This is a genomic window from Parabacteroides goldsteinii DSM 19448 = WAL 12034 (assembly GCF_000969835.1).
GTDB lineage: Bacteria > Bacteroidota > Bacteroidia > Bacteroidales > Tannerellaceae > Parabacteroides > Parabacteroides goldsteinii.
Genome location: NZ_KQ033915.1, coordinates 57,672 through 112,512, shown reverse-complemented (window position 1 = coordinate 112,512; position 54,841 = coordinate 57,672). Strand labels below are relative to the sequence as shown.

Genomic DNA, 54,841 nt, shown 5'->3' with positions numbered 1-54,841 from the left:
CATTCGTTTTTTCGAGTGAATGACACTAAAGTAAACAATACCCCCCTATTTACATTCTCTTGGACGAAATTTATTTCATGGATGTTTCATGATACTTTATATAGTTAGTTAATATAGGCGACAGACAAAAGTAAGAGTTCTATACTGATTAAGCAAATTACTAAAAACAAAAAAGGCTTCCGGAAATAAACCGAAAGCCTTCTTTTATATTATATGATAAGCTATTTACTCATCATCTCTGTCCATCGCATTGAAATCAACAACATTCTTGCGGTTGGCAAAGATACGTTCGAATTCATCTTTAGCACCGACAACCAACTTGTCGAAATCTCTCTGACCTGTACCAGCCGGGATCAAGTGACCGCAGATAACGTTTTCTTTCAAACCTTCCAGACGGTCTACCTTTCCGTTGATAGCAGCTTCGTTCAACACCTTCGTAGTTTCCTGGAAAGATGCGGCAGACATAAAGCTGTTTGTCTGCAATGCAGCACGTGTAATACCCTGAAGGATCTGATTTGCAGTAGCAGGAACAGCGTCACGAACTTCTACAAGTTTCATGTCACGACGTTTCAACATACTGTTTTCGTCTCTCAGCTTACGGGCTGTTACGATCTGACCAGCCTGCATTGTCTGAGAATCTCCCGGATCCATAACAACTTTCTTGCCCCAGATACGATCGTTCTCATCCATTACTTCCAGCTTATCAACCACCTGCTGTTCCAGGAAGCGAGTATCTCCCGGATCAACCACTTCTACTTTACGCATCATCTGACGAACGATAACTTCGAAGTGTTTGTCGTTAATCTTCACACCCTGCAGACGGTAAACGTCCTGTACTTCGTTCACGATATATTCCTGAACAGCCGTCGGGCCCTTGATAGCAAGGATATCCGAAGGAGTGATAGCACCGTCGGACAACGGCATACCGGCACGGATATAGTCATTTTCCTGAACCAAAAGCTGTTTTGACAATGGCACCATGTACTTCTTCACTTCACCCAACTTAGAGGTTACAGTGATTTCACGGTTACCACGTTTGATCTTACCGAATCCAACTTCACCGTCGATTTCAGAAACGACAGCCGGGTTAGACGGGTTACGAGCTTCAAACAACTCGGTAACACGGGGAAGACCACCGGTGATATCACCAGCCTTACCTACTGCACGCGGTATCTTAACCAAAACTTCACCAGCCTTAACAGGATCGCCGTTCTCTTTGACAACGTGAGCGCCCAGCGGCAATGAATAGTTTTTCAGATAATTACCGTTTTCATCAACGATGTGAGCAGCCGGAGCTTTTGTCTTATCCTTAGACTCGATAATGATCTTTTCTTTCAAACCTGTAGTTTCGTCACTTTCAACTTTGTAAGTAACACCTTCTACAACGCTTTCAAATTCGATCTTACCGGAAACTTCCGATACGATAACGGCATTGAACGGGTCCCATTCAATAATTACGTCCCCCTTGCTAATCTTGTCTCCGTTATTGAAGAACAATTTAGAACCGTAAGGGATATTATGAGTCAGTAATACAATCTTCGTATTCGGATCAACGATACGCATTTCAGCCAGACGGCTTACTACTACCTGATACTTCTTACCTGCTGATGCATCATCAGCTTCTACGGCACGAAGTTCGTCGATTTCCAGAATACCGTCGTATTTAGATGTAATACTGTTTTCTGTTGCAATGTTAGATGCGATACCACCGACGTGGAATGTACGCAGTGTCAACTGTGTACCCGGCTCACCGATAGACTGTGCTGCGATAACCCCGACAACTTCACCCTTCTGAACCATACGGCCTGTAGCCAGGTTACGTCCGTAACACTTAGCACAAACACCTTTCTTGGATTCACAGGTAAGTACCGAACGGATTTCCACACTTTCGATAGGAGAATCCTGGATCAGCTTAGCAGCGTCTTCGCGAATTTCTTCACCGGCAGCAACAATCAATTCACCAGTCAACGGATGCTGGATATCATGAACAGATACACGTCCCAGGATACGTTCATACAGAGAAGCGATAACTTCTTCGTTATTCTTCAATTCCGTACAAATCAGACCACGAAGCGTACCACAGTCTTCTTCATTGATGATAACGTCATGCGATACGTCTACCAGACGACGAGTCAGGTAACCGGCATCGGCAGTCTTCAACGCGGTATCGGCCAAACCTTTACGAGCACCGTGGGTAGAGATGAAGTACTCCAACACAGACAAACCTTCTTTAAAGTTTGAAAGGATTGGGTTTTCAATAATCTGACCACCTTCAGCACCACTCTTCTGCGGTTTTGCCATCAAACCACGCATACCGGACAACTGACGAATCTGTTCTTTAGAACCACGGGCACCAGAGTCCATCATCATGAATACAGAGTTAAACCCGTCATTGTCATTTGTCAGCTGTTTCATCAGGATATTAGATAACTTACTGTTGACATGTGTCCATGTATCGATAATCTGGTTGTAACGTTCGTTGAAGGTAATGAAACCCATGCTATAGTTAGCCAGAATCTGTTCCACTTCATCGTAACCTTCTTTTACCAGGTCATCTTTTTCTGGCGGAATAAGCACGTCGGCCAGGTTGAATGACAGACCGCCCTTAAATGCCATGTAGTAACCCAGGTTCTTGATATCATCCAGGAACTGAGCCGTACGGGCAACACCACATATCTTGATTACTTTACCGATAATATCACGTAAAGATTTCTTTCCTAATACTTCATTGATATAACCAACTTCGAAAGGAACGAATTCATTTACCATCAAACGACCGATAGATGTTTCGATCATTTTACGCACCAGCTTGCCATCTTCTTCTACGTTATCAACGTAAACCTTGATTGGTGCATGGATATCTACTTTCTTTTCGTTATATGCAATAGTCGCTTCTTCCGGTCCGTAGAATACCAGACCTTCTCCTAATGTACCCTTACGCATCTTGGTGATATAATACAGACCAAGCACCATGTCCTGAGAAGGAACGGTGATAGGCGCACCATTAGCCGGGTTCAAAATGTTATGAGAAGCAAGCATCAGCATCTGTGCTTCCAGTACAGCTTCATTTCCTAAAGGCAAGTGAACAGCCATCTGGTCACCGTCGAAGTCGGCGTTGAATGCCGTACAAGCCAACGGGTGCAACTGGATAGCCTTACCTTCGATCAGTTTAGGCTGGAATGCCTGGATACCCAAACGGTGCAGTGTCGGTGCACGGTTCAGCAACACAGGGTGACCTTTCATTACATATTCCAGGATATCCCAAACAACCGGTTCCTTACGGTCCACAATCTTCTTGGCAGACTTAACCGTTTTAACGATACCGCGTTCGATCAATTTACGGATAACGAAAGGTTTATAAAGTTCGGCAGCCATATTCTTCGGCAGACCGCACTCATGCATTTTTAATTCAGGACCTACAACGATAACCGAACGGGCAGAGTAATCAACACGTTTACCCAACAAGTTCTGACGGAAACGACCTTGTTTACCTTTCAAACTGTCGGACAATGACTTCAACGGACGGTTAGCATCTGTCTTAACGGCACTCGATTTACGAGAGTTGTCGAACAGAGAGTCCACAGCTTCCTGAAGCATACGTTTTTCATTACGTAAGATTACTTCCGGAGCCTTAATATCGATTAATCGTTTCAGACGGTTATTACGGATAATAACACGACGATACAAATCATTCAAGTCGGATGTAGCGAAACGTCCGCCATCCAACGGAACCAACGGACGCAATTCCGGCGGAATAACAGGAACGACCTTTACGATCATCCATTCCGGTTTGTTACGGCCTCTGGATGCACGGAAAGATTCAACAACCTGCAAACGTTTCAACGCTTCGTTCTTACGTTGCTGTGAACCGTCCGTACTTGCACGGTGACGCAGTTCGTAAGATAGAGAATCCAAATCCAGACGAGCCAGCAAATCATAAACGGCTTCAGCACCGATCTTTGCAATGAACTTGTTAGGATCCGTATCTTCCAGCATTTGGTTTTCCTTTGGCAGGTTATCCAGAATCTGCAAGTATTCTTCTTCCGAAAGCAGGTCTAATTCAGCAACAGTGTCTACACAACCCGGCTGAATAACCACATAACGTTCATAATAAATGATAGAATCCAGTTTCTTGGTAGGCAAGCCTAACAGATACCCGATTTTGTTGGGTAGAGAACGGAAATACCAGATATGAGCGACAGGAACAACCAGATGGATATGTCCCATACGTTCGCGACGCACTTTCTTCTCTGTAACTTCTACCCCGCAACGATCGCAGACAATACCTTTATAACGGATACGCTTGTATTTTCCGCAATGACACTCATAGTCCTTGATCGGACCGAAGATACGTTCGCAGAAAAGACCGTCGCGCTCAGGTTTGTACGTACGATAGTTAATCGTTTCCGGTTTCAGAACTTCACCACTAGAGTTTTCAAGAATCTCTTCAGGAGAAGCCAGACCGATGGTTATTTTTGAAAAGTTACTCTTTATCTTGTTTTCTTTTCTAAAGGCCATATTGTTTATTTATAAAGAGTTATCAATAGATAAAGTAGATGAGCCGAAACCCACCTACTTATATTGTTGTTGAATTAATCCAGAGTAAAGCTTAAACCTAAACCTCTCAGCTCATGGAGCAATACATTCAGAGATTCCGGAATACCCGGTTGTGGCATCGGATCACCCTTCACAATTGCTTCGTAAGCTTTAGAACGTCCTACAACGTCGTCAGACTTAATTGTAAGAATTTCCTGAAGAACATGTGCGGCACCGAAGGCTTCCAGTGCCCAAACTTCCATTTCTCCGAAACGCTGACCACCAAACTGAGCTTTACCACCCAGAGGCTGTTGAGTAATCAAAGAGTACGGACCGATTGAACGGGCGTGCATCTTATCATCAACCATGTGACCCAGTTTCAGGAAGTACGTAACACCTACGGTTGCCGGCTGGTCGAAACGCTCACCGGTTCCACCATCGTACAGGTAAGATTTACCATACCGAGGAATACCAGCTTTGTCAGTCATCTCGTTCAGGTCATCCAGTGATGCACCGTCGAAAATCGGAGTAGCAAACTTCACTCCCATCGTTCTACCGGCCCAACCTAATACTGCTTCAAAAATCTGTCCCAGGTTCATACGGGAAGGCACACCCAGCGGGTTCAAGCAGATATCAACCGGAGTTCCGTCTTCCAGGAACGGCATATCTTCCTGACGAACGATCTTGGAAACAATACCTTTGTTACCGTGGCGACCGGCCATCTTATCACCTACCTGAATCTTACGTTTCTTAGCAATGTAAACCTTTGCCATCTGAACGATACCTGTCGGCAGTTCATCACCGATAGTAAGGTCGAATTTCTTACGTCTCAGTTCGGCATCCAGTTCTTTATATTTCTTCAGATAGTTCAGGATCACCTGCTTGATAAGTTCGTTCTTATCAGCATCGGCAGTCCATTTACTAACCTGAACAGCATTGTAATCCAGATCTTCCAAAGCCTTGCGACCAAACTTAGCGCCCTTCGCAATCACTTCAGTATTCATGTAGTCTTTAACACCCTGAGAAACTTTATTGTTAGTAAGCGTCAATAACTTTTCTACCAGTAAGTTCTTCAGGTCGGCCATCTTCATTTCGTATTCTTCATCCAACTTCGGAAGAATAGCCTTATCTGTCAATCTAGACTTACGTTTCTTAACAGCTTTAGAGAATAAAGCCGTATCGATAACAACACCACGAAGAGACGGAGTCGCTTTCAAAGAAGCATCTTTCACATCACCAGCCTTATCACCGAAGATTGCACGCAGCAATTTTTCTTCAGGAGAAGGATCCGATTCGCCCTTCGGAGTAATCTTACCGATCAGAATGTCACCCGGTTCGATACGGGCACCCACACGAACAATACCTCTTTCATCCAAATCTTTGGTAGCCTCTTCACTAACATTAGGGATATCGGATGTAAGCTCTTCCATACCACGTTTAGTTTCGCGCACTTCTAGGATATATTCATCCACGTGAACAGAAGTAAAGAAGTCCTCACGAACCATACGTTCGTTCAGTACGATAGCATCCTCATAGTTGTAACCTTTCCAAGGCATGTAAGCCACTTTCACGTTACGTCCCAAAGCAAGTTCACCCAGTTGAGTCGAATAACCCTCAGTCAGGATATCACCAGCCTCTACACGTTGGCCACGGTGACAAATCGGACGAAGGTCTACAGTCGTACTCTGGTTAGTCTTACGCCACTTCGGAATAACATAGGTCTTAACCGCATCTTCGAAGCTTACGAAATCTTCGTCTTCAGTACGGTCATATTTAATCTTGATACAAGTTGCATCAACAAAAACAACTTCACCGGCACGTTCTGCCATAATCTGAGTACGGGAGTCGCGAGCAACCTGTGCTTCGATACCTGTACCAACGATCGGAGCATCCGTACGCAACAAAGGAACTGCCTGGCGCATCATGTTAGATCCCATCAATGCACGGTTAGCATCATCATGTTCCAGGAACGGAATCAAAGAAGCTGCGATAGAAGCAATCTGCTGCGGAGCAACGTCCATCAAATCTACTTCTGAAGGCGGCACAACAGGGAAGTCTGCTTCAAAACGAGCTTTAACCCTTTCTAGAATAAACTTACCGTTTTCATCCAACGGAGCATTACCCTGTGCAATGGTCATTTCTTCTTCCTCTTCCGCTGTATAATATTGCAAAGAATCTTCTGAAAAATCTACCTTACCATCCACAACTTTACGATATGGGGTAGATATAAATCCCAGGTCATTGATTTTTGCATACACACAAAGAGAAGAGATCAAACCAATGTTCGGTCCTTCCGGTGTTTCAATCGGACAAAGACGGCCATAGTGTGTATAGTGAACGTCACGAACCTCGAATCCGGCACGCTCTCTTGACAAACCACCCGGTCCAAGGGCAGACAGACGACGTTTGTGAGTAATTTCAGCCAACGGGTTTGTCTGGTCCATAAACTGCGACAAAGCATTCGTTCCGAAGAAGGAGTTAACTACAGAAGAGATAGTCTTCGCGTTAATCAAATCGATCGGAGTAAATACTTCATTGTCGCGAACGTTCATACGCTCACGTACAGTACGTGACATACGAGCCAGACCGATACCGAACTGGTTGTATAACTGTTCACCTACAGTACGAACACGACGGTTACTTAAATGGTCGATATCATCCACGATCGCTTTTGAGTTAATCAATTCGATCAGATACTTGATGATCTCGATTATATCTTCTTTTGTCAAAACCTTAACATCATCACTGGTAGTAAGGTTCAACTTTTTATTAATCCTATAACGGCCTACTTCACCTAAATCATAACGTTTTTCAGAGAAGAACAGGTTCTGTATAACTTCACGGGCACTTGCTTCGTCTGCAGGTTCTGCATTACGCAACTGACGGTAAATATATAATACAGCCTCTTTTTCAGAGTTACTGGGGTCTTTCTGAAGCGTATTATAGATGATTGCATAATCTGAAAGATTCTGGTCTTCACGATGTAACAATACATTTTGTGTACCAGATTCCAGAATTGCTTCAATACTGTCGCTATCCAACACCGATTCACGGTCGATGATAACGTCATTACGTTCAATAGAAACAACTTCGCCAGTATCTTCATCTACGAAATCTTCCACCCAGGTTTTCAATACACGGGCAGCCAGCTTACGACCGATCAGTTTCTTCAGGTTTGCTTTTGAAACTTTTACTTCTTCAGCCAGGTTAAAGATTTCAAGAATATCTTTATCGCTTTCAAAACCAATAGCTCTTAAAAGGGTAGTTACAGGTAATTTCTTTTTACGGTCGATATATGCATACATCACATTGTTAATGTCTGTTGCAAATTCGATCCATGAGCCTTTAAACGGAATGATACGTGCCGAATACAATTTCGTTCCGTTGGCATGTGTACTCTGACCAAAGAATACGCCTGGAGAACGATGTAACTGTGAAACAACAACACGCTCAGCACCATTTATCACAAAAGTACCGCGATCAGTCATATAAGGGATCGGACCCAGATATACATCCTGGATAACCGTATCGAAATCCTCATGATCCGGGTCTGTACAATACAGTTTTAACTTTGCTTTTAAAGGCACACTATAGGTTAATCCGCGGGCAATACATTCATCTATGCAGTAACGGGGCGGATCGATATAGTAATCTAAGAACTCCAACACAAAGTTGTTTCTGGTATCTGCAATTGGGAAATTCTCTGCAAACACCTTATACAACCCCTCCTTCTTTCTTTTCTCAGGAGGTGTGTCAAGTTGAAGAAAGTCTTGGAATGACTTCAATTGAACTTCGAGAAAGTCCGGATACGGAAACTGATTCTTAATCGAAGCAAAATTAACTCTTTGGTTTTCAGCTGTTGAAGACATCTAGTAAGGAATTTATTGAACTTATTGAAATTATAGACACAAAAAGGTTAAGAATCTCCTTTTAGGGAGACTCTTAACCAAATCACCTGGAAACCAGGTTATAAATACTATTTAAGCTCAACTTCAGCTCCAGCTTCTTCCAACTGTTTCTTTAATCCTTCAGCGTCAGCTTTAGCGATTCCTTCTTTGATTGCGCTAGGTGCACCGTCAACTAAATCTTTAGCTTCTTTCAAACCAAGACCAGTTAATTCTTTTACTGCCTTAACAACAGCCAATTTATTAGCACCAGCTGCTTTCAAAATTACATCGAAAGAAGTCTTTTCTTCTTCTGCAGCAGCAGCGCCACCAGCAGCAGGACCAGCAACAGCAACAGCTGCAGCAGCAGGTTCAATACCATATTCTTCTTTAAGGATTGTAGCCAGTTCGCTAACTTCTTTTACGGTCAGGTTTACTAATTGTTCTGCAAAAGCTTTCAAATCTGCCATTTTTGTATGATTTAAATGATTGTTTACTGTAAAATATTAAATAATTATCTTTCTTCCAAAGTCTTCAACAGACCATGGATAGTTTGTCCTGATGACTGAAGAGCAGAGATAACGTTCTTCGCCGGAGATTGCAACAATGCAATAACGTCGCCGATAAGTTCGTTTTTGCTCTTGATATTTACAAGGGCTTCCAGGTTTTCAGCACCGACATAGAAACTTTCCTGTACATAGGCTGCTTTCAATTCCGGTTTAGCCACTTCGCCTTTCTTGGCACCTTTAGTAAATTCTTTTATCAGACGAGCAGGAGCGTTAGCTGTCTGTGAAAACATAACAGCTGTATTGCCTTTCAAAGCAACCTGCAGCGGTGAGAAATCACCACCTACATTTTCCAGTGCTTTTTTAAGCAAGTTGTTCTTAACAACAACCAACTTGATTTCCTGTTTGAAACATTCTCTTCTCAATTTGCTTGTTTTCTCAGCATCCAATGCTTCGATATCAGTCAAATAGAAATTAGGATATTCCTTTACAGTTTCTGTAAGCTGGCTTATAACTATGCCTTTATCTTCCTTTTTCATTGTCCAACAATTTTAAATTAGTTTTCTTCAACTGATTTCGGGTCAATCTTAATACCCGCGCTCATTGTACTAGAAAGATAAATGCTCTTTATATATGTACCTTTAGCTGCAGACGGTTTCAACTTCAAAAGAGTTGAAATAAATTCCTTAGCGTTATCACGAATCTGATCGGCATTGAAAGATACCTTTCCGATTGATGTATGAACGATACCAGATTTGTCTACTTTAAAGTCGATCTTACCTTGCTTAACTTCCTTCACTGCGTTGCCGATTTCATTGGTAACCGTACCGCTCTTAGGGTTAGGCATCAAACCACGAGGGCCTAATACACGACCTAAAGCACCGATCTTACCCATGATAGAAGGCATAGTGATGATAACGTCAATATCAGTCCAACCACCTTTAATTTTGTCAATATACTCATCCAAGCCAACATAGTCAGCTCCAGCAGCAGTTGCTTCAGCTTCCTTGTCTGGTGTACATAATGCGAGAACCCTAACTTGTTTTCCTGTTCCGTGAGGCAATGAAACCACGCCTCTAACCATTTGATTGGCCTTACGGGGGTCAACTCCTAAACGAACATCCACATCTACAGATGCATCAAACTTAGAAGTAGTAATTTCTTTTACTAATGCTGATGCTTCTTTTAATGTATATGCTTTCCCAGCTTCAATCTTGCCCAAAGCCAACTTTTGATTTTTTGTCAGTTTACTCATTTCAATTGAAGTTTATTAATTATTACCCGGGAATGTCCCTTTAACAGTTATACCCATACTTCTAGCTGTTCCGGCAACCATTTTCATGGCAGCTTCAACAGTAAAACAGTTCAAGTCGACCAGTTTGTCTTCTGCAATAGTTTTTACCTGATCCCAAGAGATTTCTGCAATCTTCTTACGGTTCGGCTCAGCAGAACCACTCTTCTGTTTAGATGCTTCCAATAACTGGATAGCAACAGGAGGGGTTTTAACGACAAAGTCGAAAGACTTATCAGCATAGTAAGTAATTACCACAGGTAATATCTTACCAGCCTTGTCTTGGGTTCTGGCATTAAATTGCTTGCAAAACTCCATAATATTAATACCCTTAGAACCTAAGGCAGGTCCTACTGGGGGAGAAGGGTTTGCTGCTCCTCCTTTAATCTGCAATTTGATTTGTCCAGCAACTTCTTTAGCCATTTTTCTAAAATTTAGATATATAACATCAATAACAGAAAGAAAATACTTCTCGTAACAAAAGTATTACTCCTTCTCAACTTGCATATAACCCAACTCAAGCGGGGTTTTACGTCCGAAGACCTTCACCATCACTTTAAGTTTCTTTTTCTCGGCGTTGACTTCTTCGATTACACCAGTAAAACCGCTGAACGGTCCGAAGGTGATCTTAACACTCTCGCCAACATAAAATTGGACATCCAGTTCTTCCTGTTGATCCTGCAATTCGTCAACCGTACCTAAAATACGATTCACTTCAGAAGGACGCAACGGAACCGGGTTATCAGACCCGCCCAAAAATCCGATTACATTGGGAATGTTTCTTAATCGATGAGCGACTTCTCCGACTAATGCAGCTTCTACCAATACATAACCCGGCAAGTAAGCTCTTTCTTTCATCACTTTCTTACCATTACGCACCGTAAAAGTCTTCTCCGTAGGTATCAGAACCTGGTTGACATATTCACCCAGATCTGTGTTCTTCAACTCAGCCTCGAGATACTCTCTGACTTTATTCTCCTTACCACTGATGGCACGCAGAACATAAAATTTCTTTTGGATATCAGACATATCTAAAACTGATTAAAAGATTTTCTCGTAGAAGAAACGCATTACGCTTTCGAAGCCTAAGTCCACAACAAAGATTACTGCTGCAATTATAAGGGAAGCAAACATAACAACCACAGCACTATTGGAAAGCTCTGTTCTAGTAGGCCAAGAAACTTTATAAACAAGTTCGTTATAAGATTCCTTAATATAAGTAATTATCTTTTTCATCGAATCTATAGATTTTTAGCACGGAAGGAGAGGCTCGAACTCCCGACACCTGGTTTTGGAGACCAGTGCTCTACCAACTGAGCTACTTCCGTAAAAATAGCCAGTCCTGTTACAGACTGGCTACATGATTTATGTATGAATTAGTTTTCTAATTCTGTAATCTGACCAGCACCTACTGTACGTCCACCTTCGCGGATTGCGAAACGAAGACCTACGTTACAAGCTACCGGGTAGATCAGTTCAACGTCGATTGTTACGTTATCACCAGGCATAACCATTTCAGTTCCTTCCGGAAGAGTAATTTCACCTGTTACGTCCAATGTACGGATATAGAACTGAGGACGATATTTGTTGTGGAACGGAGTGTGACGACCACCTTCTTCTTTTTTCAGGATATAAACCTCAGCTTTGAAGCGAGAGTGTTCTTTAACCTTACCCGGATGGCAGATAACCATACCACGTTTGATTTCGTTCTTGTCGATACCACGAAGCAACAAACCTACGTTGTCACCAGCTTCACCCTGATCCAACAGCTTACGGAACATTTCAACACCAGTTACAACTGATTTCTTTCCGTCAGCACCCAGACCGATGATCTGAACTTCTTCACCAACTTTTACGATACCTGCTTCAATACGACCTGTTGCTACAGTACCACGACCAGTGATAGAGAACACGTCTTCAACCGGCATCAAGAAAGGTTTATCAACATCGCGCGGAGGCAGAGGAATCCATGTATCAACAGCTTCCATCAACTCCATAACTTTGTCTTCCCATTTCGGGTCGCCATTCAATGCACCCAGAGCAGAACCACGGATGATCGGAGTGTTGTCACCATCGAAATCATAGAAAGAAAGAAGTTCTCTCATTTCCATTTCAACCAATTCCAACATTTCTTCGTCGTCAACCATGTCACATTTGTTCATGAAAACAACCAGCTTCGGTACGTTTACCTGACGAGCCAACAGGATGTGTTCACGAGTCTGAGGCATAGGACCATCAGTTGCAGCAACTACGATGATAGCACCGTCCATCTGAGCAGCACCAGTTACCATGTTCTTTACGTAGTCGGCGTGACCCGGACAGTCTACGTGAGCATAGTGACGGTTTGCAGTCGAATACTCTACGTGAGAAGTGTTAATTGTAATACCTCTTTCTTTTTCTTCAGGAGCGTTGTCGATAGAATCGAATGAACGCAGTTCTGAAAGACCTTTCTTTGCCAATACTGTTGTGATAGCAGCTGTCAAAGTTGTTTTACCGTGGTCAACGTGACCAATCGTACCAATGTTCACATGTGGTTTCGATCTGTCAAATTTCTCTTTTGCCATAACTTAATTGTTCTTTATTTGATTAATGATCATGTTCTAAATATCATCTTGAGCCGGTGCCGAGACTTGAACTCGGGACCTCTTCCTTACCAAGGAAGTGCTCTACCGCTGAGCTACACAGGCGAAATAAAAAGAGCGGAAGACGGGGCTCAAACCCGCGACCCTCAGCTTGGAAGGCTAATGCTCTATCAACTGAGCTACTTCCGCAATTTTAAATCTTTCACGAACCAATTCTCGCTTAGAATTGTTCCTTAGTAGTGGGCAGTGATGGATTCGAACCACCGAAGTCGAAAGACAGCTGAGTTACAGTCAGCCCCATTTGGCCACTCTGGTAACTGCCCATTTCAAATTTCAATTCTTTTGAGCCTCTTGTCGGATTCGAACCAACGACCCCGAGATTACAAATCACGTGCTCTGGCCAACTGAGCTAAAGAGGCAAACCTTCTTTCTAAAAGAAGCCGTTTCGTCGGGTAGGCGAAACGGCTGCAAATTTAGATATTATTTCTTACATACCAAATTTATCTACCGTTTTTTTTATTTGGCTCTGATTTTTTCCTTGAATTTAACTAATTGCTTTTCCAAAGCTTCAACACATTCGTCAATTGACTCTTCAAAAGTGTCGTTTACCTTCTCCGCAAAGCAATCGCCATTCTTTATTTTTAAACGTACAGCAGCCTCTTTATTCTTAGCAGCTTCAGGCTTCACGACCTTTAATGTTACTTCTGCCAATATTATGCCGTCGAAGTATTGCTCCAACTTACTAACTTTCTTCTGAATAAACGCTTCTAACTGCGCTGTAGCGTCAAAATGGATTGCTTGAATTCTAATGTCCATAATTAACCTCCTTCTTTTTTAGCTCTTGGATGAGCATGATACACTTTTTTTAATTCCTCAAAGGTTGTATGTGTGTAAACGCTGGTTGAAGCCAAACTACTGTGTCCGAGCAACTCTTTCACAGCGTTCAACTCTGCTCCATTATTCAACATACTTGTTGCAAACGAATGTCTCAAAACATGAGGGCTACGTTTCGCCAATGTTGGGATCTCCGACAGTTTCTTCTTTACTATAGTATATACGATACCTGCCGACAACTGCTCCCCGTTTTTTCTTACAAAAAACCATCCGCTCTCCGAACCAACTTCACGATTTCGAACTTCAGTGTATGCTTGTATCAAGTTCTTTAACCCTTCTGCAAATGGAATCAACCGCTGCTTGTTACGCTTACCTGTCACACGTATCTGCATCGCTCCGAAATCCACATCGGAATCTTGTATTCCGATCAATTCCGAACGGCGGATACCTGTATCATACAGCATTTCAAGTATCAGACGATCCCTTACACCTTCAAAATCCTCATCAAATCCATCTCCATCCAACAACAACTCCATTTCCTTATCTCTTACAAAATAAGGTAACGGTTTTTTTGTCTTCGGTCCGGTTATTAACCTTAATGGATTCACAGAGATGCTTCCCTGCTTCATAAGGAATTTAAAAAAAGACTTCAAAGAACTTAATTTCCGATTGACCGACACCGGAGAAATCTTCTCGTCCATTAAAGAAACGATCCAACTTCTGACTAAATCCGCATCGACATCTCCCGGAACAAATATGCTTTCCTTATTCAATTTCACATATTCTTCGAACTGACGCAAATCTTTCGAATAAGCCTCTATCGTATAATTGGAGTAATTCCTTTCATACCGAAGATAATCTAAAAATGAATCTATCAACATATCTGCGTTGCATCAACTATTATGCAACGAAAATAGGAATAAGAATTCAATAAAACAAGCCTGACAGGATATTTTATTCTTCTACCTGCTGCAATTGCTGAACGTAAACCGCACGCATGTTTTGTTTTCTCTTTTCAACAGAGGGTTTTATAAAAGCCTGACGACTTCTCAGTTCTTTTACCACACCTGTCTTTTCGAACTTTCTTTTAAATTTCTTAAGCGCTTTTTCAATGTTTTCGCCTTCTTTCAATGGAACTACGATCATAATTTAATTTATTATATTGTTTTTAATTACATCCTCAAAATGGGCAGCAAAATTACTGATTCTTTCGTTATTAGCAAAACTTTCCGGAATTTATTTTACGAAGCCTCCACAAAATAAGCTAAAACCCGATCCGTTATAAAACTCTTTGTAGCAGCAAGACACATCATCTCTCCATAACCGCCTCCAGATCCTTTTCGCTTGTGCAGACCGGCCCCTTCATAAATTCGGGTACATTATAAGACTTATATTGAAAAAAATAAGAATCACTCCTTTTTTGTGGTAATAAAAAAGGCTTTCCTGCATGTCCGGAAGAATCTATATGAGCCAGATACAAGCAAGTAAAAAGCCCTGTCATCCGACGGCTACTAAAAACGATCCAATGACCTTCCGACGACCAGGAATGATAACTTTCCGTTTCTTCCGAATTTAAGATCGATGTATCTACTTCTCTTTGGTTATGCAAATCAAACATACATAAGTCCGCATCCCGATGCCAGATAGAAAAATTACCATAAGCATGTCGCGTGTATAGCATAAAACGCCCGGAGGGTGATATTTTAGGGAAAGAGATACTGGCATTTAGTGTATCGACTCGTATCACCGTATCAATTTTACTTCCCAAAGTCCCTTTCTCCAAATCCACATCCAGGCTACATAAATGATATCGTACGTAATTAAATGAATCCGGTAACGATATTGCAGGAGCAGAGCAAAAGTATAACTTTTTTCCATCGGAAGAGAAACAGGGAAAAGTCTCATAAGCATCAGCCGACGATAATAGAGAACTGGTTAAAAGTATATTCTTTTGTACATCCAGGATCACAATATCCGAGTGCAGATCCATCACCTCAATGCGATTCCTGTGCTGTGAATGTACTGCCTGTACCGTCTTGTTTACAGAAAAAGCTATATATTTACCTGATGAATGCCAAGATGGATAAACTAAAGTTTTTATTTTTTCGGAATAATCCGTATTCAATTTACTAACAACTCCATCTTTAACTAAAATAGTTCCTGCCGGTTTAGGGCGCTGATGGAATATATACTCTTCCGGGTTTCCTTGATTGGTCGCATGACAATTCACACAAATTTCTTTTACTCTTGAATTTTCAAAAATAGCATCCTCTTCATAATTAGCCAAACAACGTTGATAAATCCCCATATTCCCCCACACCTCATATCCTGGCTCAATCAGGCGATATGAAAGATAAGGATCTATCGGATCCGAGGATATATATATCTTAAAAGAATCAACGCAGTTCCACAAATGGTCAGTCTTTTTCTGAATATAAACATTCATTACACTATCAGATGTCACTAACTCTCTCCATTCGAGTGAAGAAAAACGCACCTCTTTACCCCGGCGATTTAACTGTTTGGTTCGTGTACATAATAATACCTGAACATTCTCGTTCACTTCCGGTAGATTTACATAAAAAGATAACGGTGCAATATCAACCGGAATTGTAACATTTCTGTAATCAGGAAATATAAGTTCTCTCGTTGCATAACCAGGTCTCTCTTCTTCACAACAAGACAAAAACAGAATTACATACCAGCAAAACAATAAATATTTAATCATAAACGAACAGGATTAAAATCGTAATAATACCAATAACTACTTGTATAACAATGAATATCCCTATTCTCCATATTCGTAGATATATCCAAGTGATTCGTCTTACAAAAGGATTGATAAGCCAGAAAACGCTCTTTCAACGAATCCGGTATAAAGAAATAATCAAGTATTTGAGGGTTGCTTTGTGCTCCCAGAAAAATTGCCTCCTGATAAATAACCGGGACATTTTTCTCATTTTTATAGAAATAGTAAAATGCTTTCAAAAACTCATTCAGGTTCTTATCCAACAAATATGAGCATAGAACAAAATCTGCCAACTTCTTATTATGCACATTATCATAAGCCAACAGGTCTATGTCTTGGAGATATACAAAATTATCGGCCTGAGATTCGACTCGTCTCAAACAAAGAGTGTCCACCTCCCAATTCCGATAAACCCATGTTTTGTGTAAATAGGAAAGATATTTATCTACAACTGCATACTCTCCCATCTCCCAATTACATGTTGCCAGCATTTTTAAAGTCTGTGGATATCCGACTGATCGTGCACAAACATTACATTCAAAAGCATACTTCCGAGCCGATGCTATATCTCCATAGTAATAACATATCTTTTGTAGTGTCATAGAAACAAACGGCGTCATATTCCAATCGACAAACAGCCCTTTACTCCCCTGCTGTGTATACATAAGCAAAGAGTCTGCCAAAACGCCCTGTTCTGCCAAAGCCAAGTTTTGATAATTAAGACATAATAAATCCGTAGGTTTCTGTTTCTTACAATTATGTAATATCTTTTCCCATTTTTTGTGATCTGCATAATACGCATATTTTTTTACCGGCAAAGACTTTCTATCATCATATCCTGACAATAAAAAAGCACCACAGAGTAAAAATATAACGACCTGAGTACCCATCCTCCAATATCTATTCTTTATCGCAACAAAGACAAAGCCAAATAATGGACTCAACAATGGACTGAAAGCCAATAAAAACCACGGAGCATAAATCACCCATCTGGCTCCCCCTTTCAATACATATATCCCATCAGCAAAACATATGATCTCCGAATAATACAGATATCCGGCATAATTCAAATAAAACACCAGTAATATTGTGAATAGCGCAGGAATAAGAAGCAGACCGATTTTTAGCCTGTACACCTTTATTTCCTGGATCAATAAAGAAACAGCAAAGGCGACAAAAACCGATCCGGCTATCAGATATAGCAAGCAGATCATCAAACATCCGGTCAGGATACGTACGGACTCTTTTTGAATACGCTTATAAACCAACAGAAAAACCACACAAAACAAATAAGCAACGACTCCTCCATAAAGAAAATTAAAATCAAGAATATCAATCAGTAGAAATAATAAAATGAAACCCTCCAATAAAAAACAGTTTTTATTGAAAGAGACGTATTGCTTTATTAACCCGGCTATACATACTAATAATAATGCTGAAACAAACTCACCTACCAGCGGATAATAAAAAAACTGTACCAGAAACTCACCCAAGTACACTGATAAGCCTCCAGGATGAGAAACCGTTTCAAACAGATAGTCCTCCGAAAACATAAACAACTGAAACTGCTCAATATAGAAAAAATGATAACTATATCCAATCTGCAACAATAAAAATAATAGAATGAACAGGCTTATATAAAACAATTTACTCATCATTCTGCATTTTTCAATAAATTACCCGAATACCGATACAACTGTCCGCTCTCATCCACGCCCTCAATTACCACATGATATGAAGCCGGGAGATCCGAAGCATAAAATTCCACACTTCCTTCTCCCTGAGAGTCTATTTCCAAAGTAGGATTCCAATAAAGAGTACTGCGTATATCCATTTTTTCCGACTTTTTTTCATCAGGTGTCTCATATACCGGATGATAGAATTGATCCGGTTTCACATACCCTTGCGAATGGAATAAAGCTACCCCCTTCCTCTTGCGATTCATCGCTTCCGGTTTCAATGTAATCACTACAGCAGGAGTCGACTTACTTATAGAACCGTATTTACATCGTTTCTGATCCCTAAACACATCAAAGCTCCTCATATCATCCGGATAAATTGTTTCCAATATATAATTATCATCCCAACAGCACATCCCATCAATCACGACAAGTGGATCACTTACATCTGCGCCTCCCATAGCTTGTCTGAATAAATCTTTTGCAGTCCTGGACACCGACTTTCCAAGCATATCTTCTGTCATGGAATAATCAGCCCACACACGTTCTGCCTTTTCTTTGGCTGTCTGAGTCCGTTTTCCTTCAATCACGACATCTTCCAGATTGATTACACGCATACCACCGGCGTCCATTGCAGAAGATAGATAATGTGGATTAAAAACAAACAATGAATCAGGGAATAAATTTTTGTCTTCTACAACAGGAACGGTTTCTTCGTCCATCTTTATATCGACAACTGCCAGACCTTTTTTACTTCGGGCTTGTACGACAAAAGTCGTTGAGTCACAATAATCAATCCCATCCAACAAAAAACAACCTTTTTCATCCGACTCCAACGTCCTGACTAGATTATTTGCAGGATCGACTGCGACTATTGCCGCATCTTTTGCCTCTTTACCGAAAAAATTCAAAATCCTTCCACTTATATATTGCCCCTTCTCCACAAAATAATCAGGCATTAACGATTGCTCTGCAAAAGGAGTAATATCAAACCGACTCCAGCCATGTGTCAACATCAATAAATCCAACCCTCTTATAGTTGTTCTGGACTTCTCTTTAAAATACCATCCGGGATTCTCCACAAATCCCTTCAAATCCGACACAAGTAACAGATCAGAGTAAATATTGCTTGACAGTGAATCCACAGAAACCGAATTATTATCCGTAATGCTTAATGAAAAAGAGCCTTTTGCCGGCAATCCCGATTCATTATCCAACCTGATATTTATTTTTATTTTTTCCCGACGCTTATATGTATCTTTATCAGTTTGTAAAGTCCAATAGCTTTCCTTCTTTGGATAATTAAATATCAGTCGTTCACTCAATTTATTACCAGCCTGATCCATCAACAGAAAATGAGAAATACCATCCGGAAAATAAGAAGAACTAATAACACCCGTATGATTCTCTTTACTTATCGGCAATAAAAAACGAAGTAATCCTCGCGTATGACCAATCAAATATAGGGAATCCGATTGTTGACTATCCGGCAGTGATGAAAATATCTGATAACGTATTTTTCCGGCCGATTGATTTAATGATAATGTAATGCCTGAATCTTCAGCTTTTGGTAATTGTATCTTTTTCTCTTCACATCCGGGAGAACGGACTAATGCGTAATATGAATTATCCTTCGCCGGAAGAAAAGAAAAAGTTCCCATTCCATCATGCTCGCTCTTCACTTGTGTTAGCGTATCCCCTGACTGATTGACTATATATCCTTCCAACATTCCACTATAACCATTTGAACGCTGACATTTAAAAGCCATTTGCTGACGATATCCCGTTAATAAATGTCCTCCCTCCGGAAAAAAAGAAACACTAAAATCATTTTTACTTATATCTTTCTTCTTTAGTTCCAAAGTATCCGGCCTATCCAAAGTATTGGCTATCGGAATATTTTTTTGAAAGAAAAAGTTTACATTAGCATTACGCATCCAATTTGTATATCCCCTCAATGTATATTCTCCTACAATCATATCCGTTGGTAATAGTAAATTACCCCAAAAGCCACCTTCATTTTTCTTTACTTTTTGCCTACAAACAATTTTATTATTCTGATTTACCAATTCCACATAAATAAAATTATCCGGCATATCCGGAGCATGGGTAGACGAGTTCACCAGATATCCTTTAAACCAAATTTGCTCTCCTGCAGCATAATAAGGTTTATCCAAATGCAAATACAACTTTTCCTGTTGAACTGTTTGAAGATTTAAAAAAAAGGAGATTATCTGTTCACTTGTTGTTTTTTCCCGAAACAAACGAAATGACATTCCATTCAATAGGACACAGACGATAGTTATAAATAGGAATTTCATAAATCAACTGATATTTTTCATCATTCTCTCACTGTGTTTTATAGTAGGTCCAAAAAACAAAACCATCGTTCCCGCCTTTTGGACCTACCGATAATCAGTATGATACTACTTCGCTAACTGTTTCATATTTTCAGTAACAACAACCCAATCACTCCATTCTGCCTCCAATCCTTCCGAAGCAGGAGAAACTAAAGTCCGATATCGATAAGAAATATGGAATCTCATTATTCCCAGTTCTTCTCCGTACCGATTCGATTCAACCACTGTCAGGACTTCTTTATCTTCCTCACTTCCAAGCATCTCAACTTGTATATTTTCCTTATTATAAGGATAGACTGTCAATGGATAATAAGAAACACCTTTATAATTCAGCGTTTTTTCTTCGCCAATCTTTACAATAACGCTATATTTATTGATTAACTCCAGATCTGCCTTATTTCCACTGTTTTCCATACCTGCGTTAATCCTTACTTCCTGCTTACTTAAAGGATACATACGCTTATTGGCTGCAATTTTAGAAACAGGCCCATCACCGACCTGGCGAGTACCTCTCATCGACATTAATGTATTGTCCTTTTCCGATGCAAAATCATTCTCCAGAACAACCTGATAAAGCACACGGTTCTTCTTTGGATTAATTTCATAAGCTGAAACGCCTGTCAACTTCAATGGTATCATATATAAAGAGTCCGGAGAAAGTCCTTCCGGACGTATCTTGATCGGCAATAAAGCATAAGGCATTTCTCCCCCCTGCTTCATTGTTACCGAATATGACTCGATCGTGTATTTAGACGGATCCAATCTTTTTGCATATTTATCCGTATCCAAATCATAGTTCAGCAGATTATATTCACCCAACAACTCTTCATCAGGCTCCAACGTAAACGTTATATCCTGATCTATGTCCAATGTCCCTCCTGCATATAAAGTTAAATAACCAGTACTTTCTGTTTCATTTAGCGAATGAACAACCTGAAAAGCCATATTATCATCACTTAACACATAAAGCACCTTTTTATATTGTTCTTCCTTAAACATATCACTTTGGTTACAAGCGAGAAGTCCGGAAAAAAACAAACATGCGGTTATTCTATATATTACCTTGTTTATCATATCCATATATTTTAATATTATTAATTATCCCATCCCGGATTTTGATCCATTTTCGGTACTTTTCTGATCTCCTGGCGACTAATAGGCAACCAGATCATTTTTCTTTCGACTTTACGATTTCTGGCTATCGGATGATTGACCACCGTACGCTCATAATAACCGTCTTTACGTGATTCGGTGTCCATTCCGACAATAGGCTCTTTGTCGACTTCTTCATAAATACCCCAGCGACGTACGTCATAGAAACGACGATTCTCATGTAAAAACTCGATCATTCTTTCGCGTACTATTAAATCAAACATTTGATCAGGGGATGATAATTCAGCAGATGTCAATCCCGGAAGCCCGGCACGGTAACGGATCATATTAAAATATTTAGCCATCTCATTCACATCCCTGGTAAATGTCTGACTATTACCTTCAGCATCTGTAATGGTATGCCCTCCCGTCAGGTTGTTGAGTGCTTCCACATAAGAAAGAAGAATTTCTGCATATCGGATTATAGGGAAAGGTTTTTCCAGTGTTTCCGCATCATTTCCGGCCCAGGCATCGTCTTTGTGGATAAACTTCTTGATTACGTAACCTGTGATCGGGTAATTTCGAATATCTGAATTTGTACGGTCTTTCCCGGAGTTCCCTCCCTTAAAATAGGTGATCGTCTGATTTCTGCGTCCACTCTCGCTTGTAGAAAGACAAGGCCAAAAACATTCACTGAAACCGATAGAGGCATAAAAGCGCATTTCTCTGTTCATATACATATTATATACACCATTATTCAACTGATAACCGGAGAAGGATTGCTTCTCACTGGAAAATCCGATTTCCGAATAAGGATATTCTTCGCTCGAGTCGTTGATATCACGACCGTCTACCATATAATACGCATCTACAATCTTTTGAGGAATAGCCATACCATTCCAGCCACCTAAATTATCAATAGGAAACGCATGCCGGGTATAGTTTCTTACATTACTGGAAATACGCCCCCACACAAATTCCGTATTTTTTTGAGACAACGCTTCTCCTGTAAACATATCGCTATACGACTTGAAAGGGTCGATATTTCCCGCCCCATTGGGAAAATCTCCCGAAGGAACATTTTTGGGTAACGGCATAGTTGTCGAATCTCGTTTTACCGTATATAACTCATAAACTCCCATATCAATCACCCGTTTTGCTGCCGCAGCGGCAACCGCCCATTTCTTTTCGTCATATTGCTGTGAAACATAATCAACTCCATCGACCGTACGTTTCCACGATGCAAAATGGGTTTTAGCAGCTGCACCACCGTTAAACAAGGGACTTGCCTGCTGCAAACGCAGACGCGCAATCAGCCCGTAAGCCGCTCCACGGGTAGGACGTCCGAATTGCCCCATAGAAACAGTAAGAGGTATATATTTCGCAGCCAACTCCAACTCATCACAAATATAATCTACCGACTCGTCATAGGTCGCTCTTTCCCGGTTGTAATACTCCGGTTTCTCATTCGTCTCCAGGGTTTCATCACCTATCAAAACAACCGGACCGAAATTCATCAATATATGATAATAGGCATAAGCACGCATAAAATGAGCATATCCTAATATCTCACGCTCTTCTAAGGTCGTAAGGTCTTTACACTCATCTATTCGTTGAAAAATAAGATTGGTTTTCCGTATGATCTTATACATTTGCGGCCAGACATTCATACTCATCAGGTTGTCAGGATTTATATTTCCCAACACAAATTGCGTACCCGGATACTCATCATGGTCCCACATAGTAAAAGCTTCATCCGAACCGACAACTCCCGGTGTATACGTACTACCCCAAATAGCTCCTTCATCATAAAAAAAGGCTGCCGTACCCCATAAATATTGTTGTAAATTCAACTTATTCTGAAAGATAGAATCATATCCCAACGTATCCATAAAATAATCATCAACATTCAGATAATTACACGAACTCATAGAACAATACAAAGCAATAAAAGCAACAATGATTAAATGCTTCAAATATCTTAAATATCTCATATTCCGTTATTTTTAGAAATTAACATACATCTGTATCGCATACCGGGCCGGTATCGGATATACATTCCCGTTTTTACCGGCTTGCTCCGGATCTACCGTCTTTACCTTATCCCATACACAAAGATTATAGCCGACCAATTGAAGGTCTACAGAGGAAATTCCTACATTGTTCAACCAACCTAAAGACTTCAGGTTGTAGGTCAAGCTGATTTCCTGTAAACGCAAATATTTGGAATTACCTTTCCAGAAAGTCGAGACTTGTGTATTGTTCTCATTCTTTCCATAAGTCAAACGAGGAAACATGGCATCAGGATTTTCTGTAGACGGATCTCCTGAATACCAGGCCGGAGTCCATCGGTTTGCCTGGATGCCAGCCTGTACCGGAACATTACCTACTACCGCTTTATGGAACGGTATATACCCCATTTCATACACATCATAATTACCATAACCATCCGGTAAACCGGCTTTGTAATAGTCAGTGTTACCAGTACCTTTAAACAATACCGACAAGGTTAGATTTTTATATCTGAACTCACCACCAAAACCATACATCAACCGTGGATAATCAGAAAAAGATAAAGGAACCTTGTCGTCAGTCGTTATTTTTCCATCTCCATTGACATCTTTATATTTGATATCCCCTGGGCGAACCGTACCGAACTGGGCTGGACTACTTGCCACATCCTGGTCATCCTTAAACAACCCTAAAGCTATATATCCTCTCTGTATATTCAACGGATTACCGGCAATACGTTGATACTCATATTTAGGATATGCCTGTTCCCAGTCTTGAACATCATTTGTCGAATAGGTAAAGTTTCCACGAACCGTAAAAGCAAAATCTTTACCAAATGTTTGTGTATACGAAATATTACCATCAGATCCATAACTTCTCATACGTCCGACATTACCAAAAGGCATCGTTATAATACCTGCAAAATCAGGAACCTGGGTACGCTGTTGGAAAATACCTTCCCGTTGATCATTAAAAAAGTCCACAACAAAATTCACTCGTTCATCAAACAAACGACCTTCAATACCTAAATCCGCTTTTGTTGATTTTTCCCAGGCCAGATTATCCGCGCCGACGATAGACTCGTTTACCCCCCAGGAATAACGACTTCCCCAACCGGTATTCGCAGTCGAATTGATAATAGTCAAATAAGGGAATCGTTTATCCGAAATACGGTCGTTACCTACTTGCCCGTAAGAGAATCTGAATTTCAAGAAGTTCAACCAAGGCAACGCTTTTTTCATAAAATCATAGTTTGTCGGAACCCAACCGACTGCACCGGAAGGGAAAAAACCGAATTGTTGTCCAGGACGGAAATTTTCAGAACCGGTATAACCAAAGTTAGCATCAATGAAATAAGTATCCTTAAAACCATATGTCACACGTCCGGATAACCCTTGATACCTCTTTGGTATCGCATCCATACTTGTTTTTACATTATATGTGTCTTTCTCATCACTCATATAGTAGTAAAGTAGTCCGGTAAAACGATGATCGTCACCGATCATATTTTCATAATTCACATTTGCTTCAAAATGGTATTTACGCCATTGCCGCTGATAATTCATAAACTGAGCCGCTTCCGCATTAATTTTCTTTACCAACTTCAACTCCCCGTCAGTCGAACGTCCCACCGCATAATACATATCAGGTAAAACATAGCGCGTTTCATCATAGTAACTCTTATTATTTAAAGCACCCTGTATCTTTACTTTTAACCCCTTCAGAATCGGAGAAAAATCCTGAGTTAAAGCAAGCGTCACCATATTGGAATAGGTCTCGGACGTTTTCATCCCCGTATGGTTCAACATCACATAAGGAGAATACTGGCTACCCGTTCCATAAGCCGGTAACATACCGTTTGAATATTTAGTTGGAATCGTAAGGGGAGTCAGAGCGGCTTGTGCATACCACAAATAGTCGGTATTTGCCATACCCGGTTCTTTTTTAGATGTTAAAGTTCCGTCGAGTCCCAAATAGACTTGAGTCGTCTTCGTCACATTAACATCCAAGTTCGTTCTATAATTATATGTATTATATCCGGAACCGGCCTTATATTTACTATTCTTATCCTGTTTATAGGCGGCGCCTTCATCAGACATACCCAAACTGATGAAATAACGGGCAATACTACCTCCCCCCTGCGCATTGATATAATAAGTTTGCTGCAAAGACGTCTTATTCAAAACCTCATTCTGCCAGTTTACGTCCGGATATAAATCCGGGTCAAGCTGGTATTTGATCAAATCCATTTCCATGGGAGAATATAAAGGCGTTGATCCTGATACTACCCGAGCTTCATTGGCCAGTTTGGCATAATCGTAAGCTCCCACGTATTCCGGCAAACGCTTCAATGTAGATACTGTCAAATTTGCGCGCGCTGTAATTCTCAAACGATCCACCGTTCCACGTTTGGTTGTCACCAATACAACCCCATTAGCACCTCTCACCCCATATACTGCGGTTGCAGAGGCATCCTTCAGTACAGAAAAACTTTCAATATCAGCCGGTTCTATATGACTCAGATCCCCTTCCAAGCCGTCAATAAGTACCAAAGCACTACTATTTGCACCGAAAGTACTCATACCGCGAACCCAGAATTCCGATATATTTTTACCGGGCTCTCCACTCGTTTGTAAAGAAATTACTCCGGCAACTCTACCTCCCAGCATATTATTGATCGACGTAGACGGTACTTGCAAATCTTTTGTATCAACAGTTGAAACAGCACTAAGCACACTGATTTTCCGTTGTTTATTACCCATAGCAGTAACAACAGCTTCCTCCAACTGAACCGAAGAAGTTACCATTTTTACAACCAAATTCTTTTCTTCCTTTGCGACTTGGTATTCAAAATTATCATATCCCAAATAAGTAAAGACAATCATATCGCCTTTACTGGCCTTTATTAAAAATTTACCGTCTATATCCGAAGCCGTACCGACACCCGGACGATCCTTCAGGTATACATTCACTCCTGATAACGGTTCATTATTAAATGACGGATCAATAATTGTTCCTTGTATCGTAAATGTTTGCTTCTGTGCGACCACAACCAGAGCACACCATAGCAACATTTGTATGATGAAGAGTCTTTTCATACCATCAATTTTAAAATTGTTTAATTTATTAGATTATTCTATAGCCAACTTACGAACACAATTATTCCTTGCATCACCGACATAAATAGTGCCTTCTTTGTCGATAGCCACTCCTGTAGGATATTGAAACAAGGCATCTTCCGGCGAACCATCCACATACCCCTTTACACCGGCAATACCAATAACAGTACTAACCACACCATCACGTGTTATTTTTCGTATAACATGATTTCCGGCATCAGCGACATACATCACTCCGTCTTGATCAAAACAGATTTGTTTCGGATCATTAAATAAAGCATCTTCACGTTCTCCATCCTGCCATCCGGTTTCATTCTGAACACCGGCGTAGAGTTCATGCTTTTTGGTTTTGATGTTATAGCTATATATACAATGTTTAGCAGAATAACAGATATACAACATATCAGGCTCAAGAGTATCAAAACTAACAAAGCTATCAGAACTACTTAATAATCCTTCATCCAGTTGTTCCGCAGATTTTGTTCTCGGATCAAAGCGAACAAGTTGACCATTATAGGCACGTGTATAGATTAATCCGTCGTTTACATTTGGTGCAACCGAATGCATCCAGTCAAGTGTAAAGGCAGGGGTTCCTTCTTTGGGCCTAGGTTTAATTCTTTTAGGTGCCCACTGAGTTTCAGGATCAAACTCGATCAATCCCTGAGACCCCTGATCTAAGGCTACAAAAACGGTTTTACCTTCTGCATCCGTTGCAGAAGCGTTGGGATACGGACAATTACCTGAACCTTTGACCAACGTACTGACAACATTCTTTTCCTCATTAATTTGGCGAACTGCATGTCCAAGACGTTCACTAACAAAAATATTTTTCTCTGCATCCACACATAAGAACCAGGGTTGATCAAAAGAAGCCTCTGCCAATGTTCCATCAATCATCTCACCATGTCCATCGTCACCTCCCACCGGTTTTCCGGCTATAGTAGAAACCGTAGTCTGCGTTGTATAGGAAAATGTGTTTTCAAAAGTAAGGGAGTCTTTTCCTATTGCAACAGATATTTGACACTCTGCACCGGGCTGTCTCGGAGTAATTACATAAAGCATATCACCGGCAGCACGCACAACAGCCGCTTTTTTGGTGTTATAATATACTTTTATAGCTTCCGGATCTGTTCCGAAATTAGTACCTTTAATGATCACCTTAGTTGCCATCCCTCCCGAATCGGGATAAAATGTTTCCAACTTGACCGGAGTATTCGGATCATAGGGTTGCCCGCTTCCATTTGCATTCGTCTTATCATCAGAACAAGAAAAAATGGAGATAAGCAAACAACTTAACATAAGAGATGGTACATTCTTAGTAACAAATCTCTTGGGTTTAAAATAAATTGTCATAATTGATTACTTTAGATGTTTAGGTATAACTTTCTGTTTCAGTATCATTGTACTGCAAAAACCGGGGTTCAACTTTATCCGCTCATAGACATTTTTTTAATAGGTTAACAATATATTCACATTGAAGAAACTCTATCCGGCTATTCTGTTTTTCAATTTTTTACATGGTGAATCGAGTTCTGCCAGAACTATGGTAATTATTCCTTATACATGCTGAATATCACCCAAAGCAAATAATAAGAGCTATTATATTAGAGTGTTTTTTAATAAATGCGGGTTGGTTTAATCTGAATTTCCCAAAATTGGATACAAAATATCTTTAGCAATACGCAAACATACACGCGCAACAAAATTTAACACGTACAATAACAGACAAAACGAAAACTTTTATATTTATTGATTTGTTTTTCATAAATTTAGTCCGTACATTTGCATTCGAAGGACATAGTTCTGGCAGAACTATAAACAAGAAGAATTTCAAGGCTTAATTATCAACAATACCCTCATCCGGACTACACAGAGCGGATTAAAATGCTACCATTTAAATAGGTTACTTTTATTAAATTCAATTGCAGGCTTACATGTCTTCTAATTCTAGATAAACAATCTTTTTCCTTGGATACAAGAAAAAATCAATATCTTTTTCTACTCTATTTCTATCACTTAACAAAACACCACAAAACATTGAATACAAAGCAAGTAGATAACTGCATAACGACTTTTGGAGCCCCTGAAAATGCAGCTATCCCACTTAGTGTCATACCGATTTATCCACTATGACTCAAATCCTCCATTCGCCGGATTGAAAATTCCTTTTTCCGTAATAATTGCAGTAATTAATTCGTTAGGTGTTACATCAAAAGCCGGGTTAAATATTTTTACATCTTTCGGAGCCATACGATGCATATACCACATTTCTGTTACTTCAGCAGGATCCCGCTCTTCAATAACAATGGATTTACCATCGGGACATTGCATATCAATCGTAGAAGTAGGTCCCAAAACATAAAAAGGAATGCCATAATGCCGGGCAAGTATAGCAACGCCCGAAGTCCCGATCTTATTAGCGATATCGCCATTGGCAGCGATCCTGTCACAACCGACAATGACCGCCTGTACCCAACCCTTCTGCATAACAGACGAAGCCATATTATCGCAAATAAGCGTGACATCCACCCCGGCTCTGTTCAACTCGTATGCCGTCAGGCGAGCTCCCTGGAGCAGCGGGCGGGTTTCATCGGCAAAAACTTTAAAACCATATCCTCTCTCTTCTCCCAGGTAAACCGGAGCCAATGCCGTCCCATATTCAGATACGGCCAGATGACCTGCATTGCAATGGGTCAAAATCCCCATCCCCGGACGCAACAATGACAGGCAATGTTCCCCGATACGCCGGCAGGCAACCGCATCTTCCTCACGGATAGCCAGTGATTCCTTATGTAATAGTTCAACCAAAGCCGGTACTGTTTCCGAAGCATTTTCCAATACGACCTTTTCCATCCGGTTCAAAGCTGCGACCAGATTGACAGCCGTAGGCCGCGATCCCGCCAGATATTCTTTAACCCGACGAAACGCCGTATAGAATTCATCGAATGAGCCGACCTCGATCTGCCTGCTACAAACATATATACCATAGGCCGCAGCAACACCGATCGCAGGTGCCCCGCGTACTTTCAATTTATAAATTGCATCCCAGATATCCTCAGCCGAAGTAAGTTCCAAATAACATTCTTCAGCCGGTAACCGGGTCTGGTCCAGAATCACGACTGCATTCTGGTCGTCGCTGAGACGGACGGTTTTCAGATCTGTAATATTCTTCATTGTCATTTAAAAATGAGGCATATCAAGCGAAGGAGTTTTCGTTGCCAGTAATATAACAGTAGTAAGCCCGGCAACACCAAGAGCAACAGATCCCCAAATCAATCCGGTACGTCTGCTCCGATAATCGCAGTTATAAAAAAAGTTTCCTTCTTCATTTCTCCAGGCCTGAAAGCTGGAAGGGGCCACATTTCCGGCTTTTATCAACTCCGACAAATAAAAAGACGTTTCATAATAAGAATAATGACGTTCCACTCCGTTTTCTCCCCCGGTAAAAAGCGCCAGATAACTTCTGAAACGTAAAGGACTGTTTCTCTCACTGAAAGTCTTCATCTTCAAGTTTGTCCGGCCACCGTTTGCCTTTTCAAACGGCTGATCGGTCAAATCTTCACGTGATACTATATCAAATACTAATTTATCTAATGTAAGATTGGAGGATTCTATCTGAGCACAAGGAGGTATAAACTCCACTCCTTTCGGAAGCTGTATCTCTCCGGAGAAACTGCCACGCGAACGGCTACTCACCGAACCATATTGCCGGTCCCAGTTATACGAACTTCCGTACGAAGAAGACTCCGTGACCCCTTCGACAGGAATGGCATCTTTATAATAGCTGGTTGCCTTACCGTTAACAATCAAAGCCGAACGCTGCCAGTCCACAAACAGAGGTTCATCCATTTTGTTTTGAACCGTCACCAATACCGGACCATCCTCTCCATGAAAGTTATAGATGATACACACACTATCATTATCGATCACAAAATCTTTATTGACATCATAACGACCCGACCGATCATTAGAAGCAAGCGTCGAATAGTAATAAGAAGAACAACTACTCAGACTCAACAACATCCCTGACAAACAAACCAAAAACATCCACTTCTTCATAACCTTCCATTTTTATATTATCCTCATTTCCTACCGCTATCAATAGTGATCAGGTGTCAGCGTCGACTCTATTACAATACCGGCAGCACCAATGGCTACGGCACCTACGATAATTCCGGCATCAGCGCCTTTTACCTTATGCACATAGAAAAAGTCTCCGGCCTGCTTTTTCCCGGCATCAAAAGAAGCTGGCGGCACATTCCCCGTCTTGATCAGCTGTGCAACATAGAAACTACTTTCATAAGAAGAATAGTTTTTCCCTCCGTTCTCCGGATTAGCCGTATATAAACTCAGATAACTCCTGAAAGACAAAGGACTATCATCCTCCGTAAACTTCTTCACTTTCACATTTACCACATCTGAATTGGACTTGGCAAATTTCTGTGTCGTATATGCCCCTTTGGGTATACGGTCGAACGGAAAATTCGTAAGTCTCAAAGGAGTAGATTCCACCTTTGACCTGGGAGGAATAAAACTGACACCTTTAGGCAAAGCTATCTGACCGGCAAATGAGCCGCTAGAATAAGCGTCTGTCGAACTATATCTTCTGCTCCAACTGAAACTGTCACCATATGAAGAAGATTCGGTTTGTCCCTGTATCGGGGCATTCTCCTGGTAATAGCTGGTTGCAACGTCGTCAATGATCAATGCAGAACGTTGCCAGTCAACAAACAGAGGCTCATCCATCTTATTATATACCGTGATAGATATAGGCGCATCTTCACCATAAAAACAGTAAGATATGCACACACTGTCATTTTCTATGACAAAATCTTTATCGTCATTTTTCTCTCCGACTGCATCATTCGACTCCAATACTGAATAATAGTAAGAAGAACATGAACTCATGCAAAGCAGAGCCACTACACTCAAAACAAACAACATTCTTTTCATGATCATCCGATTAAGTAAAGTCCAACAAATATATTCTTTTTTATTTAAAATCTTCAACGTTTCCAGCTTTAAACGAATGCGACCCGCACTTTTCCGTATTAGCTTACCGAAGTTGCCTGTTTTAATGACATCCTGGTATATTTAAGACATTCCATCAATAAAAAACCCCTACTTCATATGTCTAAATTATACTTACCACAGACACAATCCTTCTTATCGTTTCAATTTTTTTCCGTTACATTTTTGTTTGTTGATAACTATCGGCAAGCTTGCGCATAATTATCGATAAGATTACCTACAATTGTCGACAAGTTTGCCCATAATTATCGGCAAACAATTTCATCGGCAAAAATTCAGACAGACATAACGATGATATTTAAAGAGGATCACAATGTTCCGGTATTTTCCAGGTGAAGAAAATGGTTTTCCCGATATTTTCTTAACTTTGCGAATAGTAACGTTGACTAAACAATAATGCGATGAAAACAAACATTCCGGAACGTATTGCCGCGCTTAGAGAGGCAATGAAAGAAAAGAATATAGATGCTTACATCATCCCCAGTTCAGACCCGCATCTGAGCGAATACCCTGCCGACCGTTGGAAATCACGCGAATGGATATCCGGTTTTGACGGTTCTGCCGGAACAGTGGTCGTAACAGCCGATAAAGCCGGGTTATGGACAGACTCTCGGTATTTCCTGCAGGCCGGTATCCAACTCGAAGGTTCAGGTATCGAACTATATAAAATGGCTTTGCCGGAAACTCCGACAATCCAGGAGTTTCTGCTTCATGAACTGGAAAGCGGACAAACCGTCGGAACCGACGGACAGACATACAGCGTAGCTGAAACGGCAATACTTGAAAAGGCCCTGCGCCGGAAAGAGATCAAACTGGAAACATCCTGCGATCTGATCGATCTGGTCTGGAAAGACCGGCCTGCCATCCCTGGTAATCCGCTGTTTGAAATGCCTGTCGAGTTAAGTGGAAAATCCGTCCGCGAAAAGCTGGATGAATTAAATAACAGGCTTCGCAAGGAAGGAGCCGACAGCCTGATCCTCGCTGCTCTCGACGAAGTGGCCTGGACATTTAATATACGCGGAACAGACGTCGCTTACAATCCGGTGGTAATCAGTTATGCGTTTGTCTCGGAAGACGAAAGTGTGCTTTTTATCGACCCTAAAAAGATAACGGCAGAGTCTGCTGAAAACCTGAAAAAAGAGGGGGTTATACTGGCCGACTACACGATGATACAGAAATACCTGTCCCGGCTTCCGGAAAACAGCCGCGTATTCATCGACCCGGCAAAAACAAATATATCATTGTACAACGCCCTTCCCAAAGGTTGCACGATCATCGAAGGCATCACTCCCGCCAACCACCTGAAAAGTATCAAGAACGAAACAGAAATAAAAGGATTCCGCAATGCTGTGATAAAAGACGGTATTGCCCTGACCCGTTTCTACATCTGGCTGGAAAAGAAATTAGCAGCAGGAGAAAAAGTAACAGAACTTAGCGCATCAGCCATGCTGACGGCTTTACGTGCAGAACAGCCGCAATACATCATGGATAGTTTTGAGACCATCTGCGGATACGCCGCCCACGGAGCCATCGTGCATTATGCCGCCACGCCCGAGACCGATGTGGAAATAAAAGCAGACAGTATGCTTCTGATGGACTCCGGTGCCCAGTATCTGGACGGAACGACCGACATCACCCGTACAATAGCCCTGGGTGAACCGACCGAACAGATGAAAAAAGATTTTACCCGTGTGCTGAAAGGCACGATCGGGATTGCCAAATGCAAATTCCCGGCCGGAGCAAAGGGCGTTCAGTTGGATATCCTGGCCCGAAAAGCATTGTGGGACGCCGGTATTAATTACCTGCACGGAACGGGACACGGAATCGGTCATTGCCTGAATGTACACGAAGGCCCGCAGAGTATCCGTATGGAAGCAAACCCCGTCCCGCTGAAACCCGGCATGGTAATCAGTGATGAACCTGCCATGTACCGGACAAGCGAATACGGCATCCGGACAGAGAATATGGTTCTGGTCCGCGAAGACAGTGAAACGGAATATGGCAAATTTTACGGATTCGACACACTGACTTTATGCTACATCGACACCAAACTGATCGTTGTCCCCATGTTGTCAGTGAGAGAACACGCATGGATCAACAAATACCACCAAATGGTATACGACTTGTTAAGCCCTCATCTGAATGAAGATGAAAAAGCCTGGTTAAAAGAGAAAACAGCAGAAATCTGAAGAATTACAATTATATAAACATGGCAATAATAAAATCAGTAAGAGGTTTTACCCCGAAGATCGGTAAAGACACATTTTTAGCAGACAACGCCGCAATTATCGGCGATGTCGAAATTGGAGACGGTTGCAGCATCTGGTTCGGGACTGTCCTCCGCGGTGACGTAAACTCGATCCGTATCGGAAACGGTGTCAACATACAGGATGGTTCCGTACTACATACATTATATGAAAAGTCAACCATAGAGATTGGCGATGACGTTTCGGTGGGACACAACGTTACCATACACGGGGCTAAGATATGCAACGGTGCCCTGATCGGAATGGGATCGGTTGTCCTCGATCATGCCGTGATCGGTGAAGGAGCGATCGTAGCTGCCGGTTCAGTCGTACTGAGCAAGACGATTGTCGAACCGGGCAGTATCTATGCCGGCGTACCGGCTAAGTTCGTAAAGAAAGTAGACCCGGAACAGGCGAAAGAGATAAATCAGAAGATTGCTAAAAACTACCACATGTATTCAAGCTGGTATAAAGAAGATTCGGAATAAATGAAAAAAACAGGTTGGGCAATACTGCTGGCTCTATGTTGTATCGGAGGCTATCTGGTATTGCCCTCCAATTATTATCTGCGTCGTGCGCTGATTCATCTGCTCCCGAAGATCAACCAGTATCCGATCTTTGAAAACCGGACCATAGAAGCAGGAGCTCCACAAGCATGGATACAGTCTGAGGACTACAACAAACTCTCCATCCCCGAAAAATACCTGCCGGTATTTGATGAACTGGGAACGGTCGCTTTTGTCATTATCAAAGACAGTTCTTTACTTTTCGAACAATACTGGGAAGATTATTCCCCTAAATCGCACAGTAACTCGTTTTCCATGGCCAAAAGCATTGTTTCGCTAGCTATAGGATGTGCTATTGACGACGGATTCATCAAAAACGTAGATCAACCGGTCAGCGATTTCTATCCGGAATTTCAGGGATACAATGGAAAAGTGCTGACCCTCCGTCATCTGCTGACAATGAGTGCCGGTGTGGATTTCGACGAAGCCTACTCCTCCCCTTTCTCGCCTACCACGAAATTGTATTACGGGGATGACCTGGAAAAGATCGCTTTAGGCATGAAAGAAACGGAAGAGCCGGGCGTTAACTTTATCTACCAGAGCGGGGTGACACAACTACTTTCCCTCATTGTAGAAAAAGCGACCGGAGAGAACATCAGTTCGTACGTTTCAAGAAAATTATGGACTCCAATGAATGCGGAAGAAGATGCGCTCTGGAGCCTGGATAAAAAAGAGGGTATCGAAAAAGCATATTGCTGTTTCAACAGTAATGCCCGCGACTTCGCCCGTTTCGGACAACTAATCTTAAACAAAGGCAGCTGGAACGGCAGGCAACTGGTTTCCGAATCCTATATAACGGAAGCGACAACACCCGACACCAGCCTGACCTTCAAAGAGTATAATGAGACAAACCACTGTTACGGTTTCCAGTTCTGGCATCTTACCTATAAAGGCATGGAAATTCCTTATATGCGGGGAATTCTCGGCCAATATGTTTTTGCCATTCCGGAACTGAATGCCGTCGTCGTACGCCTGGGGCATAAACGCAGTGATACACGTTCCGCCCAACATTATCCGGATGATATCAATACATGGTTGGGAGCAGCGGTGGAAATGATACAGGAATCAACTGAAAATCAGAATAAATCAGAATAAACATACTAAATTAAACAACAAATGAAGAAAACAGTTTTAACTGCGCCAATCGCAGCATTGTTACTCCTTTCTTGTGCAGAAGCGCCACAGGAGAAAGGGAAAGAGATCACTTACACGCCGCAGGCTGCTTACAATCCTCCGACGTATGTATGTTACAAAGCTCCGGCTCCGATCAAGATAGACGGCAAACTCTCTCCCGAAGAATGGGATGCAATTCCCTGGACTACCGACTTTGTCGATATCGGAGGAGACAAACGTCCTAAACCACTTCTGCAAACACGGGCAAAAATGACTTATGATGATAACGGTATGTACTTCGCCGTTCTGATGGAAGAACCACATGTATGGGGCACCATCACGGAACACGATGCCGTAATCTACCAGGATAACGATTTTGAAATATTCCTCAATCCGACAAACGATACGCATAACTATCTGGAATATGAAGTAAACTCACTGGGTACGGAATGGGATCTGTATCTGAGCAAACCTTACCGGGATAATCCGCAAGTCCTGAACAACTGGGAGTTTGCCGGTATGAAATCGGCCGTTCATGTAGACGGGACTTTGAACAACCCGAAAGATACAGACAAATCATGGAGCGTGGAAGTTTTCATTCCCTGGTCTTCCATCTATCAGGTGGCGAGAGGAAAAGAAAAACCTGTACCCGGCGAACATATCCGTACGAACTTCTCACGTGTGGAATGGACAACGGATATACAGGACGGAAAATACGTAAAAGTCCCTATCAAAGGCGAAGATAAGATTCGTGAATACAACTGGGTATGGGCTCCGACAGGGGTAATCAATATTCATATGCCGGAATACTGGGGATTCGTACAGATATCCGATAAAGTGGCCGGAACCGGCGAAACACCATTCGTAACAGACCCGAATGATGAAGTTAAATGGCTTCTGCGTAACCTGTATTACCGTCAGAACGAATATGCTGCTACCTTCGGCGAATATGCACCATCTGTAGCCGCCCTCAAACCGGAAGAATTATGCCCGGCAGAACAGGCCAAACAGATCAAACTGTTCAATACGCCTTCCATGTATGAAATCACATTGCCCGGAACAGACGGTAATGTATGGCATATCCGGCAGGACGGATTGGTTTGGGCTTCCAAGAAATAATTGAACCTACTTTTCCCTTGATGGAAAAGTAGCCAAAAGATCAAGGCTTAACCGGCTTCACTGCTACGGTGAAAGACTACGCCATCGCCTCTGAACTCGCTACGCTCAAACAGCAGATGCTCCGAACGCTTCGTCTTTCCCCTTCGCGGACGTTCACCCGCTTAGGCCTTGACAAGAACGCAAAGCGTTCTTTTAGGATTGCCAATACTGTCTGTTAATAGGTATCAGTCTGTTATAGAAGGTCGGAATCGGCAACCCTAAAAGGAGGCTCCGCTTCCTCTGAAAGGCCTCATCTGGTGAGCGTAAAGCGAAGCATCCGGAGTGAGCGCCCGGAGGCTGTGCTGTTTGAGCGAAGCGAGTTCACAGACGACAGCGAACGCAGGAGGCTGAGTCGCGAGGCAGATGTAGCCTTGATCTTTTGGTTACTTTTCTATCAAGAGAAAAATAACATTCAAATATGATAACAAATGAAACAATACAAATACCTCCTTTTTGATCTCGACGGTACAATTACCGATTCGGAAAGCGGGATTACCCGCTGCGTTGAATATGCACTGAACCATTTTGGCATTCAGGTAAACGATTTACGCGAATTATCACCGTTCATCGGTCCTCCTTTGATGGATTCATTCAAAGACTTTTACAATTTTACCGATGAACAGGCAACCATCGCCGTTGCCAAATACAGAGAAAGGTATGCTGTCAAGGGTATTCTGGAAAATGAGTTATATCCGGGAATTAAAGAATTGCTGGCACAAGTCCGACAAAACGGCAAAACCGTCATACTGGCCACATCCAAACCGGAAATATTCGCCAGACGCATTCTGGATTATTTTGAATTAAGCAGTTATTTTTCTTTCGTCGCAGGAAGTGGCCTGGATGGTTCGCTTCATACCAAAACGGATGTAATCAACTATATATTAGAGGAAAACAATATAACGAACCGAGATTCAGTCGTCATGATCGGCGACAGGAAACACGATATCATCGGTGCCAAAAACACAGGTATAGATTCTATCGGCGTTTTATACGGATTCGGAGATTACAAAGAACTATCGGAAGCCGGAGCGGATTACATAGCAGAAGATATTCCGGCACTCCGCAGATTACTTCTGTAGTTTTGCATTATTCTTCCGATTTTATTCACGTTTTCGGTGTTTTCCTATTACTTTTGCATATGAAGGAAAGCAATTTAGGATTTGCCTTATGATGAATGTTATAGAAAAGATAAACTCTTCGTACCCCATTTCTGATGATACGATACGAACATTGAAAGAAAATGTGACTTTATGCCATTTCCCTAAAAAATATCAGTTGATAAAGGCAGATATGTTTTGCAAATCAGCCTATTTCATAGAGAAAGGAATGACCCGCTCTTTCTGGCTGGTAAACGGGGAAGAAATAACGACCTCCTTTTCTGACGAGGGGGGAATTGTATTCAGCATGGACGAATTATACTATAACAAACCCAGTGAAGAATTTGTGGAAACACTTGAAGACGTTGTTGCCTATAGAATATCACTGACCGATTTATTACGGCTGTTTGAGACAAATATTGAATTAGCCAATTGGGGAAGAGTCATTCATCAAAACGAATACAGACGATTGCACCGTTCACATAAAGAACACCTTACATTATCAGCCAAAGATAGATACGAAGAATTTAAACAGCAGTTTCCTCTGGTTTGCCAGCGAGCACAACTGGGATATATCGCTTCATATCTGGGAATAACGTTGTCGACACTCAGCCGTCTCAGAGCTCAGAAATAATCTTTCCCCGGCAAAATTTGACGTAGGACAAATGTTAGAAGACGGAAGTTCTCTAATTTTGGGGCGTCATAGGCAACAGCTTACAATAATAATCTAAATTATAAATTTTATCATGCAAAACATTTCTTCCGCTGCATTTACAGACACTAAACCTCATTACGACCTTCTTGACGGATTAAGAGGGGTTGCGGCCCTTTTAGTCGTATGGTATCATGTGTACGAAGGCTACGCTTTTGCCGGAGGCAGCGATACCATCGGAGGTATCAACCATGGCTATCTGGCTGTGGATTTCTTTTTTATCCTATCCGGTTTCGTTATCGGCTATGCTTACGACGACCGTTGGGCAAAGAGTTTAACCCTGAAAGATTTCTTTAAACGCCGTTTAATCCGTCTGCATCCGATGGTTATCATGGGAGCGGTTCTGGGTCTTATCACTTTCCTTATTCAAGGCAGTGTAAAATGGGACGGAACACATGTGGCTATCTCCACAGTTATGTTATCTTTGCTTTGCTCTCTGTTTTTCATACCCGCCATACCGGGAGCCAGTTACGATGTCAGAGGGAATGGCGAAATGTTTCCGTTGAACGGTCCCAGCTGGTCATTATTCTTCGAGTATATCGGTAATATTCTTTATGCCTTGTTTATTCGCCGATTATCCACCAAAGCATTGACTGTAGTCGTCTTTTTGATGGGTGTGGCACTGGCTGCGTTCGCTTCCCTCAATGTTTCCGGATACGGTAATATCGGAGTGGGTTGGACACTGGATGGCGTGAACTTTATCGGCGGATTGTTACGAATGCTTTTCCCTTTCTCCATGGGTATGCTCTTATCCCGTAACTTCAAACCCATAAAGATTAGAGGCGCTTTTTGGATTTGTTCAATTATATTACTGGGATTGTTCTCAGTTCCTTATCTGGAAGGAACCGATCCGATTTGCATAAACGGACTTTACGAATCGTTTTGCATCATCATCGTTTTCCCTATCCTTATTTGGTTGGGAGCATCGGGAACGACTACGGATATAAAGTCTACGAAGATTTGTAAATTTTTAGGGGATATCTCTTTCCCGCTTTATATCATACACTATCCGTTCATGTACCTGTTCTATGCCTGGTTGATCGACAAGCAGCTTTTCACTCTCGGAGAAACCTGGCAAATGGTTCTGGGTGTTCTTACCTTAAATATAGTTGTGGCTTATCTGTGCCTGAAACTATATGACGAACCGGTAAGAAAATGGTTAAGCAAAAAGTTCCTGGCTAAGAAATAAGTATTCTATACATTAATTATAATACAGACGCGGATTTACGGATAACTCTTTATACAAGAACCGTAAAGTCCGTGTCTGCAATATATTAATAACATAAACCAATCAGATACCGGCAAAGAATATCTCCGCCAAACACAGCCACACAATAAAGAATACCTAACGGATATCCTTTCAGATTACAGGACACTTTCAAAGCCTTGAACATCCATACCAATGCCCACACCAAAAATAACATACCGATCAACGACAGCCATATCCCGACCAGGAAACCGGGTTGAGCCATTAGTTCCATCGGCGGCACATTCATATCGATCTTCGCCAGGTTTTGCATCGGAGGCAGCATATTGAATAAATTCATAAAGATAAAAGGTAACTGGGCAAAAGCGACAGTCCCCAAGACATCGATCACCCTTATCCGTGAACGTGACAGGATCAATCCACCCAGATAAAACAACACAGCCGGGACTATCCAGACAACCAAATGTTCCACCGCATAACACCACCAGGCCGGATTAGGTGCCGGACCAAAATGTAACAACCCGTGATAATGCCAGCCGGAAAGATAACATATAACTGTAGAAACTACCATTCCTAATAATCCCCACCCTAACGCTTGTCCTCCGGCAATCCATTCAAACGGATTAACAAGAAAATTTAACCACTGTCTTTTCATAACTACTCTATCTTATTTAATTTATCAATCAGATCATCCAGTACATTCCTGACGGTAGGATAACTCACTCCCATACTCTTCGCCATGTCTTTCAGGCTTCCGCTCGACTTAATAAAATCAACGATAAACTGTTGTTCTTTCTCGGTCAACCGTGCCAAAAGAGGCAGTTCAAAGTTCCCGCAAACCTCCGTGTCGCATTGCCCGCAAAACAACCTCCCCACTCTCAGAGGGGAATCACAGGCAGGACACTGCAACGGCAAGCGTTTTCTGACTTCTCCCATAATCACTTTTTCTCTTTAATAAACGAACTTAACGACGAAATCAAAGTGGCATTAACCGGTAAAGAAGGATTTGCATACACCGCCATCTGTTTTTGAGGATCAGTCGTATCACAATCTTTCAGTACATGATTCATCTTTTCTATCAAAAGAAGTGTTGCAGAAGGAGCCGCTTTCTTCAACAACTCCGCATCTTCCACCAGAACCTGTATATCATTTTTCCCTTGTACGATCAACACCGGAATTTTCAACTCCTTAATTATCTGTTGAGGATTATATTTATACCATGATATCATATAGGGTTGGACCGATTGCCTGAACAATGCCTCCATACCGAACGGCACATTCGGGACTAATTTACCCTGCTTCAACGAATCATTGATAGAAGCAACCATATTCCTGACAGATTCAGGTTGGGACGAAAGCTGTTTTTCTATTATCTCATAAGCCGGTCTTCCCGCCCCAGCCAAAGAAACAAATGCCTTTACTTTCGGATTATTACGGCATGCCAGCATCCCGATCAACGAACCTTCGCTATGGCCGATCACCGTAATACCGATAAAACGTGAATCCTTTCCCAGATAATCGATCCAGCCTTTCACATCGTTGACATAATCCTCAAAACGCAAGTCAGACTCTTTCTTTCCTGCCGGTGCACTGGATGCTATTCCCCGTTTATCAAAACGTAAAGAAGCTATACCCTGCTTTGCCAAATCTTCGGCCAGATACTTCAAAGAATTATTCGTCATTTGTCCGATCGCAGAATTACCATCCATATCGGTCGGTCCAGATCCGGCAATCAACAAGACTACAGGAGAAGATTTCATTCTCGGGGGAAGAAGTATTTTTCCATGAATGACTCCGTTTTGAGTATTCAGGGTTACCGCCTCATCGGCCAGCGGCATCAACTGCCCGAAACAAACAACGGTAACAAAAGAGAAGATAATGCTGAATAATAATTTTACCTGTTTCATATTATTGCTTTTCTAATAACTTATCCGGACAAATATATGAATTATATTGAATAAAATTCAATACTAGATAAACTTTATTCAATTACAGATAAAAATAATTCATAACAGGTGAGGTATTCCTGTCCCAGGATATCCCTTATTTTTCTTTTACCATATTTTAGCCATTCCAATTTGTATCCCTTATCTTTGCAACAGATTAAATACATAACATAAACGAACTATATCATGAAACGAAACAACCTATGGATAACCACCCTGGCCTTGGGTATCGCGTTATCCGCCTACGGACAGCAAGCCGACGGAGGTATTTCCGCGGAGATGCTGCAACAGATCAAACAGTCTTACAAAGGAACACCGACTGATAAAGCAATTCATAATGCAATCAGTAATAACGACATCAACAAACTGGCAGTAAACGCTGAAAGCAAAAACAATTTCGACACTTACTTTTCTCACAAAGTAAACGGTAAAGGCATCACCAACCAGAAATCTTCCGGACGTTGCTGGTTGTTTACCGGACTGAACGTATTCCGTGCACAGGCAATCGCTAAATATAATATGGGAGATTTCCAGTTCTCACAAAACTATTCTTTCTTCTGGGACCAACTTGAAAAAGCAAACCTTTTCCTGCAAGGTATCATCGATACCCGGGAAAAACCGATGGACGACAAGATGGTGGAATGGTTATTTAAAAATCCGCTCAGCGACGGAGGACAGTTTACCGGAATATCCGATATCCTGGGAAAATACGGCGTTGTTCCTTCCGACGTAATGGTAGAAACCAACAGTAGCGAGAGTACCGGAAGAATGGCAAACCTGATCGGTCTCAAATTGAAAGAATTTGGCTTGCAACTACGCGACCAGTCAGCCAAAGGGGCTAAAGTAGCCGCACTGGAAAAGAATAAAACCGAAATGCTGGGAACTATTTACCGGATGCTGGTCCTCAACCTGGGTGAACCGCCTACGAAATTTACCTGGACACGCAAAGACGCCAAAGGCAATCCGGTTGAAACGAAAGAATACACGCCCCAGTCATTCTTCGATGAATATATCGGCAAAGACCTGACAAACAATTATGTCATGTTGATGAACGATCCAAGCCGCGAATACTATAAGTTATATGAAATCGACTTCGACCGCCACCGTTATGACGGCAAGAACTGGACATACGTTAACCTGCCGATAGAGGACATCAAGGAAATGGCTATTGCCTCTATCAAAGACAGCACTATGATGTACTTCTCTTGCGACGTGGGTAAATTCTTCGATCGTGAACGTGGTTTGCTGGACGTGAACTATTACGATTACGGCTCACTGATGGGTACCACTTTCGGTATGGATAAGAAACAACGTATCCAGACATTCGCCAGCGGTTCGTCGCATGCCATGACCTTAATGGCTGTAGACCTGGACAGCAACGGCCAACCGAAAAAATGGATGGTTGAAAACAGTTGGGGACCGGGTGCCAACAACGGACATTTGATCATGACCGACGAATGGTTCAACGAATATATGTTCCGTCTGGTAGTCGATAAGAAATATATCACCGACAAAGTAAAAGACGTCCTCAAACAAACACCGACCCGTCTTCCGGCCTGGGACCCGATGTTTGCTGACGAAAATTAATCGTTATATTGGAGAATGCAGATAAAACAAAAGCGGCAGACACAGTCTTACCGCTTTTGTTTTATCTACGCTTTATACCCATCGAATAGTGAAACGATGGATCATCTATTTCCCCCAATCCGAAGGCTTTGCTCCCATCTGCAATATTAAAGTTCCTCCCTTCATCAGGTCGGCATGCATCAGATAACATTTATCGTAAGGCTTTCCATTTAGAGTTGCCTGCTGGATATATATATTTTCAGGGCTATTATTGTGAGCTTCAATCACAAATGTCTTTCCCTCAGCATAGTTCGGGTCCAGATTGAAGACAACCTTCTCAAACACCGGACTCGTCAGTTCATACCGCTGATCGCCCGGACAAACAGGATGTAATCCACTAGCCGCCAACACATACCAGGCAGACATCTGGCCGACATCTTCATTACCGACCAATCCCAGCACCGAATTTTTATAAGCATTCCGGCAAATATCCCGCGTCCATTTCTGTGTAAGCTCCGGAGCACCTAGGCGGTTGAACAGGAATGGCACGTGATGTACCGGCTCGTTGGCATGATTATAATATTGATTCCATAAATAGTTGGCTGGTGTTTGTTCAAACATATCCGTCAGATCGGCCAGCACCTTTTCCCGTCCGCCCATCAGTTTGATCATACCTTCCACATCATGAGGTACAAACCAGCCTTGCTGGTAGGCATTACTTTCCACACAGCCATATCCTTCGGCCAGTCTTCCCTGTTCCGGCAACGGCAAATATTCCCCTTTTTCATTACGGGGACGGAACCATCCGTAATCCGGATCGTACAGGGTCGTATAAGTTCCTGCCCTACGATCAAAAACATCCTTATCCGCCTCTTTCCCTAGCCATTCGGCCAAACGGGCCATACACCAGTCGTTGTAAGCATATTCTAATGTATGGGAAATGGAGCCCGGTGTATATCCGTTCTCATTATTTCCAAACATCCGGGATGTATTCAAAGCATACTGATAAGCCTTGTCTATATCATACGAACGGATTCCTTTAGAATAAGCGTCACATAACACGGAGATAGCCGGATTTCCCAGCATACAGCCGGAATAGGCATTCAGCAACTCCCAACGTTCCAGATAGTTATTTCCGCTCTGGTCCGCAATCTCAACCAACGAATTAATCTGGTCATTGATCAGGGTCGGATTAATAATCGTCTGCAAAGGCATCTGGCTCCGGAAAACATCCCAGCCGCTAAAGATCGTCCGTTTAGAAAACTGGTCTGTTACATGTACCTGTTTATCCGCTCCCATATACTCTCCGTTTACATCACTGCAAACACGAGGATCGACCATCGTGTGATAAAGGGCTGTATAAAAGATATGCTTTTCATCCTCTGTCCCGCCAGACACGGATATTTTGGAAAGTGCGTCATTCCATAACTGCCGGCAGGATGCCAGTGTCGCATCAAAATCCCACGCATTCATTTCCGAATGCAGGTTCTCTTCCGCATTCCTCATACTGGTAAAAGAGATACCGCTTTTCATCAGAATCTGATCTCCGGTTTCCGTCTCAAAGTCAGCATAGAATCCAAGATGTTTGCCTACATAAGAAGTCACGTCCGGAATGATCCGGGCATTCCTCACTACTTCCTGATAGCGTTCGCTCTCTATATCTCCACGTTTGCGCGTCCAGTCATCCGGTATATCGGCCGACCATACGCCATGTGACCGGAACGGTCTCGAGAACTCGGCATAGAAATAGACAGTATAATCTGCTTTACCGTCGCCATTCCCCCAACCGCCGCCTTCGGGAGGACATTTCATCTCTCCACGGATCGTATGGTCATTGATCACTTCGATGGCTTGCCAGGTGGAAGTTCCCCCCACCCTTCTCGCCAGGTCTATCTGGATACGCGATTCTTTACTTTCAGGAAATGTAAAACGCAACATTCCACTATGGGGAAGTGCCGTTGCCTCCGCTTTTATCTGATAATCCGTCAGCATCACAGCGTAATAACCGGCAGATGCTTCTTCCGAAGACTTGTCGTACCGGGACCGGTATCCCTTATCCGGATCGTCCGATGCACCCGAAAACGTATGCAGTTTTCCTACCGTGGGCATAACCAGCAGGTTTCCCAGATCGCCATACCAGCCAATCCCGCTCATTTGTGTAAAAGCAAAACCTTCGATAGAAGTATGTTCGTCACTATACCCGGAACCATTATCCCCTCCGGTAATCGTATTCGGACTGACCTGTACCATACCGAACGGTGCCGTTGCCCCGGGAAAAGTCTTCCCCAGACCATGATAAGAACCTCCGGCATCCATACTGGTGGATGCCCCGATAAAAGGGTTTACATAAGAAGAAAGGGCCTGTTGCTCCTCCGACCGGTCTTTCACTGAGCCACAGGAAATATAAATTGCACCAAGAACCAATAAACACAAACTAATCTTTTTTTTCATAATGCTATCGATTGATAAGAATAAAATTAAGAATATTAGGACTACACCTCGAACTTTTCCATTCTGCAAACCTACATATGAGACATAAACTAAGAGAGCGGAAACGACTCAAAAACTTTATTTTGAATTTGAGTCATATCAATCAGTCTCCTTTCAATGAGTTTCCAATCATATTTACCATTCAACATAACAATATCTTCTTCGAAATCTATGTCTTCAAAATAAGTAATAGCTTTGAAAGGTCTAATGAGATTTGATCCGGGAAATTTACGCTCATACAATCTCAGCATTAAATTAAAAGGAAAGCGAGTGGAAAGGAAAGCTATATCAATGAAATCTTTTAGCCGCGAACCATTATCGGCAACAGCAGAAAGTTTCATGGCTACGATATCCTCCATGCTATACAATCTTATATCAGACTCGGTGTATGGCTTTTCAAGATAGCTATAGGAATGGGTGATGCAGTCTATCTTAACACCGTCTATAGTTCCCTTCAACGTATTTTTTTCCATGAAGTCAGTACAGAAACCATATTTATCACGAAGGAATATTTCTAGTTTCCCTGCATCAAATGATTCCGGTGTAAAAAGAACCAGATCAACACTGATTCTATGACCTAAATATAAGGCCAAAGAAGTTCCCCCTGCCAAATTAAAATTTGACATCACACTTTCACTTTCCAGCATTTTTAAGAGTTCAAGAGTTGATCTCGCAACAGTTTCCGTGTGTAACATTTTAGTTCTTCTTTTTTAAGATTAAAGGCAATACAGACAAAATTCATATCCCGGGACGACAAATTGGGAACTTCTTTTATTATTTCCCTAAATCCTTCTATACCGCCATACAATTTAAATGCAGCATAAAAATCCTTTAGCCATCCCCTCTCTATGACACGTTGAACTACTACTTTTCTTGATTTCCACCAATCAAAATGAGACAAGTCATATTCCCAAAGCAAGGAAGAGGAGATTGATGCATCACCTGTGTATGTCTTATATTCATCAAATATAGTCATTTCCTGTTCTTTTTGTACCTATACAAATTTACTACATTTCGGATGAAGATACAATTATTCAAGCGTTTTTATTATTTATCCTCCTCACAACAATTATCTTTTTATTGGAATGCCCCATCGACTCCATCCCCTATTTCCCATATTCTAAATGTTTATTACATCATCGGAGGATACAATCACAAACTAACCGGCGAAAGCAGGGATACTAATTTATTCCTCCCTACTAACTAATTGACAAGTAAGGACTCATTATTGCCAGGGTGTACAGGGTAACCGATTAAGGTGTACAGGTTAATTCGCCAAGGTGTACAGGCTGGTCAGTTATCCTGTACAGGGTAATTATTCAGAGTCGGGAGTTAACTATTAGTTTGTTATAGGCTATGATTTAGTAAGACTGGAGGATAGCAATAGTTTAAAGAAGGGGGCATGATAAAAACATCCTTTATACACAAAGTTTTCAACATTCTATTTGTTATTTGCAATATACCGGTGTAACTCACTGCTAATAAGGATAATGAAGCATTGCAAATGGACTTTTTATTTGCAATGCTATTTGTCATTTGCCATTATTCTTCTTGCTGTTTATATATGACAAATGACAGGTTCATTTATTTCTAATCTTGAATATAACACCATTTAATAGGGATTAACCATCATTTTGATGCAGTAGCTCAGAATATTATGACATCATCTAATGAAAAACTTTTTCGTTTTTATTTGCTTTATTCAACACTTCTCCATACATTTGTTGCCGTACACACTGGTAAAGCGTTATTGGTCGGTACATTTTATTGATTACGGAAGCGTTTTAAAGATATTATCTTAGTTGGAAACTTCGACACTTTTCAATGTAGCTAGATAATAGACAACAAGAACGCTCACGTACCTTTCCTTGTTATATCTGTTCATAGGCATTGTTATATGCATATGTCTCTATGGATATACTAGATAAAAGGGCGTGAGTTGTTGTTTATATTAGCTACAGGGCAGTCGAAGGCCTCCAACTAGATATAATCAACAATCCTCACGCCTCTTTTATTTGTATAACCATCCACTTGGGGATTGATGGATATCTAGTATTAGTATTTGTATGAAAAATCATGTTCTCAGTTTTTTTCATCGGTTCGCCTTGATACTATTCTTATCAGGGATGTTTATCTGTCAGGCCTATGCGCAAAGAACTACCGTTAAAGGTATTGTAAAAGATCATTCAGGAGAAGCACTTATCGGTGTGAATGTTATGGAAAAAGGAAAGACCAATGGGACCATAACCGGTAGTGACGGAATGTTCAGTCTGAATGTATCTGGGAAAAAGCCGGTATTAGTATGCTCTTATATCGGTTATGTAACGGAGGAAATTCCTGTCGTCAGCCAGGAAATGCTCACAATCACGCTAAAAGAAGACACCGAAGAACTGGACGAAGTGCTGGTTATCGGTTACGGCACGGCTAAGAAAAAAGACCTGACTGGTGCTATTTCCCGTGTAAAAGCAGAAAAAATGGAAGCAGAAGCTCCACGGTCTGTCCAGGACCTGCTACGTGCCAGTGCAGCCGGTTTATCCATCAGTATGTCTACCGATGCAGCCGGTACAGCCGACCTGCAGATACGAGGGAAAAACACATTAAGCGCAGGTTCGGCTCCCCTGATCGTACTGGATGGTGTCATTTACGACGGTTCCATGCAGGATATCAATGCCATGGATGTCGAAAGCATCGATGTTCTGAAAGATGCCAGTTCAGTCGCTGTCTATGGGGCCAAAGCAGCTAATGGCGTTATTGCCATTACGACAAAAAAGGGGAATACGGGCAAGCCGGTTATCACTTTTAATGCCAATGTCGGCCTGGTACATAATTCCCGACTGCCTAAGACTGTCGACGGAGCCGGCTTTCTGGCTTTCCGTCAGGAATATGCAGAAGGCTTGTTATCACAAGACGAGTTAACCGCACAACCCGGCAAATATGCCGACCCGCGAACCTTGTCATCGATGGGAATCGATCCTTTGACATGGTATAATTACGATCAGAAAAATCCGGGTTCAGCCCTGCCTGATGACAAGACACTGGTCACGACCTGGCTAACCCGTCTGAATCTACAGAACATCGAGATTGAAAATTATCTGAATGGTGTGGAAACCAATTGGGATGACATTGTTTATCAGACCGGCCTGCAACAGGATTATACCACCAGTATTTCCAACCGTACGGATAATTTCTCTTATTACTGGTCGTTAGGATATGCCGACCGTGAAGGAGTAAAAACCGGCGACCGCTACCGGAACTTCCGCTCACGACTGAATCTGGAATCAAAGGTTACTTCTTTTCTTACTGTCGGACTGAATTCCCAGTTCGCAACCCGTATCGGCGGTTATCTGGCAGCTGATGTCGACCAGCGTGAACATAATTCGCCTTACACGACTAATGAAATTGACAACCTGGATAGTCCGTACCGGATGTATCCCTCCGGCGACAACAATACAAAAAATCCGTTCTTTGACAACCTGTACCGTGACAGACGCGATATAAACCATGATTTCAATGCCAATTTGTATGCCATCCTGAAACTACCCTTCGGCCTGGAATATCAAATGAATTTTACTCCCCGTTACCATTGGTACGAATACATGAACCATGAATCGTCCCAGCACCCCGAATGGGCCGGAGAAGGCGGCAAGTCGGAACGTAAAAACGAGAAAACGTTCAACTGGCTGCTTGACCATATTGTACGCTGGAAACAGGAGTTCGGAAAGGATCACCGTGTAGAAGCGACATTCCTGTTCAATGCGGAAAAAGGACAATGGTGGCAAACGGTAGCCAAGAACCAGCAATTTACCCCGAGCGACGTACTGGGATATCATAACATCGGAGCAGGAGCCATTCCATCCGTTTCCAGTAACGATACTTATAAAACGGGGGATGCGCTGATGGGACGTATATTCTACTCTTTCAAGGATAAGTATCTGATCACAGCCTCGGTACGCCGTGACGGTTATTCCGCTTTCGGGCAAATGAATCCGCGTGCCACATTCCCTGCCGTGGCTTTAGGATGGGTCTTTACTTCCGAAAAATTCATGGAGGCATCGGGCAGCTGGCTGAATTACGGAAAACTCCGTTTCTCCTGGGGACAGAACGGGAACAGGGATATCGGTCAATATGATGCATTGGCTTCCCTCAACTCCGGACTGCATCCCTATATCGACCAGAACGGAAATGTGTATGTTACCTCCCAGATATACATCAACCGTATGCCGAACAATACATTGAAATGGGAACGTACTGCCTCTTATAATATAGGTATCGACTTCTCTGTGTGCGGTGACAGACTGAGCGGTAGCATGGAAACCTACATGGCCGAAACCAACGACCTGCTGGTTAACCGCTCCCTGCCCTCTATTTTAGGATATGACAATGTGAAGGCCAACCTGGGTACACTGACCAACCGTGGTTTTGAACTAACCTTGAATGCCAATGTGATAGAGAACAGAAACTTCTCATGGAATTCGAGCGGAACCTTCTCTTTCAACCGGCGGAAGATCAAACATCTGTACGGAGACAAAGAAGAAATAAAGGATGCCGACGGGAATGTGATCGGTTATAAAGAAGCGGACGACCTGGCAAACAAATGGTTTATCGGGCATGATACGGATCAGATCTGGGACTATGAACGCGACGGCGTCTGGCAACTCGGAGAAGAAGAAGAGGCTGCCAAATATGGAAATAAGCCGGGTGATTTCAAATATATCGACCAGAATAACGACGGGGTAATGGATAATGATGACAAAATATTCCAGGGTTACACCACTCCACGCTTCCGCTGGTCCTGGAGAAATGAGTTCACATTCTATAAGAACTTCAATTTATCCTTTATGGTGTATTCGCACATCGGGCAATACGGAACCTTCAACCGGGCAGCCAATACGGGAGGAATGTTCGACCGCTACACCGTTGTAGATATCCCGCGCTGGACAAAAGATAATCCGACGAACGATTACGGACGCCTGGGTTCCAAGAACATCGGCAGTAATTATGTAAAGAAAACATTCGTGCGTATGGAAAACATCACACTGTCATATAATGTACCGCAGGACTTCCTGAAAAGATTCTCCGTACAGAACATGCGTTTCTCCGTTGCCGTCCGTAACCCGTTCGTCATCACGGGATGGACTTTCGGCGATCCGGAAGGCGGTGACACGACGCTGAGAACCGTCAATTTCGGTGTAAACTTTACTTTATAAACATTGATTAACCCATAAGAATTAAGATTATGAATCAGAATAATAAAAAATACCTGGTACTGGCCTTAGCAGCCTTACCTTTACTGAATTCCTGCAGTGACAGTTGGCTCGACCCGAAGCCGCTATCTTTTTATACTCCCGAAAACACCTATGTAGATGCTGCCGGTTTGTATTCGGCACTGGTTGCCTGTGAACGTAATATGCGCCACGAATTCTTTACGGACGGTGCCCCGATCCTGACGGAAATGTACACCGCAGATATTGCCGTACATGGGAAAACCGACGAAAGCGGTTCGTTGGTGGACTTCGATAACGAGATGCTTCCTGCCCGAACCAAGAATGATATGAAAGGCAAGAACGGCTGGTATTGGGCAGAAGGTTTTAAAGGAATCAAGTACGCCAATATCGTGATCAGCCGTCTGGATGCCGCCACTTTTAAGGATGAGGCGGAGCGGAATGCCGTACTGGGCGGGGCCTATTTCCACCGCTCCTATCGTTACTATAAACTCACCCACCAGTTCGGAGACGTTCCCTGGTTAAGTGAAGAAATTACCCGGCCGAAACTCGACTTTTACTCCTATGACCGTTGGAGTATTCTTGAGCAATGTAAAAAAGATATGGAATTCGCTTACCAATGGGTACCCGAACAAATGGACCGGGGCCGAGCCAACAAAGATGCCTGCGGTATGTTACTGATGAAAATATGCATGTCATTGGGAGACTTTGACCGAGCCATTGAAGTTGGAAAGGAAGTCGTCGCCCGGCACCCGCTGATGACACAGCGCTTCACGACCAACCAGAACAAGCCCAATACGAATTTAATGCATGACCTGCATAGCGTAGAAGCCAAAATAGACATGAGCAACACAGAGGGCATCATGTATGTGGTAGCCTACCCCGACATCGTCGAAGCCGGAGACAAACGTATTTATACAATGCGTAACGGACTCCCTTACTGGGCAAAAGGGGCAGCGATCAAGACACCCGACGGAAAATCAGGAACAGCCATCGTCCCTGCTTCCGAAGACAAAAACACGGAAATTGACAATGATGCCAACTACGGCCGTGGCATCGGAACCTGTCGTCCTACGAATTATTTCCAGTATGAGATCTGGACCGACAAGGAAAAGAATGACCTGCGCAGCCCGAACAATCATGACAGCTGGAAACGTATGGAAGACCTTCGGTATAATGAGCCGAGCCTGAAGAAGAACAACAGCCCGTGGTATGGTCAGCAGCTGGTCCGTCCGAACGACATTTCCGTGGCAGACTCCATCCGTTGCTGGTACATGTGGCCGCATTATAAACTGTTTGTCCCGGACCCAACGAAAACCCAGGATCTTCAGGGTGGAGAAACACCCTGGTATATCTATCGTTCAGCAGAAACCTATCTGATGATGGCCGAATGCTATTACTGGAAAGGCGACAATGCCAACGCCACCTCCATGCTGAATATCGTCCGTGCACGTGCCGGAGCAGAGCCTTTGACCGGTACGATCGGTATAGCAGAAGTTCTGGCTGAACGTGCCCGTGAGTTGTATTATGAAGAGAACCGCCATGTAGAACTGGTCCGTATATCCTATCTGTATGCCAAAACAGGCAAAGCATGTGAGGCTTTCGGAGGACGTATCTATACCCTGAATAATTTCTCAGGACCAGGTGGAACCGGAACAAACAACAAAGATGCAGGCGTGAATTTCTATTTTGACTGGGTGATCAAGCACAATAACTTCTATAATAAAGGTATCGTTATCCCTTATGGCGAATATCGCCTGAGTGTACATCATGTACTGTGGCCCGTTCCGGAAAATGCGATCAAGACAAATACCGGAGGAGTCATCAATCAGAATATCGGATATCCGGGAGCAGAAAACAACATCACTCCCCTGAAAGTAGGTGAAGTAATTCCTGAAACAGAATAGACCAATGATAAGAAGCGCAATTCATTAGAAACATCAACAATGCGCTATGCCCCGGACGATCGGAAGAAAGTGGAATACACCGGATTCGGAGACTCCGGGGCTAAAAAACAAAATACCGATTGACTGGTGTCCAATTCCTTATCGGCATAAACCTAAAATCAAACACCAGATCAATCGGTATATTTTTTACAACTTTATTATTCGTAATATCTTATCTGTCGCCCCGGCATTGCCATTTACAAACTGTCCGGCACTTTCGCCCGCAGCTTCCAGCACTTCATGATAGGTCAGCAATTCATCCATCTTCTCGCAGAAGGATTGTTTATCTGATACGGAGAAGCCGCCTCCCACCTTGATCAGGTCTTTTGCTTCCTTGAATTTATGATATTTCGGACCGAATAAAACAGGGATGCCATACACTGCCGCTTCAAGCGTGTTATGAATACCCGCTCCGAAACCACCACCAATATAAGCGATCGTTCCGTACCGGTAGATAGAGGACAATAAACCGAAACTGTCGACAATCAGACAATCTTTACCTTCCGCCAAAGACTGGTCATGAAACACATCCGACAAACGGACGGAAGGACGTTTCAACAACGACTCGATATACATCAGATGTTCGCGATGAATCTCGTGCGGAGCGATGATCAGCTTCATCTCCGGATGCTCATTGAAATAAGGGATCAGAATCTCTTCATCCTGCGGCCAGGAACTTCCGGCTACAAGAGTCAATCTTTTCTCCTTTCCTCCTTCACAGACAAAATGTTCCACTGGCGATAACTCACGTGCCTGGTTACGGACATCCAGTACCCGATCGAAACGGGTATCTCCCGTAACAGTTACATTCGTTATCCCGAACTCTTTCAGCAAAGCTGCCGAACGGTCATCCTGCACAAACAAATGGGTAAAGCAATAAAGCATCTTCCGGTACGGATAACCGAACCACTGGAAGAACAACTGATCGCGACGGAATATGGATGAAATGATGTACACCGGGATATTGCGATGCTTCAACTCTTGCAGGTAGTTTCCCCAAAACTCGTATTTAATAAATACAGCAATGGAAGGATTTGCCAGATTCAGGAATTTCTTCACCCGGTAAGGCGTATCGAAGGGCAGATAGCAAATGACATCTGCCCCGTTATAATTCTTACGGACTTCATATCCCGAAGGGGAAAAGAAAGTAAGTAGTATTTTATACTCCGGATGTTCCGCCTTGATCTTCTCCATCATCGGACGTCCCTGTTCGAACTCGCCCAGGGAAGAAGCATGAAACCAGATATATTTTGCATTCCGGTCGATCTTCTCACGAAGAATGGAATTCGTTTTCCACTGCCCCAGACGCATGATCCGGGCCTTCTTATGGAATGGAGAAATCAACGCAATGATAAATGCGTAAAAGTGGATTGCCAGACTATACATAACTTATTTAAGCACTTCAATCGCTCTTTCGATACGGCGAATAGATTCTTCTTTTCCTAATGCTTCTGTAATATCAAATATATGAGGACCTTTTCCTTCACCGACTAATGCCAAACGGGTAGCATTCATTATATTACCCAAATGGTAGCCTTTGCTTTCGATCCAGGCTTTCACCTCTTCTTCCGTTCCTTCGATATCGAACGGTTCACGAACGCGCAGTACTTCGATCAGTTCTGCCAACTGGGCAGCAGAATCGGCCTTCCAACGTTTTTTTGTTGTCTTCTCATCGTATTCGGTCGGAGCAACAAAGAAGAATGCACAAACATCCCATAATTCTTTAATAAAAGAAACACGGTCTTTCATCATGCCGACAACCTTCTCCACATATGCCGGATCGGCTTTTATACCGTGGCTTTCAAGGATAGGCATGAACAATGCTGCGACTTCTTTATTGTCTTTTTTCTGGATATACTGGTGGTTGAACCATTTTCCCTTTTCATAGTCGAACTT

At 42.3% G+C, this 54,841-nt stretch carries 40 protein-coding genes and 5 tRNA genes (1 of these 45 running past the window's edge); 10 read left to right on the top strand and 35 right to left on the bottom strand.

Going from position 1 to position 54,841, the window contains the following annotated elements:
- Positions 1-225: 225 nt before the first annotated feature.
- From rpoC to HMPREF1535_RS24435, 27 genes are all read right to left on the bottom strand, one after another.
- On the bottom strand, positions 226-4,518 hold the full coding sequence (gene rpoC, locus HMPREF1535_RS24565) for a DNA-directed RNA polymerase subunit beta' (RefSeq protein WP_007654173.1): 4,293 nt from the start codon (positions 4,516-4,518) through the stop codon (positions 226-228).
- A gap of 74 nt (positions 4,519-4,592) precedes the next feature.
- Complete coding sequence (gene rpoB, locus HMPREF1535_RS24560) at positions 4,593-8,405, bottom strand: DNA-directed RNA polymerase subunit beta (RefSeq protein ID WP_010800482.1); 3,813 nt, start codon at positions 8,403-8,405, stop codon at positions 4,593-4,595.
- 107 nt (positions 8,406-8,512) lie between these two features.
- A complete protein-coding gene (gene rplL, locus HMPREF1535_RS24555) occupies positions 8,513-8,890 on the bottom strand; it encodes a 50S ribosomal protein L7/L12 (protein ID WP_007654177.1) in 378 nt (125 codons plus the stop codon).
- 44 nt (positions 8,891-8,934) lie between these two features.
- Positions 8,935-9,465 carry a 50S ribosomal protein L10 gene (gene rplJ / locus HMPREF1535_RS24550; protein WP_007654179.1) on the bottom strand — a complete coding sequence of 177 codons (531 nt, stop codon included), beginning with the start codon at positions 9,463-9,465 and terminating at the stop codon, positions 8,935-8,937.
- A 17-nt stretch (positions 9,466-9,482) separates the two neighbouring features.
- Complete coding sequence (gene rplA, locus HMPREF1535_RS24545) at positions 9,483-10,181, bottom strand: 50S ribosomal protein L1 (RefSeq protein ID WP_007654180.1); 699 nt, start codon at positions 10,179-10,181, stop codon at positions 9,483-9,485.
- A gap of 15 nt (positions 10,182-10,196) precedes the next feature.
- Positions 10,197-10,640 carry a 50S ribosomal protein L11 gene (rplK, locus tag HMPREF1535_RS24540; protein WP_007654181.1) on the bottom strand — a complete coding sequence of 148 codons (444 nt, stop codon included), beginning with the start codon at positions 10,638-10,640 and terminating at the stop codon, positions 10,197-10,199.
- 63 nt (positions 10,641-10,703) lie between these two features.
- A complete protein-coding gene (gene nusG / locus HMPREF1535_RS24535) occupies positions 10,704-11,246 on the bottom strand; it encodes a transcription termination/antitermination protein NusG (RefSeq protein WP_010800483.1) in 543 nt (180 codons plus the stop codon).
- Positions 11,247-11,258: 12 nt separating this feature from the next.
- On the bottom strand, positions 11,259-11,453 hold the full coding sequence (gene secE, locus HMPREF1535_RS24530) for a preprotein translocase subunit SecE (protein ID WP_007654183.1): 195 nt from the start codon (positions 11,451-11,453) through the stop codon (positions 11,259-11,261).
- A 19-nt stretch (positions 11,454-11,472) separates the two neighbouring features.
- Positions 11,473-11,545: transfer RNA gene (locus tag HMPREF1535_RS24525), tRNA-Trp, on the bottom strand.
- Positions 11,546-11,593: 48 nt separating this feature from the next.
- Positions 11,594-12,781 (bottom strand): elongation factor Tu, encoded by a 1,188-nt coding sequence (tuf, locus tag HMPREF1535_RS24520; protein WP_010800484.1) that lies wholly within the window; start codon positions 12,779-12,781, stop codon positions 11,594-11,596.
- A gap of 51 nt (positions 12,782-12,832) precedes the next feature.
- Positions 12,833-12,904, bottom strand: a tRNA-Thr gene (locus HMPREF1535_RS24515).
- An 11-nt stretch (positions 12,905-12,915) separates the two neighbouring features.
- A tRNA-Gly gene (locus HMPREF1535_RS24510) sits at positions 12,916-12,988 on the bottom strand.
- Positions 12,989-13,039: 51 nt separating this feature from the next.
- A tRNA-Tyr gene (locus HMPREF1535_RS24505) sits at positions 13,040-13,122 on the bottom strand.
- 22 nt (positions 13,123-13,144) lie between these two features.
- Positions 13,145-13,218 (bottom strand) — tRNA-Thr (locus HMPREF1535_RS24500).
- 97 nt (positions 13,219-13,315) lie between these two features.
- On the bottom strand, positions 13,316-13,615 hold the full coding sequence (gene hpf / locus HMPREF1535_RS24495; RefSeq protein WP_007654185.1) for a ribosome hibernation-promoting factor, HPF/YfiA family: 300 nt from the start codon (positions 13,613-13,615) through the stop codon (positions 13,316-13,318).
- Between the two features lie 2 nt (positions 13,616-13,617).
- A complete protein-coding gene (locus HMPREF1535_RS24490; RefSeq protein ID WP_046147928.1) occupies positions 13,618-14,514 on the bottom strand; it encodes a tyrosine recombinase XerC in 897 nt (298 codons plus the stop codon).
- Between the two features lie 73 nt (positions 14,515-14,587).
- Complete coding sequence (gene rpsU, locus HMPREF1535_RS24485; RefSeq protein WP_007654191.1) at positions 14,588-14,779, bottom strand: 30S ribosomal protein S21; 192 nt, start codon at positions 14,777-14,779, stop codon at positions 14,588-14,590.
- A 163-nt stretch (positions 14,780-14,942) separates the two neighbouring features.
- Complete coding sequence (locus tag HMPREF1535_RS24480) at positions 14,943-16,361, bottom strand: TolB family protein (RefSeq protein ID WP_007654197.1); 1,419 nt, start codon at positions 16,359-16,361, stop codon at positions 14,943-14,945.
- Entirely contained in the window at positions 16,358-18,040 is a 1,683-nt protein-coding gene (locus tag HMPREF1535_RS24475) for a DUF6057 family protein (protein ID WP_046147927.1), read from the bottom strand. Before HMPREF1535_RS24475 ends, HMPREF1535_RS24480 begins: the two co-directional genes overlap by 4 nt.
- Positions 18,037-20,238: a hypothetical protein gene (locus HMPREF1535_RS24470; RefSeq protein WP_235438380.1), complete on the bottom strand. Its 2,202-nt coding sequence runs from the start codon at positions 20,236-20,238 to the stop codon at positions 18,037-18,039. Before HMPREF1535_RS24470 ends, HMPREF1535_RS24475 begins: the two co-directional genes overlap by 4 nt.
- A gap of 249 nt (positions 20,239-20,487) precedes the next feature.
- On the bottom strand, positions 20,488-21,420 hold the full coding sequence (locus HMPREF1535_RS24465) for a DUF1735 domain-containing protein (RefSeq protein ID WP_235438381.1): 933 nt from the start codon (positions 21,418-21,420) through the stop codon (positions 20,488-20,490).
- A 95-nt stretch (positions 21,421-21,515) separates the two neighbouring features.
- Complete coding sequence (locus HMPREF1535_RS24460) at positions 21,516-23,507, bottom strand: RagB/SusD family nutrient uptake outer membrane protein (protein ID WP_046147924.1); 1,992 nt, start codon at positions 23,505-23,507, stop codon at positions 21,516-21,518.
- Between the two features lie 12 nt (positions 23,508-23,519).
- Positions 23,520-26,624 (bottom strand): SusC/RagA family TonB-linked outer membrane protein, encoded by a 3,105-nt coding sequence (locus HMPREF1535_RS24455; protein WP_046147923.1) that lies wholly within the window; start codon positions 26,622-26,624, stop codon positions 23,520-23,522.
- Between the two features lie 33 nt (positions 26,625-26,657).
- Positions 26,658-27,998 (bottom strand): IPT/TIG domain-containing protein, encoded by a 1,341-nt coding sequence (locus HMPREF1535_RS24450; RefSeq protein WP_010800491.1) that lies wholly within the window; start codon positions 27,996-27,998, stop codon positions 26,658-26,660.
- 774 nt (positions 27,999-28,772) lie between these two features.
- The gene (gene mtnA, locus HMPREF1535_RS24445) at positions 28,773-29,819 is read right to left on the bottom strand and encodes an S-methyl-5-thioribose-1-phosphate isomerase (RefSeq protein ID WP_046147974.1); all 1,047 of its coding nucleotides are present in this window, start codon (positions 29,817-29,819) and stop codon (positions 28,773-28,775) included.
- Positions 29,820-29,825: 6 nt separating this feature from the next.
- Positions 29,826-30,704, bottom strand: coding sequence for a hypothetical protein (locus HMPREF1535_RS24440; RefSeq protein WP_007654209.1), 879 nt, complete (start codon positions 30,702-30,704; stop codon positions 29,826-29,828).
- Positions 30,705-30,743: 39 nt separating this feature from the next.
- Complete coding sequence (locus HMPREF1535_RS24435) at positions 30,744-31,598, bottom strand: hypothetical protein (protein WP_044215225.1); 855 nt, start codon at positions 31,596-31,598, stop codon at positions 30,744-30,746.
- Between the two features lie 479 nt (positions 31,599-32,077).
- Between HMPREF1535_RS24435 and HMPREF1535_RS24430 the strand changes: the two genes are divergently transcribed.
- The 7 genes from HMPREF1535_RS24430 (at position 32,078) to HMPREF1535_RS24400 (ending at position 39,757) form a co-directional block, all read left to right on the top strand.
- A complete protein-coding gene (locus HMPREF1535_RS24430; protein WP_046147922.1) occupies positions 32,078-33,865 on the top strand; it encodes an aminopeptidase P family protein in 1,788 nt (595 codons plus the stop codon).
- A 20-nt stretch (positions 33,866-33,885) separates the two neighbouring features.
- Positions 33,886-34,410: a gamma carbonic anhydrase family protein gene (locus tag HMPREF1535_RS24425; RefSeq protein ID WP_007654214.1), complete on the top strand. Its 525-nt coding sequence runs from the start codon at positions 33,886-33,888 to the stop codon at positions 34,408-34,410.
- Positions 34,411-35,583, top strand: a complete 1,173-nt coding sequence (locus HMPREF1535_RS24420; protein WP_046147921.1) for a serine hydrolase domain-containing protein — start codon at positions 34,411-34,413, stop codon at positions 35,581-35,583.
- A 21-nt stretch (positions 35,584-35,604) separates the two neighbouring features.
- Positions 35,605-36,720: a carbohydrate-binding family 9-like protein gene (locus tag HMPREF1535_RS24415; protein WP_046147920.1), complete on the top strand. Its 1,116-nt coding sequence runs from the start codon at positions 35,605-35,607 to the stop codon at positions 36,718-36,720.
- 467 nt (positions 36,721-37,187) lie between these two features.
- Positions 37,188-37,838 carry an HAD family hydrolase gene (locus HMPREF1535_RS24410; protein ID WP_046147919.1) on the top strand — a complete coding sequence of 217 codons (651 nt, stop codon included), beginning with the start codon at positions 37,188-37,190 and terminating at the stop codon, positions 37,836-37,838.
- Positions 37,839-37,926: 88 nt separating this feature from the next.
- Positions 37,927-38,490: a Crp/Fnr family transcriptional regulator gene (locus HMPREF1535_RS24405; RefSeq protein ID WP_010800499.1), complete on the top strand. Its 564-nt coding sequence runs from the start codon at positions 37,927-37,929 to the stop codon at positions 38,488-38,490.
- Positions 38,491-38,602: 112 nt separating this feature from the next.
- Positions 38,603-39,757, top strand: coding sequence for an acyltransferase family protein (locus tag HMPREF1535_RS24400; RefSeq protein ID WP_010800500.1), 1,155 nt, complete (start codon positions 38,603-38,605; stop codon positions 39,755-39,757).
- An 85-nt stretch (positions 39,758-39,842) separates the two neighbouring features.
- Here HMPREF1535_RS24400 and HMPREF1535_RS24395 read toward each other — a convergent pair whose 3' ends face one another.
- From HMPREF1535_RS24395 to HMPREF1535_RS24385, 3 genes are read right to left on the bottom strand one after another with little or no spacing between them, the layout of a single operon-like run.
- Positions 39,843-40,430, bottom strand: a complete 588-nt coding sequence (locus HMPREF1535_RS24395; RefSeq protein WP_046147918.1) for a YIP1 family protein — start codon at positions 40,428-40,430, stop codon at positions 39,843-39,845.
- A 2-nt stretch (positions 40,431-40,432) separates the two neighbouring features.
- A complete protein-coding gene (locus tag HMPREF1535_RS24390) occupies positions 40,433-40,711 on the bottom strand; it encodes a DUF2089 family protein (protein ID WP_007654224.1) in 279 nt (92 codons plus the stop codon).
- 2 nt (positions 40,712-40,713) lie between these two features.
- A complete protein-coding gene (locus tag HMPREF1535_RS24385) occupies positions 40,714-41,682 on the bottom strand; it encodes an alpha/beta hydrolase (protein ID WP_046147917.1) in 969 nt (322 codons plus the stop codon).
- A gap of 225 nt (positions 41,683-41,907) precedes the next feature.
- On the opposite strand from HMPREF1535_RS24385, the gene HMPREF1535_RS24380 reads away from it, so the two are divergent.
- A complete protein-coding gene (locus HMPREF1535_RS24380) occupies positions 41,908-43,308 on the top strand; it encodes a C1 family peptidase (protein ID WP_046147916.1) in 1,401 nt (466 codons plus the stop codon).
- Positions 43,309-43,413: 105 nt separating this feature from the next.
- On the opposite strand, the gene HMPREF1535_RS24375 is transcribed toward HMPREF1535_RS24380, so the two are convergent.
- The 3 genes from HMPREF1535_RS24375 to HMPREF1535_RS24365 form a co-directional block, all read right to left on the bottom strand.
- The gene (locus HMPREF1535_RS24375; RefSeq protein WP_046147915.1) at positions 43,414-45,738 is read right to left on the bottom strand and encodes a GH92 family glycosyl hydrolase; all 2,325 of its coding nucleotides are present in this window, start codon (positions 45,736-45,738) and stop codon (positions 43,414-43,416) included.
- An 89-nt stretch (positions 45,739-45,827) separates the two neighbouring features.
- Complete coding sequence (locus HMPREF1535_RS24370; protein ID WP_046147914.1) at positions 45,828-46,472, bottom strand: nucleotidyl transferase AbiEii/AbiGii toxin family protein; 645 nt, start codon at positions 46,470-46,472, stop codon at positions 45,828-45,830.
- On the bottom strand, positions 46,427-46,753 hold the full coding sequence (locus HMPREF1535_RS24365; RefSeq protein ID WP_046147913.1) for a DUF6922 domain-containing protein: 327 nt from the start codon (positions 46,751-46,753) through the stop codon (positions 46,427-46,429). Before HMPREF1535_RS24365 ends, HMPREF1535_RS24370 begins: the two co-directional genes overlap by 46 nt.
- Positions 46,754-47,843: 1,090 nt before the next feature.
- Between HMPREF1535_RS24365 and HMPREF1535_RS24360 the strand changes: the two genes are divergently transcribed.
- Positions 47,844-50,984: a SusC/RagA family TonB-linked outer membrane protein gene (locus HMPREF1535_RS24360; protein WP_046147912.1), complete on the top strand. Its 3,141-nt coding sequence runs from the start codon at positions 47,844-47,846 to the stop codon at positions 50,982-50,984.
- Between the two features lie 29 nt (positions 50,985-51,013).
- Positions 51,014-52,906, top strand: a complete 1,893-nt coding sequence (locus HMPREF1535_RS24355; RefSeq protein ID WP_046147911.1) for a RagB/SusD family nutrient uptake outer membrane protein — start codon at positions 51,014-51,016, stop codon at positions 52,904-52,906.
- Positions 52,907-53,092: 186 nt separating this feature from the next.
- Here the strand turns inward: HMPREF1535_RS24355 and HMPREF1535_RS24350 are convergent, their stop codons facing one another.
- Positions 53,093-54,331 carry a 3-deoxy-D-manno-octulosonic acid transferase gene (locus tag HMPREF1535_RS24350; RefSeq protein ID WP_046147910.1) on the bottom strand — a complete coding sequence of 413 codons (1,239 nt, stop codon included), beginning with the start codon at positions 54,329-54,331 and terminating at the stop codon, positions 53,093-53,095.
- A 3-nt stretch (positions 54,332-54,334) separates the two neighbouring features.
- Positions 54,335-54,841, bottom strand: partial view of a glutamate--tRNA ligase gene (gene gltX, locus HMPREF1535_RS24345; protein WP_007654238.1) — the end only. Its footprint extends 1,011 nt past the window's final position; the window shows 507 of its 1,518 coding nt (coding positions 1,012-1,518); its start codon lies off the right edge, out of view; it ends in the stop codon at positions 54,335-54,337.

Bases quoted from the DNA above. Each gene is read 5' to 3' on its own strand.
- rpoC (WP_007654173.1), bottom strand. From the start codon at position 4,518: ATGGCCTTTAGAAAAGAAAACAAGATAAAGAGTAACTTTTCAAAAATA.
- rpoB (WP_010800482.1), bottom strand. From the start codon at position 8,405: ATGTCTTCAACAGCTGAAAACCAAAGAGTTAATTTTGCTTCGATTAAG.
- rplL (WP_007654177.1), bottom strand. From the start codon at position 8,890: ATGGCAGATTTGAAAGCTTTTGCAGAACAATTAGTAAACCTGACCGTA.
- rplJ (WP_007654179.1), bottom strand. From the start codon at position 9,465: ATGAAAAAGGAAGATAAAGGCATAGTTATAAGCCAGCTTACAGAAACT.
- rplA (WP_007654180.1), bottom strand. From the start codon at position 10,181: ATGAGTAAACTGACAAAAAATCAAAAGTTGGCTTTGGGCAAGATTGAA.
- rplK (WP_007654181.1), bottom strand. From the start codon at position 10,640: ATGGCTAAAGAAGTTGCTGGACAAATCAAATTGCAGATTAAAGGAGGA.
- nusG (WP_010800483.1), bottom strand. From the start codon at position 11,246: ATGTCTGATATCCAAAAGAAATTTTATGTTCTGCGTGCCATCAGTGGT.
- secE (WP_007654183.1), bottom strand. From the start codon at position 11,453: ATGAAAAAGATAATTACTTATATTAAGGAATCTTATAACGAACTTGTT.
- tuf (WP_010800484.1), bottom strand. From the start codon at position 12,781: ATGGCAAAAGAGAAATTTGACAGATCGAAACCACATGTGAACATTGGT.
- hpf (WP_007654185.1), bottom strand. From the start codon at position 13,615: ATGGACATTAGAATTCAAGCAATCCATTTTGACGCTACAGCGCAGTTA.
- HMPREF1535_RS24490 (WP_046147928.1), bottom strand. From the start codon at position 14,514: ATGTTGATAGATTCATTTTTAGATTATCTTCGGTATGAAAGGAATTAC.
- rpsU (WP_007654191.1), bottom strand. From the start codon at position 14,779: ATGATCGTAGTTCCATTGAAAGAAGGCGAAAACATTGAAAAAGCGCTT.
- HMPREF1535_RS24480 (WP_007654197.1), bottom strand. From the start codon at position 16,361: ATGATTAAATATTTATTGTTTTGCTGGTATGTAATTCTGTTTTTGTCT.
- HMPREF1535_RS24475 (WP_046147927.1), bottom strand. From the start codon at position 18,040: ATGATGAGTAAATTGTTTTATATAAGCCTGTTCATTCTATTATTTTTA.
- HMPREF1535_RS24465 (WP_235438381.1), bottom strand. From the start codon at position 21,420: ATGTTTAAGGAAGAACAATATAAAAAGGTGCTTTATGTGTTAAGTGAT.
- HMPREF1535_RS24460 (WP_046147924.1), bottom strand. From the start codon at position 23,507: ATGAGATATTTAAGATATTTGAAGCATTTAATCATTGTTGCTTTTATT.
- HMPREF1535_RS24455 (WP_046147923.1), bottom strand. From the start codon at position 26,624: ATGAAAAGACTCTTCATCATACAAATGTTGCTATGGTGTGCTCTGGTT.
- HMPREF1535_RS24450 (WP_010800491.1), bottom strand. From the start codon at position 27,998: ATGACAATTTATTTTAAACCCAAGAGATTTGTTACTAAGAATGTACCA.
- mtnA (WP_046147974.1), bottom strand. From the start codon at position 29,819: ATGAAGAATATTACAGATCTGAAAACCGTCCGTCTCAGCGACGACCAG.
- HMPREF1535_RS24440 (WP_007654209.1), bottom strand. From the start codon at position 30,704: ATGAAGAAGTGGATGTTTTTGGTTTGTTTGTCAGGGATGTTGTTGAGT.
- HMPREF1535_RS24435 (WP_044215225.1), bottom strand. From the start codon at position 31,598: ATGAAAAGAATGTTGTTTGTTTTGAGTGTAGTGGCTCTGCTTTGCATG.
- HMPREF1535_RS24430 (WP_046147922.1), top strand. From the start codon at position 32,078: ATGAAAACAAACATTCCGGAACGTATTGCCGCGCTTAGAGAGGCAATG.
- HMPREF1535_RS24425 (WP_007654214.1), top strand. From the start codon at position 33,886: ATGGCAATAATAAAATCAGTAAGAGGTTTTACCCCGAAGATCGGTAAA.
- HMPREF1535_RS24420 (WP_046147921.1), top strand. From the start codon at position 34,411: ATGAAAAAAACAGGTTGGGCAATACTGCTGGCTCTATGTTGTATCGGA.
- HMPREF1535_RS24415 (WP_046147920.1), top strand. From the start codon at position 35,605: ATGAAGAAAACAGTTTTAACTGCGCCAATCGCAGCATTGTTACTCCTT.
- HMPREF1535_RS24410 (WP_046147919.1), top strand. From the start codon at position 37,188: ATGAAACAATACAAATACCTCCTTTTTGATCTCGACGGTACAATTACC.
- HMPREF1535_RS24405 (WP_010800499.1), top strand. From the start codon at position 37,927: ATGATGAATGTTATAGAAAAGATAAACTCTTCGTACCCCATTTCTGAT.
- HMPREF1535_RS24400 (WP_010800500.1), top strand. From the start codon at position 38,603: ATGCAAAACATTTCTTCCGCTGCATTTACAGACACTAAACCTCATTAC.
- HMPREF1535_RS24395 (WP_046147918.1), bottom strand. From the start codon at position 40,430: ATGAAAAGACAGTGGTTAAATTTTCTTGTTAATCCGTTTGAATGGATT.
- HMPREF1535_RS24390 (WP_007654224.1), bottom strand. From the start codon at position 40,711: ATGGGAGAAGTCAGAAAACGCTTGCCGTTGCAGTGTCCTGCCTGTGAT.
- HMPREF1535_RS24385 (WP_046147917.1), bottom strand. From the start codon at position 41,682: ATGAAACAGGTAAAATTATTATTCAGCATTATCTTCTCTTTTGTTACC.
- HMPREF1535_RS24380 (WP_046147916.1), top strand. From the start codon at position 41,908: ATGAAACGAAACAACCTATGGATAACCACCCTGGCCTTGGGTATCGCG.
- HMPREF1535_RS24375 (WP_046147915.1), bottom strand. From the start codon at position 45,738: ATGAAAAAAAAGATTAGTTTGTGTTTATTGGTTCTTGGTGCAATTTAT.
- HMPREF1535_RS24370 (WP_046147914.1), bottom strand. From the start codon at position 46,472: ATGTTACACACGGAAACTGTTGCGAGATCAACTCTTGAACTCTTAAAA.
- HMPREF1535_RS24365 (WP_046147913.1), bottom strand. From the start codon at position 46,753: ATGACTATATTTGATGAATATAAGACATACACAGGTGATGCATCAATC.
- HMPREF1535_RS24360 (WP_046147912.1), top strand. From the start codon at position 47,844: ATGAAAAATCATGTTCTCAGTTTTTTTCATCGGTTCGCCTTGATACTA.
- HMPREF1535_RS24355 (WP_046147911.1), top strand. From the start codon at position 51,014: ATGAATCAGAATAATAAAAAATACCTGGTACTGGCCTTAGCAGCCTTA.
- HMPREF1535_RS24350 (WP_046147910.1), bottom strand. From the start codon at position 54,331: ATGTATAGTCTGGCAATCCACTTTTACGCATTTATCATTGCGTTGATT.